The organism is Rhodococcus sp. IEGM 1318, from assembly GCF_033142465.1.
GTDB classification, from domain to species: domain Bacteria; phylum Actinomycetota; class Actinomycetes; order Mycobacteriales; family Mycobacteriaceae; genus Rhodococcus_F; species Rhodococcus_F qingshengii_B.
This window is the reverse complement of record NZ_JAWLSC010000003.1, coordinates 115,343-172,458: the sequence shown is the minus strand read 5'-3', so window position 1 is coordinate 172,458 and position 57,116 is coordinate 115,343. Positions and strand designations below refer to the sequence as shown.

Sequence of the window (57,116 nt, the reverse complement as noted above, 5' to 3'; positions counted from 1 at the left end):
ACTTCGCTGCAATCTCCGCCTGAGTGGCGCCTTCGAGGTGATACATGGTCGCTGCCCGCAAGGCGAGCCGCACATCCTCGGAAGCGGGCAACTTCGACGACTTGAGTCCTGTGGGCTGAGCCGACTGGTTCACGCGGTCTCCTTGTGCATCAGGTTCAAAGTTTCTCGATCGTGAGCAAATGCTCACTAGATGTTCTTATGCTCATTAAGCTAACATCTACATTGTGACCCACACAACAGTTTCCGAAGAACCCGTCGATCTACCTGCGACAATTCGGGCAAACGTCCTCGTCGAGACCGGAAAGATGCAAATGGTCGAGAGACCACGACCGTCCCCGAAAGCCGGGGAAGTCCTCGTTCGGATCCATGCCGTGGGCGTGTGCGGGTCGGACGCGCACTACTTTCACGAAGGTCGCATCGGCCCTTACGTAGTCAACTCACCGCTCGTTCTCGGACACGAAGCATCGGGACGCATCGCCGCAGTCGGTGACGGCGTCGACCCAAGACGCATCGGGCAGCGTGTCTCCATCGAGCCTCAGAAGCCCGATCCGACAAGTCCCGAATCCAAGGCAGGCAGATACAACCTCTGCCCTCATATGAAGTTCTTCGCGACGCCGCCGATCGACGGTGCGCTGACCGACTACGTCACGATCGGTGCCGACTTCGCCCATCCCATCGCAGATTCCGTGTCCTACGAGGCAGCTGCGCTGTTCGAGCCACTCTCCGTAGGGATCGCCTCAGCCCAGAAGGCGGGGATCACTGCCGGCTCTCGGGTGTTGATCGCCGGCGCCGGCCCGGTAGGAATCGTGACGACGCAGGTGGCCAAGGCATTCGGCGCGACGGAAGTCATCGTCTCGGACATCGATGCGGCCCGGCGTGATGTGGCACTGAGATTCGGCGCAACAACCGTCGTTGATCCCCGTGAAAGCGACGTATGCTCGCTGGCCGTCGACGCATTCATCGACGCGTCGGGTGCCACGGCCGCGGTGATCGACGGGATTCACGCAGTTCGACCGGCTGGGACAGTCGTTCTGGTCGGAATGGGCGCCGACGAGATTCCGTTGCCGGTCCCGATCATCCAGAACCGGGAACTGATCCTGACCGGGGTGTTCCGATACGCCAACACGTGGCCGATCGCCGCCGCACTGGTCGCTACCGGGCGCGTCGACCTGGATTCGATGGTCACTGCCCGCTTTTCACTCGAACAGTCGCAAGAGGCCCTGGTGGCCGACCGCATTCCCGGCAGCATCAAAGCCGTAGTCATCGTCGCCGAAGGAGACTAGAACTTTCATGGAACTCAATACGAAGACCGTGCACAACTTCGACACTTCACTCCAAGTGCCAAACTACGACCGGAGCAAAGTCACTACCGGCATAGTGCATTTCGGTGTCGGCGGCTTTCACCGTGCACACCAGGCCATGTACATCGACACTCTGCTGCGACGTGGCGAGGGCTTCGACTGGGGAATCTGCGGTGTGGGAGTGATGCCGTCGGACAAGCGAATGAGAGACTCACTCCGAGCGCAGGACGGCCTCTACACCCTGGCACTCAAGCATGCAGACGGAACGCTCGAGGGCCGGGTCATCGGGTCGATCGTCGAGTACCTGTTCGCTCCAGACGATCCGCAGGCAGTGATCGAAAAAATGGCATCCGAATCGACGAAGATCGTCTCCCTCACCATCACCGAGGGCGGATACAACATCTCGGACAGCACGGGCGAATTCGACTCGTCCAATCCCGATGTGGTGCACGACCTCGAACCCGGAACACTCCCCCGCACCACCTTCGGTCTGATCTGCGCTGCACTCGCACTCCGTCGAGACCGGGGTCTGGCACCGTTCACGATCATGAGTTGCGACAACATCGAAGGCAACGGATCAGTCGCGAGGAACGCTTTCGGAGCCTTTGCCGCCCTGAAGGATCCCGAACTTGCGGAGTGGACCGAAAAGAACGGCGCCTTCCCCAACTCCATGGTCGACCGGATCACACCCGTCACGACAGCCGAGGTGACAGCAGAAATCGCCGAGACGTTTGGCGTCGAAGATCAGTGGCCGATTGCAGCGGAACCCTTCACCGCGTGGTTCCTCGAGGACGAGTTCACCATGGGCAGACCCCCTTTGGAGAATGCCGGCGTGAATCTGGTGCCGGACGTTCGCCCGTACGAACTCATGAAACTGCGCCTTCTCAACGCCAGCCATCAAGGCATCGCGTACTTCGGCTACCTTGCCGGATACCGCCTGGTCCACGAGGCATGCCAGGACGAACTCTTGTCAGGGTTCCTGCTCGACTACATGAATCTCGAAGCGACGCCGACGCTTGACCCGGTACCCGGCGTCGATCTCGATCAGTACAAGAAGACCCTCATCGAACGATTCTCGAATCCTCACGTCCGCGACACGATTGCGCGCCTGTGTGCCGAGTCGTCCGATCGAATTCCCAAGTGGCTGTTGCCCGTCATCCGGAACCAACTCGACGCCGGCGGGTCGATCAACCTATCCACCGCCATTGTCGCCAGCTGGGCCCGCTACGCCGAGGGTTCAGACGAGAATGGAGACCCCATCAACGTCGTCGATCAGATGGCGGACACTCTGGTACCGCTCGCGCAGAAACAGTCGAGCGATCCACTGGCCTTCATCGGAAATCGCCAAGTCTTCGGCGATCTCGTGGACGACCGCCGATTTGTCGCAAGCTTCCGAAAGACTCTCGACTCATTGCACTCCGTCGGAGCCAGAAAAACTCTCGAGGAGGTACGTGCGCTCTGACTACGCCGATACGTCGTGGAGGTGATGGATCGGATCGTGAATGAAGTATGCCGCCAACGATTCGACGGTGAACGCCGATCCGTCACTGCGGAGACCCCGTCGTTGGCGGCTACCCTCTGGCACGGTTTCGAAAGCGTTCGCGACCTCCGCGGCAGCGTCCGACAATTCCGATGCCACCGTTGCCGGATCTTGGTCGTTGTATCGCTCGGCCTCAGCTGTTGCGTCCTGATCCCAGTTCTCGAATCTCGGATCGTCGAATTCGAGCATCTGTTCCAACCGCACCTTGAAGATCCTGAACACGTCGCGCACATGGGCGGAATACTCCAACGCTGACCATGTTTCGCTGTCTGGCCGCACCGTCACGTTCTCGCGTTCGAGCACTGCAGCCCAGGAGGCGGCGTTGGCACGCACCAGATCGGGAACGTCCGTGAATGCGACGGTGGATGAATCGAACCCACACTTGGCGCAGGGGCGTTCGAGGACCCAGGTCCAATTCTTTGTATCCGGGGTGATCGGCATGGATCGAGAATAGTCCGCCGGAGCGGAGTCAGGCTGCTTCGATTGGCCGATGAAGCGAATCGTGCTCGGTATTGCGATTACCTTCGTGCTGACGCTCCACGCGTGTGGCGCGGAAGTGGGCGCCCCCGAGCCGCACGACCGCAACAGCAGACGGTGGTCGTCAACTCACTTCATTCGGCTACCCGAGGCCAATGTTGATCCGTATTTCCGTCATCGTTTGCGGCATCTGGTTTGATTCGAAACATGCGCTCTTCGCTCGCCTTGGCCACTCTCGCTGCAGGTTTGTTGATTGGGGGTTGCGCGGCGCCGGCGGTTCAGCAACCCGACACCGTAACGACAACAGCCGAAACGGGCGGAACGTGGGTCCGAAGGCTCGATGTGCCCGATTCGATTCACGATATTTGTCAGTCGATACTCGAACTGGCCGACGACTTGGGATACGCGCCGAACGATTCCACTCCACCATTGAACCGAGTCCACAATCACATGCTTGGCCCGAACAACGATTGGAGGGGCATCGACCCCGAGGGGCGCCAACGCGTCCAAGAGGCATTCGAGAAGGCAGAATCAGGGTCCTGCGGTTGAGCAACGCTGGACGTCTGGTTCGTCCCTCGTACAACGGAATTACAAACAACGACGTCCGTTACGTTGACCTGTCATGTTGATCAGAGGTGCGACCCGGCACAATTCGCCGAGCCCTTGTCTCCGCCGCCCAACGACGTCGTGTCCATCGACAGCAAAGCGATCCCCGGCGCCCACCGACTTCCGGTAGCGCGACCTCGAAGTTGCTGTTCGTTTACAGCTCTTATCGTTACACTTCGAAATCAACTGTAACTCGTCAGCAACTACTTTGTTCCGATTGCCCGGTTTGATCTCGGTGACGCAGAACAGCAGGGGTGGCCCCACACGATTTGCGTCGTCCCTGCCATCTCCGCCCTAGGTGTGTGCGCCTCCGGCTAGGCAGAAGAACGACCTTCCGCCGACGAACTCCCGGCGTAGGTATCGCCGCGCGTCCATTACTTGCGGTCAACTGCGATGCACTAAAGACGCAACGCGGATAAGGGGCGGCGACACAGCCGTTCGATGGCTTTCGGACCCGAAGTTTTTCATCACCGCGTCAGACAACGGGTCAGCTAAGGCTGCGTCCAAAGTCCTCGTTACTGATGACCTAAGTCCGACAGCACTTTTCACGAAAAAGAGGATCCCGCCTGTGCGGGATCCTCTTCGCTTTCCTTCGGAGCTAGAGACCGAGCGAGTGAAGGTGCTCGCTGATCTTCTCGAACATGAGCCTCTGACCAGCCGGTGTGGGATGCATGCCGTCTTCCTTGAGTAGCGTCGGGTCCGACAGCCAGTTCTCGGTAAGCGCGTCGATGAAAGGTAGCTTGTACTGCTCAGCGGCGGAACGGATTCGATCGTTCACGTTGACAGCAGTCTCGGATGGAGGCCGGTCGTCCATGATGGGGCCGATGACTACAACCTTGGCGTCAGGAAGCCGATCTCGTAGCTGCGCATACAACTCCCGAGTCGCATCTCGCACTTCGAGCGGGTACGAAACATCGTTCCGACCGCCGGCGATGATGACAACCTCGGGATTCACCGCAACGACCTGATCAATTTTCGCACCGAACGGTAGCTTGCCTTTTTCCGCGTTTCCTTGGACGTAGCCGGTACCACCGCTCGCAAAATCTGCCAGATACCAGCGACGATCGAAGGCAAGCAGTGCCGGCCAGTGATCTCCCGTCGTGTTCGGAATCGAGTAAGAGTCCCCCAAGATTGCGACCGTGTCGAAGTCGTCGGTAGGGGAATTCAGCGCCGGCGCCGAACTGTCGGGCTGCGATACAGAGGCAGTTGCCCGACTGTCTCGGGATTGCTCGTACGCAAATCCTCCGATCACCGCTACGACGGTGAAAACCATGGCACCGATGACGGCGACAGTTCGCTTGTTGGGTTTGGTCACCCCGTAAACATACGGGGTCGAATCATGTTGCCTCTGAGCGAGTGTCAAGCATCTGTCGTTCCGCTTGAATCGAACTTCGATGAAGGAGCGAAATCCCGCTCTCACAGCAGAATCAGGCCAAGCTCGCTGGAAGTTAAGGCGCGGCAAAGCATTCAGGGCACACTGTCCCCCAATCGACGGACCAAAGTCCATTTCCAATTCACCACTCCGGCAAGCGGCAATCGCGCAGCTATATTTCGTCGACACTTCAACTACTTGCGGTACATCTGCACGGCCGCGCGACAAGACCCAGTCTCCCCCGCTCGGCAATCCCCTCTATTCTTCTCATTCGAAGAAGCTGACACCAGGTGCCAGGAAGAACGCCGACATGCCAGAAACAGAAGCAAAGCGCAGCAATCGGCGACTGATCGCGATCGCAGCACTCGCGGTCGTACTTCTCGCGCAAGGCGCCTACTCGTTCGGGGTCCGCCCCGAGCCGTACCCGACAATTCGCATGCCCAGCTTCGGCGGCGTGCCCAATGCAGACGGCGAGTTCAGTGGAAGTGGCTTGGATATCACTCTCCATTACACCGACGGAACCACGATGAGTCCCAACCCGGCAGATCTCGCCGGCGATATTCGCTACTCATCCGCGAGAGCATCACTCGATTATGCGTTCCGCCCCAGCAGGGCAGGCGCCCGCAACGCCCGAACAGCGGACCCTGAATTGGTCGAATGGCTCCGAAACCGCAGCGTCGAAGTCGGAAGTGGTGCCATCCCGGACAGTATCGAGTTCTGCTGGCGCAAAACAATTATAGACATCACCGACGGAACCGTTGCGTCAACTGACCCGTGCGAAACGACAAGGGTTGATCTATGAGTGCCCGTGCGGAAACTCTGTTGTTCCTGCGCGACTACATCGATCGGTTGTGCGAGTCGTACCGCGCGAGGCGAGCCTCCTCGTCAGCCTCGAAGTCAACGCTTCATACTGGCGTTAGCCCTTCTCGTCGGCTATCGAACGATGTTCCTATCCGTCGCGATGACAGTCGTGCTGGTGACCGGTAGCGGGATCGTTCATTCCTTCGGCAAGGTCGATCACTTCATACTGTTCGAGCTCTTGCCTGTGGCTATGGCCGCTGCTGGATGGGCGCCGCATTATCCCTCGATGCACGAGGCTCTGCGCACTTGTCGCCTGGGCGATCGTCGGCAGCACGATCTTCGACAAAAGTCATTGGGGCTGAGCCGCGGGCTCATGTCACCTGAACGTGGGGCGGGCGGGGCTCGAACCCGCGACCAATGGATTATGAGTCCACGGCTCTAACCGACTGAGCTACCGCCCCATCCGTGATGCGTGGCATCGCGGCGAATCCGAATGTTACCGGCACATCCGACGCGGATCACAATCGGGCAGGCGGTGACGCGTTGCACTCTTTCGAGTCGAGTCTTCCGCGGTTGGTCGGCACAGGTGCACTGAGCCGATACCGTGGGAGTGCACACCCCACGGAACAGGATCACCACATGAAGCTTGCACTGACCGAATTCAAGAACTCGAAGGCTACGATCCGGATCATCATGTCCGACGGCGCCAAGCTGAACGGCACCGTCACCGATTTCACCGAAGACACTCTCGTCCTCAATTCTCCGAACGGTGTCTACTACATCAACCCCAGCCACATCATCCGACTGTTCGAGCCGTCGGATCGCGCAGCGAAGTAAGCGCACCGGCCGAACAGTTCGACAGTTCCACCGAAAGCCCGACGCAGAGTCTTGCGTCGGGCTTTCGGCGTATTTTTCGCCAACCTCTTCGAGTCGCGTTCACGGGTGCTGGTGGCGCCTATCCTCTGCTGATATGGCGAATGACAGCGCACGACCTGAACTCGTTTTGTTCGACCTGGGCGGTGTGCTGTGTCGGTTCGAACCTGATCTTCGCGCCGAAGAACTGGCAACGGCCATCGGCGTCACTGAAGGAGAAATCCATGCCCTCGTGTTCGAGTCCGGGTTCGACCAAGAATGCGATCTCGGCCTTCACTCCGAAGACGCGATTCTGGAACGCTTTCGAGCGTTCGGGTTTCCTGGTAAACGCGACGACCTACGCCGATCCTGGGCCAAGGCCTTCATCCCGGACCGCGCAGTCATCGATCTCGCAATCGCACTTCGAAGCGAGGGGGTCGTGGTCGCCACACTCTCCGACAATGGACCTGTCCTGTTGGCCGCCATCGAAAGTGTTGTAACTCCAGTGGCAATCGACGAGCATGTTTTCTCCTGCATGCTCGGAGCTACCAAACCCGACCCTGCGGCCTTCCTGGCTGCGCTGGAGTTTCTCGATGCGCGTCCACAGCAGACCTTCTTCGTCGACGACAACCCGGTGAACGTCCTCAGCGCTCGACGGCTGGGAATTCGCGGCGAACAAGCAAACAAGGCGGCAGACGTCGAATCGGCACTTCGATCGGTGGGTCTGCTGCGAGCGCGCTAGGTCAGACAAAAACAAGGTCAGACCAAAACAAGAAAGCCCCCCCACCCGATTTCTCAGGTGAGGGGCTTTGCTGCTCCCCCGGCTGGACTCGAACCAGCAACCGTCCGATTAACAGTCGGAAGCTCTGCCAATTGAGCTACAGGGGATTGTCTTGCTCGCTTCGCCCGTTCCGGCGTTGCCTGAGAAACTGTAGCGAATCCTCCACCGAAGTACCAAATCGCCTGCCCAGCGAGTCATCAGGCAGGATGGAGTCAGGACGATCGGTGCTGGAGGGAAGCAGGAATGATGCGTTTGTTGATCGGTGTTGCAGCTGGGTACGTCCTGGGAACCAAAGCGGGCCGCGCACGATACGAGCAGATCAGCCGGGCCGCAAAGGCGGTGGCCACTAGTCCGGCCACCAAGAAGGTGTTGGATGCGTCACGGCAGAAGCTGGCCGACTCTCTGAGTACTCAGCCCAAGCTCGAGCCGATGAGGCCGCTCAACGAGGAGACCACAATTCTGGTCCCCCACGACCAGTTGAAGAAGAACCGCTAGGTCAGACGCTTTGGTCGCCGACAGCCTGCTCACGCAGCTGTCGGCGATACTGCTCCAATGCCACGAGGTCACCGAACAGCGAGTTGTACTCCTCCGGGGCCGCAGCAGGTGAGACGCGCTGAAGCTTGGATTTGAGGTCGGCAACCTGTTCTCCCACCCACGCTTCCTGCAGACGAGCGAGCACTCCGTTGATATAGCGCGGAACCGTGTCTTCGTCACAGGGCATGGGTTCGACGGCCAGTTCCGATACAACCGAGGCCACTGTCATGTCTTCGACGCCCTTGGTGACGACTTCGATCCACTCGGCGCCGCCGAGCCCCTTGCTCGTTCCGCCGGCGTCAGCCATTGCCTGCCTGATCACAACGTAGGCGGGGTGGGTGAACGTCTCGGGTGGCAACGAGTCGAAGACAGTGCCGGCGACGCCAGGGTGCTGCAACGCGGCCTTGAGGACAGCTCGCTGAGTCGAAAGCCCCGGGTCGTTGGGCCGTGGCCTGGAGATTCCGATCGGCAGCGCAAGCGCATCGGCGGCGGGTGGGTCGACAACCTGACGACGCTTGGGCGCCGGTGAAGATCCACGCGTCGACGCCCGTTTGCGAGCTTCGTCACGCACGCGTCGTCGGACGGACGGAAGATCGTCCCAACCGACCCATCCGCAGAGGAGATTCGCGTAGCTGTCGCGCAGAGTTGATTCCTTGATCTGCGCAACGACGGGGACGGTACGACGCAGTGCTTCGACGCGCCCTTCAGCCGTCTCGAGATCGTGCTCGGTGAGTATCGACTTCACCACGAACTCGAACATCGGCGTACGCCTCGCAACGAGGTCGCGCACGGCGGCGTCACCGGACTCGAGGCGAAGATCGCACGGGTCCATTCCGTCAGGAGCGACGGCCACGAAGGTCTGCCCGGCCATCTTCTGATCGCCCTCGAATGCCTTCATCGCGGCAGCTTGCCCTGCGGCATCACCGTCGAATGTATAGATGATCTCACCGCGAAAGTAACTGTCGTCCATCAGGAGTCGGCGGAGCATCGCAAGGTGCTCCTCGCCGAAGGCGGTTCCGCACGAAGCGACGGCGGTCTTGACGCCGGCCAAGTGCATCGCCATGACGTCGGTGTACCCCTCGACGACTACCGCCTGGTGTCCCTTGGCGATGTCGCGCTTGGCGAGGTCCAAGCCGAACAGGACCTGAGACTTCTTGTAGAGGATCGTTTCCGGCGTGTTGACGTACTTGCCCGGCATGGTGTCGTCGTCGAAGAGCTTGCGGGCGCCGAAGCCGATGACGTCACCGGCAACGCTGCGGATCGGCCAGAGCAGGCGGCGATGGAACCGGTCGATCGGACCGCGCCGCCCTTCTTTGGACAGCCCTGCTGCTTCAAGCTCCTTGAACTCGAATCCCTTGGACATCAAGTGTTTTGTGAGAGTATCCCAACCTTCGGGCGCGTATCCACAGCCGAATTGCAGGGCTGCTGCCCCGTCGAAATTTCTCTCGGTGAGGTAGTCGCGAGCCGCCTGGGCATCGGGTTCGCGCAATCGGGCTGCATAGAACTCCTGAGCCGCCGCATTCGCCGCAATCAAGCGTGCACGGGTGCCGCGATCGCGCTGAACGGACGGTCCGCCGCCCTCGTACGAAATCGTGTAGCTGAGTCGATCCGCCAACTGCTCGACGGCCTCGACGAAGCTGATGTGGTCCATCTTCTGCAGGAACGAGTAGACGTCACCACCTTCACCGCAGCCGAAGCAGTGATAGAGGCCGTGGTTGGGCCGTACATGAAACGACGGTGACTTCTCGTCGTGGAAGGGGCACAGACCCTTGATCGAATCGCCACCGGCACGCTTGAGTGAAACGTATTCACCGACGATGTCCTCGATGCGAGTGCGTTCGCGAATGGCCGCGATGTCTCTGTCAGAAATTCGGCCCGCCACGTACATCAGTCTAGGCGGTCCCCCGACACCTCCTGACAACGATATGTTGATGGCCGACTCTGCACCGCAGCGATGGGACCGACGATGACTGAAAACGCCGCGAGCTCGCCCGAAGGGCGATCGGGAACTCGATTCGGCGTGTACGAGTTGCGTCGTCTGCTCGGTCGGGGCGGAATGGGCGAGGTGTACGAGGCGTACGACACCTCGAAGGATCGCCTGGTCGCTCTCAAGTTGCTCCATCGCGAGCTTGCGGCCGACCCGTCATTCCAAGCTCGTTTCCGCCGCGAATCTCGCGCCACCGCCGCCCTGAACGAACCGCACGTGATCCCGGTGCACGATTGGGGCGAGATCGACGGAGTTCTCTTCATCGACATGCGATTGGTCGAAGGCCACACATTGCGAGCCGAGTTAACCGAGTTCGGCCGACTGCCACCGGCCCGAGCCGTCGACATCGTCTCGCAGATAGCGTCAGCGCTGGACGCAGCGCACGCGCGCGGTCTCATCCATCGCGACGTCAAACCAGACAACATCATTCTCACGAACACCGGATTCGCATACCTCGTGGACTTCGGAATCGCATATTCACAGACAGACACGAAAATCACCACCGAGGGAAGCGCGGTCGGTTCATATGCGTACATGGCGCCGGAGCGATTCGGTATCGAAACACCGACGGCCGCAGCGGATGTGTACTCCCTTGCTTGTGTTCTCTACCAGTCCCTCACCGGAACGACGCCTTTCAACACCACAAGCATCGGACATCTCGTCAATTCGCACCTGAACGCTCCGCCGCCGCGCCCCACGCTGACGGTTCCGTCGCTCCCGCAACGTTTTGACACTGTCGTGGCTCGCGGCATGGCAAAGGACCCCGCACACCGCTATCCGACCACCGGAGCGCTCGCACTCGAAGCGCGGCAAGCCCTCTCGGCCGACAGTGCCACCAGCGCGGCCGGCGGATTGCAATCCACAGTCGTCGGGCCGCCCACCTACACCACGGTGAATCCCGCTTACGGGAACTACACGCACATCGCGACAAAGACCAAGCGAAACCGAGCCCCGATCGCGATCGGGGCGGCTGGAGTTGCACTCGTTCTGGCCGCAGGAGGCACGGCGGCTTGGGTGATACTGGGAAGCTCGGGCCCCGAATCACCAACCGCTGTAGCAGCTTCCACCGCCACGGCGGAACCAGTACCCATCCAGGAGCCGGTCAGCACGCCAAACCTGGAGCCGTTGCCCACCGCCGGACAGCAGGCAACCACGACCACGCGGGCGTCCGCACCGTCCACGAAGAACGGCGATCTCGGGGTGAGCAAGCCGATCACCGTCCCCTCGTGCAAGGGGACCGGAATCGTAGTGTTGGCCAACGCCACCGATCCGGCCACGTATGCCAGCGAAATTCAGAACTACCTTGACGCGTTCCCCGGCTCGAAATACCTACGCACAGACCAGTCCTGCCCGTCACTGCGTCAAGTCTCGGATTCCGCGACTGCGATCTATACCGTGTATCGCGAATCCGGAAACAGCGAGTCGAAGATCTGCAAGGACGTCCGCGCAGCAGGCGGCGACGCTTACGGCAAGTGGCTCGATACCACTACCGACCCGTCGACGCGGATGACCTGCTGAAGGCGTAAGCGGCTCAGCCCCAGCTGGCCTGCGCGCCCAGGCTCGCTTTGTCCACCCGTTCCAGCCGACTCTCCGTGTACGACGCGATCTGATCCACCACTACCCGGACCCGAGCACCGTCGTCCGCGGCGCGCTCCCACGCGGGCAGCAGAATCGGATCGAGCCCGGCCGGCGCAGTTGCCAGCAGCCATTCCGCGACGCGATGAACACGATCACGCTGCCGATCCTGACGCGCCTTGTGTCCGGCGTCGGACATCACGTAGTACAACGCCACGGTCTTGAGCAACGCCACCTCGGAGGCGACGGCCTCGGGGATGTCGAGGTCGGCTTGATACCGCGAGAGGGGTCGGTCACCGTGTGTCAGCCGGGTGCTGGCGATCGCCGCGGTGGCGAAGCGACCCACCAATTCACTCGTGAGATTCTTCAACGCGACGGAACTTCCGAGTGTTCCGTCGAAACTTCCGACCCCGCGTACGACGGGGAGTTCGGACAACCGTTGAGCGGCGTCGATCAGATCGTCGACTACCAATCCCCGAAACTCGGAGGCCCCCAGTTCTGCCAGTGCGCGCTGCTCGGACGGATCGGCAAGCGAGCGAAGGTCGATACGGCCTGCGATCACCCCGTCCTCCACGTCGTGCACGGAGTACGCGATGTCGTCGGCCCAGTCCATGACCTGAGCTTCCAGGCATTGCCGACGCTCGGACGCCCCCTCTCGAACCCAGGCGAGCACCTCTGCGTCGTCGTCGTATGCCCCGAACTTCGCGCCGGGCTGCGGCCGGGTCCAGGGGTACTTGATGGCTGCGTCGAGTGATGCCCTGGTGAGATTGAGGCCGGCGCTCAAACCGTCGGGGCGCAGGATCTTCGGTTCGAGGCTGGTCAATATCCGCAGATTCTGCGCGTTGCCCTCGAAACCTCCGCAGTCCTTGGCGACTTCGTCCAGAGCCTTCTCGCCGTTGTGACCGTACGGCGGGTGCCCGATGTCGTGTGCGAGACCGGCGAGGTCCACCAGGTCCGGATCGCAACCGAGTCCGTCGGCGATCCCTCGCCCGATCTGTGCGACCTCCATCGAGTGTGTCAACCGCGTACGAGGTGTGTCACCGTCGCGCGGGCCGACAACCTGGGTCTTGTCGGCCAAGCGCCGCAAAGCCGCGGAGTGTTGGACACGCGCCCGATCTCGCGAGAAGTCCGAACGATGCTGCGCCGCTGCGATCTGCGAACCCGGCAACCCCGCACGCTTCGGCGCCTCGACGACACGACGTTCGAGGTCGTGTTCGGAGTAGGTGCCGCCTCCGTAAGTGGTGTGAGCTGTCATGGTTTCTATTGCCCTGCCGTGTAGGGGAAGTCTGCCGAGAAGTGTGTGAGCTGATACCAGAGCAGCGCGCCGGTTTCGCGAGCGATTCCGTGCAACTGGGATTCGCGGGTGAACACGGCCGGGCCCTGACGAGTCGGTGCGGTCCACGCCTGAAGCCCCGTGTCGCGGGCCATCGTCCGGGTGCGCAACGAGTGCCAAGGGTCACTGACCAGGACGGCGGAATTGATGCCCTGCGAGGACATCTCGGCACTCACCGCATCGATGCTGAGCAGAGTGTCCGAACCGGTCTCCACAGCGGTGATCGCACTAGACGGAATCCCTCGATCGGTCAGATACATCTTTCCCGATGCCGCTTCGGTGTACTCGTCACCTTCTTGTTTACCGCCGACGGTGATGATCTGCGGAGCCACTCCGCGCTTGTACAGCTTGTACGCCTGTTCGAGTCTGGCTTCGAAGACCGACGACGGAGTGCCGGAATACTGAGCCGCGCCCAGAACGACTATCGCGTCGGCCGGCCGCGTGTCGTCGATGCGGGCCACCTGCCACACCCGGAATGCGGTACCGCCGACCAGGACCACTGCCATCAACACGGCGCCGGCGATCAATCGCCGCGTCCAACGAGCCAATCCTGCACCGAAGCCGCCCGCCCGTGAGGGTGATGGATCGTGGGGGCGGTTACCGAAAGCAGGTTTCACTCCCGCAATTCTGCCAGTTCGCAGCGATCTCCTCCGATGCCGACGCGCTACAACGGATAGATTTGCGTCATGGCCCTCGCACCACACTTCGCGCAGTTGTCCTCTGTAGAGCAGAGTCGGACAACCACCCGACCCGTTCGGCGCTGGGGAAGCGCCGTCGTCGTCGCCGCGATTTTCGCTTTGTTGGCGCTCGTCTTCAGCCCTGCGCTCGCCTCGGCGGACGCCCCGATGGTGTTGCCGAATCACATCACAGACACCTCCGGGGTTCTCGACGCCGGCCAACGCAGCGACATCCAAGCTGCGATCGATCAACTCAGCGAGGACCACCAGATCGATCTGTGGGTCGCATTCGTCCCCGACTTCAACAACCTCGGCGGCCAGGCGTGGGCACAACAGACGGCCACCAAGTCGACGCTCAGTACCAAGTCCGTCCTGCTTGCAGTTGCCACGGCAGAGCGCGCCTACTACCTCGACGTTCCGGCTGAACTCAGCAACATCACCGATTCCGACATCGAGACGATCAATTCGGACGCGGTGGAACCGGCTCTCGCCGAAGACGATTGGACCGGCGCGGCAATTGCAGCGGCCGGCGCACTCGGCGACGCGAACAACACGAGCGGCGGAATGGGAGTCGGAACACTCCTGATCACGGGCGGCGCTGTGGTAGTCGGAACGGGCGGCGTGGTCCTTTACTCACGCAAGCGCAAGAACGACAAGAACAAGGCAAGCGTGGAGGCCGCGAAGAACATCGCCCCCGACGACTTCGCCAGCCTCAACGCACTCGCGCTGCCCACACTCGACGAACGCGCGAAGGAGATCCTCGTCGAGACGGACAACGCGATCGCCAGCAGCCAGGAAGAGCTGGATCTGGCCCGCAGTGAGTTCGGAGATTCCGCTGTTGCGCCCTTCTCCGCGGCATTCGACAAGGCCAAGGCCACCCTCGCCGAAGCCTTTGCGATCAGACAGCGACTCGACGACGCCATCCCGGAAACTCCCGACCAACGCCGTCAGATGCTGATCGACATCATCTCCTCGTGCGGTCGAGCCGACCAAGAACTCGAAGCTCGCGTCGACGAGTTCGACGGGCTTCGCGACCTTCTCATCAACGCCCCGGCACGCCTCGATGCGCTGACGCAGAGTGTTGTTGCTCTCAGCGTGCGCCTGCCTGAATCCGAGGCGATTTTGACCAAGCTGAAGGATCAGTTCCCCACGCCGACGCTGGCGTCGGTGGTGAACAACGTCACGATGGCGAGCGAACGCTTGACGCTCGCCGAGAAGTCCATCGAAGAAGGTCGAGACGCCACCGCGCTCCCGGCCGGCAAGCAAGGCGCCGCCGTCACCGCAATTCGGACGGCCGAAGCAGCTCTCGATCAGGCCCGCAAGCTACTCGACGGCGTCGATCACGCCGCCGACGACATCCGAAACGCCATCGCGACACTTCCGTCCGCGATGGAGGACGTTCAGCAGGGCATCACCGCTGCGGACGCTTACCTCGCGCAGGGCGGGCAGAAATTGGCGGACGCGAAGGCCGCGGCCCAGTCGGCGTTGGCCAATGCTCAGACGTCCAAGGACAGCGATCCGCTGACAGCGTTCAACCAGATCGTCGCAGCAGACGCCCAACTCGACGCGCTGCTTGCCGACGCTCAGGAGCAGAAGCAGCAGCTCGAACGGGCGCAGCAGCGTCTCGCCCAGGACATTCTGGCTGCACAGGCTCAGGTGACCGCTGCCGGTGACTTCCTCGGCACCAGGCGCGGCGCGATCGGGGCCGAGGCCCGCACTCGCTACGCGGAAGCTCAGCGGCACTTGCAGGCCGCCCAACAATTGCAGGCTTCGGATCCGTCGAAAGCACTCCAACACGCCCAGGCCGCGACCACCTTGGCGACGCACTCACTTCGCGCCGCGCAGAACGACGTCAACACCTGGGAAGCAAACCAACGACCCCGCGGTGGCGGCGGCGATGCGACGGGAGCGATCCTCGGCGGCATCCTGATCAACAGCATTCTGCGAGGTGGCGGCGGGCCCCGCTCGTACGGCGGACCGAGCAGCAGCGGACGCTCCGGTCGCGGTGGCGGCGGCGGTGGTTTCGGCGGTGGCGGCGGCGGCCGAACCAGTCGAGGCGGCGGCGGCCGGTTCTGACGGATCCCGTCGAGGTAGTAAAATCCCTACTTTGTTCACGACCGCACTCGTCGTACGCTTCATCCGGCAAGTCGGGATCACAGATCATACGAAGGTGTTATGGAAAGCGTCGCCCCGCAGATAACCGTCGTTGTACCTACATACAACGAGCGTGAGAACCTGCCAAAGCTCGTCGATCGCCTCGCCGCGTTGAAGATCCCGAACCTGCACGTCCTCGTGGTGGACGACAACTCCCCCGACGGTACGGGCGAGGTTGCCGACAAGTTGGGTATCGATGGTCCCATTCCGGTCGGAGTGCTTCACCGCACGGTCAAGGACGGACTCGGCCGTGCTTACGTCGCGGGCATGAGCCGGGCTCTGGCGGAGAACGCAGACATCGTCATTCAGATGGACGCGGATCTCTCGCATCCGTCCGAAGCGATCCCCGCCATGATCGAGATCCTCACCACTACCGATGCGGCAGTCGTTCTCGGCTCCCGCTACGTCGAAGGCGGCGCAGTCGCCGGCGACTGGCCGTGGCACCGCAAGGCTTTGTCCGCCTGGGCGAACTTCTACGTCAACGCCATTCTGCGACTGCACGTCAAGGATGCGACCGCCGGCTTCAAGGCGTGGCATGCAAAGACCTTGCGCGACATCGACGTCGAATCGGTGCAGAGCAACGGCTACGCATTCCAGGTCGAGATGAACTACCGAGTTGTTCAGCGCGGCATGAAGATCGCCGAAACACCCATCCGCTTCGAGGAGCGCACCGAAGGCGTCTCCAAGATGAGTCTCTCGGTTCAGTTGGAGTCTGCTCTGGTGCCGTGGAAGCTCAAGTTCGGCAAGAAGTCTCTGTGACCTTGGCGGCCGATCGAAAGTAGTCGGCCGTCTGCGTGTCCGACGGGTAGAACGACTCAATCGCGATCTCTGCGAGCGTGACGTCGCGCGGCGTACCGAACACTGTGGTGGTGCTGAACATCGCCAGTTCGGTATCGCCGGCGCGTACACGCAACGGAACCAGCAGGGAATTTGTGTGGTCGTCGTCGTGCCAGTCTCCGCCGCTCGGATAGGCGCGCAGCTCGTCGAGCAACGACGACAACTGCGCATCCGCACTGACCTCCACTTCCCGAGCCAGCCTGGCAAGCAGGTGGGTCCGCCACTGCGCGAGGTTCACGATCCGCGGCGCCATGCCCTCGGGATGCAAGCTCAAACGCAATACGTTCACCGGTGGTTCCAGGAGGAATTCAGCGGCCCCCTCGGTCAGGATTCTCACTGCCTGGTTCCCGGCGATCATCTCCCATTGCTGATCGACCACCACGGCCGGATAAGGGTCATGCGCGTCGATGATGCGATCGATGGCCTCGCTCACCGCTGACATTGGCGCTTCCGCCAACGACTTTTGCGAGTACTCCGGTGAGTGGCCACTTGCCAGCAGAAGTGTGTTCTGTTGTCGTAGAGGAACATCCAGACACTCGGACAGGTGAAGGATCATGTCCCGGCTGGGTTTGGAGCGGCCGGTTTCGATGAAGCTCAGGTGCCTGGTCGACACTCCTGCCGCTACCGAGAGACCCAACTGAGTGAGCCTTCGCCGCTCCCGCCACCGCTTGAGTTCGGTGCCCACGTCCATCGTCTCGAAGGTCATTCCCCCAAGGTAGCGACCCGAGGTAGCCGAGGCCATGACCTCACAGGTAATCGACCCGGAGCAGATTCGGCACAACAGTGATATCAGCCGGCGAGAACGCCGGGTACTGATCAAGGGAGCTACCATGAGCGACTTCGACGCCATTGCCGATGCCTACATCGACATGTGGAACGAAACAGATACCAACGCCCGCAAGGCGCGGATCGAGCAACTGTTCGCACCAGCGGGTCGCTACACCGATCCGCTCGCGGACGTCACCGGACACGATCAGATCGACGCGATGATCAACGCTGTGCAGCATCAGTTTCCGGGCATGCGATTCACTCTCGTCGGACCGGTGGACGCGCACCACCGACAGGCTCGATTCGGTTGGGCTCTCGGCCCGGCGGGGGCCGAGTCACTGATCGACGGGTTCGACGTACTCGAACGCGACGACGACGGCCGGGTGACGCTTGTCCTCGGGTTCCTCGACAAGGTGCCTTCGGCTTGAAGTGGCCTTCCACCGACAGCGTTCGACACGAAGGCTGTCGGTGGTTCGTGCCATCATCGGTGCCGATGAACGCCGACGGATTTACCTGGTCCACACCGATTCCCGAGTCCGAGGGTGCTGAGTACGATGCTCACACGCTGACCGTCAACGGCCTTCCCACCGTCTATCGAACCGCCAAGACGACGCCGACCAAACTGGGCCAGTTCGTCACGCTGTGGCGCCGTTCCGACGCCGGGCCCATCCGCCCCTTCGACACCAGCGACGGCGCCATGCTGTTCGTGGTGAAGGTCTACGACGAAGAGCATGTGGGGCACTTCGTCTTTCCCATCGAGACCCTCGTCGAACACGACATCGTGTCGACGAACTTCTCAGGCGGTAAGCGCGCTATCCGGGTCTATGCGCCCTGGGTTACGCCGACCAGTGTGCAAGCAGTCAGAACTCAGCGCTGGCAGATCCGGCATTTCGGCGAGTTCCCTGATGTACTCAGCTCAGCTGCTGTTCAGCTCACCTGCGGTTCAGCTCACCTGATACGTCGCGATGATGACGCCTGTTGTCGTAGGGACGCTGTCGGTGAGGGTGAACTGAGCGAGCGCAGCTCCGTCGGGGAACAATCTGCGCCCGGTTCCGAGAACCAGCGGATGAATGAGCAGAGTGTAGGTGTCGACGAGACGCCGTTCGGCCAATGACGTGATCAACTCGCCGCTGCCCAGAATCACCAGATCCGGACCCTCGCTTTCCTTGAGCGCGGCTACGGCATCGGCAGCATCACCTTTCAACAAGGTCGAGTTCTTCCACGGGAGCGGCTCGCCCAAAGTTCTTGAAGCTACGTACTTCTGCGTGTTGTCAAGCACCTCGGTAAACGGATTGTCGGTCTGAAACGGCCAGTACGAGGCGAAGTTCTCGTAGGTTCTGCGCCCGAAGAGTAACTCGGATTTTTTCGCCATCCCCTCCCCCATCTTCTGCGCCATGATGGAATCGTTGAAGGGTGCCGCCCACCCACCGTGCTCGAATCCGCCACGACGGTCTTCGTCCGGCCCACCAGGTGCCTGCATGACACCGTCGAGAGTCACGCTGTTGGTCACGCTGAGTTTTCTCATAACTTCGATCCTGCGCCTGAAGGACCATCAGGGAAAGAGAAAACGGGCGGTCCTTCTCGAATGAGAAGAACCACCCGTCAGCTTCGAACGAGAATCAGGAACCGATCAGCCGTGCGGCCAGGTAGCTTTCCACCTGATCGAGGGCGACGCGTTCCTGCGCCATGGAGTCACGCTCACGCACCGTGACGGCCTGATCTTCGAGGGTGTCGAAGTCGACCGTGATGCAGAACGGCGTGCCGATCTCGTCCTGGCGACGGTAACGACGACCGATGGCGCCGGCGTCGTCGAACTCGACGTTCCAGTTCTGACGCAGCTGCGCTGCAAGATCTTTCGCCTTGGGGGTCAGGTCCGCGTTACGCGAGAGCGGCAGAACGGCAGCCTTCACCGGAGCGAGTCGACGATCCAGGCGGAGCACCGTGCGCTTGTCGACGCCGCCCTTGGAGTTGGGCGCCTCGTCCTCGGTGTAGGCGTCGACCAGGAAGGCCATCAGCGAACGCGTGAGACCGGCCGCCGGCTCGATGACGTACGGCGTGTAACGCTCGCCCGTCGTCTGGTCGTAGTAGTTCAGCTCGGTGCCCGAGTGCTTGGAGTGCGTCGAGAGATCGAAGTCGGTACGGTTCGCGATGCCCTCGAGCTCGCCCCATTCGCTGCCCTGGAAGTGGAAGCGGTACTCGATGTCGGTCGTGCCCTTCGAGTAGTGCGAAAGCTTTTCCGGCGCATGCTCGTAGAGACGCAGGTTGTCCTTGTTGATGCCGAGGCCGGTGTACCAGTCCAGGCGGTAGTCGATCCAGTACTGATGCCACTGCTCGTCTTCGCCCGGCTTGACGAAGAATTCCATCTCCATCTGCTCGAACTCGCGGGTGCGGAAGATGAAGTTGCCGGGGGTGATCTCGTTGCGGAAGCTCTTGCCGATCTGGCCGATGCCGAACGGCGGCTTCTTACGCGAGGTGGTCAGTACGTTGGCGAAGTTCACGAAGATGCCCTGCGCGGTCTCTGGGCGAAGGTAGTGCATGCCCTCTTCGCTCTCGACGGGGCCGAGGTAGGTCTTGAGCATCATGTTGAAGTCGCGCGGCTCGGTCCACTGGCCGACGGTGCCACAATCGGGGCAACCGATGAGGTCCATCGTGACGTCGTCCGGGTTGTCGAGCTTCTTCTTCTCCGCGTACGCCTCCTGCAGGTGATCCTGACGGTGACGCTTGTGACAGTTGAGGCACTCGACGAGCGGGTCGTTGAAGACACCGACGTGACCGGATGCGACCCACACCTCGCGGGGCAGAATCACCGAGGAGTCGAGGCCGACGACGTCCTCGCGGCTGGTGACCATGTTGCGCCACCACTGGCGCTTGATGTTCTCCTTGAGCTCGACACCCAACGGGCCGTAGTCCCACGCGGACTTGGTACCGCCGTAGATCTCACCGCACGGGTAGACCAGGCCTCGCCGCTTGGCGAGATTGACAACGGCTTCGATCTTGGACTTGGGTGCCACTCGATTGCTCTCCATCTGGGTAATAGATGCATGATTTTCGTGCGCTTTTCGCACCATCAGCCTATCTGGCGGCTGCCACGCACTTCCGTCCAAGGTTGACATGCATACTTGTGCATATCAAAATGAAAGTGATTTGCAATAATGTGGTGAGATGGCTATGCCCGGACATCATGATCTACCCCTCGAAGGAGCCTCGCTGTGAGCATTGCGGATACCGGCGATCTCCACAAAAGCCATGATCATTCCGACCTCGGACACACGCACGACCCGTTCGAAGCCGCACCTCCCGCGCCCGTGCCACCCAAGGAGACCTTGGCGGCCGCCGGCGAAATTCTGCGGGCACTGGCTGCACCCGTCCGGATCGCGATCGTGCTTCAACTGCACGAGTCGGAGCGTTGCGTTCACGAACTCGTCGGCGCTCTCGGTGTCACTCAGCCACTCATCAGCCAGCATCTGCGCGTTCTCAAAGCAGCGGGCGTCGTCCGCGGCGAACGCAACGGACGAGAAGTTCTCTATCGACTCGTCGACGATCACCTCGCACACATCGTCGTCGACGCTGTCGCCCACGCCGAAGAAGGATGAGATTCCACCGCATGAACACTCCGGGCAGTACGACCTCGAAACGTGGACCGGCCACCGTCGGCGTTCGTTCCACAAAGCAGCGCAGCGCCATCTCCGCCTTGCTCGACGACATCGACGAATTCAAGTCGGCACAGGAACTGCACGACGAACTGCGCAAGCGCGGTGAGGGCATCGGCTTGACCACCGTCTACCGCACGCTGCAGGCACTGTCCGACGCCGGAACCATCGACGTTCTGCGCACCGACACGGGCGAGTCCGTTTACCGTCGGTGCTCCTCCGGCCACCATCATCACCTGGTATGCCGCAACTGCGGATTCACCGTCGAGGTCGAGGGCCCGACGGTCGAGCAGTGGTCACAGACCATCGCCGAGGACAACGGTTTCACCGAAGTGAGTCACACTGTCGAGATCTTCGGCACCTGCCGCGACTGCGCGGCCAGCTGAGTGCGTCAGGGAATCAAACCCTGACGGGCGGTATCGGCACCGGTGAGCGCGAGTAGCAACATCGTGGTCAGTGCCTCGTCGTCCAGTCCGGCGGCAGGGAACGTGTATCGCAGGATGACGTCCGCCAGACTGCCGTGGCCGAACACCGCGATGGAGCCGAATTGGATGGTGCGATTCCGCTCGGCCACCTTGCGATGCAGTGCCGCGCTGACCGGTCGGTCCCATGCGAGAACACACGTCATGGACAGCACGTCCAGACCCTCGGACAGATTCATCGCCTGGATCGAACACAGCGCGCCGGAGTACTGGAAACCCAGTGATCCGTCGGCAGCCACATCGACCGTCACGAAATGCGCCAGCGAGGCAGCCGCACGTTCTTGTAGGTGGGCTGCTTCGTCGGTGGTGTCGGTCATGTTCTCCCCTGTCATTTGACGCCACCGAATCTACGGTCGCGTGAGGCGAATTCGACGCACGCGGCCCACAGGTCGCGGCGATCGAAATCGGGAAACAGCTTCTCCTGGTACACCATTTCGGCGTAGGCGGATTGCCAGATCAAGAAATTGGACGTCCGCTGTTCTCCCGACGGACGCAGGAACAGATCGACGTCGGGCATGTCGGGTTCGTCGAGGTACTTGGCCACCGTCGCCTCGGTGATCTTGTCCGGATTGATCTCACCGGCGGCGACACGCTTCGCGATTTCCTTTACCGCATCGGCAATTTCGGCCCGGCCGCCGTAATTCACACACATGGTCAAGTTCATGACGGTGTTGTTCTTGGTCAGTTCTTCGGCGATCTCGAGTTCCTTGATGACACTCGCCCACAGGCGCGGTTTACGACCGGCCCACCGAACACGCACACCCATTTCGTTCATTTCGTCGCGTCGGCGACGGATGACGTCACGGTTGAAGCCCATCAGGAATCGAACCTCGTCGGGACTGCGCTTCCAGTTCTCGGTGGAGAAGGCGTAGGCGGAGAGCCACTCGACGCCCATCTCGATGCAACCGCACACCGTGTCCATCAGGACAGCTTCGCCGCGTTCGTGCCCGGCGGTTCGCGGCAAACCTCGCTCCTGAGCCCACCGACCGTTGCCGTCCATCACCAACGCGACGTGGCGCGGGATGAGTTCGGTTTGCAGGATCGGCGGGGTCGCCCCGGACGGATGTGGGTCCGGTGGCCGGATCACCCGATCAGCAGCAGAATCAAGCGGAGTTCGCGGTTCGCGTCGTCGAATCACGGGTTCCATCCTGCCTCACGGGCAAGTCGACCTCGACGGCTGCATGCGGCCTCGAACGCTCGATCAGCGGCAACGTCCGCAATTGGCGTTCGAGATGCCACTGCAAGTGTGCCGCGACCAGTCCGCTGGCTTGCGTCCGCAGAGTCGCGGGCGCCGAGTCGGTACCCTCCCACTCCCCTCGGAGCAGCGCTTCCATCAAGTCGAGCACTCCGGGCGACGGCGTCGCAGCACCCGCCGGGCGGCAATAGGTACACACGGCTCCACCTGCGGCGACGTGAAATGCCCGGTGCGGTCCGGGAGCGCTGCAGCGCGCACACTCTTCGAGGGCAGGTGCCCAACCCGCATAGCCCATGGCCCGCAACAAGAAAGCGTCGAGCACGAACTCGACCGGTCGTGCCTGCTCGGCGATCGCGCGCAGTGCGCCCACCGTCAATCGTTGAAGTTGTGGGGCGGGCGCGCGTTCCTCACCGGCCAACCGCTCGGCAGTTTCGAGTACCGCACACGCCGTCGTGTACCGGCTGTAGTCGTCGACGATGTCGGTGGCGAACGCATCCACGGTCTGCACCTGGGTGATGATGTCGAGATTCTTGCCCGGGAGAAGCTGTACGTCGATGTGAGCAAACGGTTCGAGTCTGGCGCCGAATTTGGAGGTTGTTCGGCGGACACCTTTGGCCACGGCACGCACCAACCCGAACTGACGAGTGAGCAACGTGACGATGTGGTCGGCTTCGCCAAGTTTGTGCAGGCGCAGCACCACAGCCGTGTCTCGATACAACCTCACTCGACCAGTGTCCCACGTTGTGCCGACGAGAATGCGCGATGCCGCGCCCGATCCCGAGCCGGGTGGTGTCCGGATAGACTGACCCGATGCCGAGCGACGCAATTGCGCAACCTGCCACTGCGGAGTTGACCGGTCGCGAAGCTCGGTGGGAGCGGCACAACTCCGAGCGTCAGAAACGGATACTCACCTCGGCTGTCGAACTGATCGAAGAGCGGGCAACAGGTGCCGAGGTGTCCGTTCAGCAGATCGCCGACCGGGCCGGTCTCGCCAAGTCGGTGGTGTACCGGCAATTCAGCGGCCGGGACGACCTCGATCGACGAGTCCGAGCGTTTGTGCTCGGCCAATTTGCAGCTGCCCTGGATGCGTCGATGAGCATTTCGGTCGGCACTCTCGACGAGATCCTGTCCCGTACCATCAGCGCCGTCGCCGAGTGGATCACCGAGCATCCTCGTATTCACGAGTTCATGGGTACCGGCCCCACCGACTACGACGACGAGAGCATCGACGCGATCAGCAGACTGAAGGCGACAATCGCCGACTCGGCCCGCGCAATCATCACCGAAGTCGGCCGATCCGTGGGGATCGATTCGTCGCCCTTCGATTCACTACCGTTCGCAGTGGTGACGATGGTCGAGGGCACGCTCACTCACTGGGTCCGAAGCACTGATCCGAAACCGAGCCGCGCAGAGATCGTCGCCGACCTCGCGAAATACACCTGGTACATGTTCGACGGCGTTGCCCGCTCGAGCGGGCTCACGATCGATCCCCACGTCGAATTGTCCACGCTGATCGCTGAACTGGTGTCGTCCGACGGCCAGTCCTCGCTGTCTGACTAGATCCGGGCCGCCCGACTAGATCCGTGTTTTGTCGGAGCGCTTCGGCTCGCCGCGATAGCGTGCGTAGTCGCCGTCGATGCCCAGCTTTCGCCACACCCGCTTCGACACCGGGTTCATCAGACCGAGTTCGTCTGCCAGGGCCCGCATTTCACCGAAGTAGTTACCCAGAATTCGGCGCGAATGCGGGCTGCCCCAGAAGGCACTGGTCATCACGTCTTCGGGAATGCCGAATTCTTCGGCGAATTCCTTGGGCGGTGACATGATTTCGCCTGCGAGCCAACGCATCGCGCCGGGGAAGGCAACCGACGTCATTGCCCGACTGGTGCGACTGAGCCTGGGGACGTGATTGCGCAGGAACTCGTGCGCAAACGAAATATGTCTCGCTTCTTCGGCGATGTGAATCTCCATGGTGCGGAGCATCGCCGGCGGGGTGTCCTTACCTTCGCGGATCAAGTCCTTCTGGAAGTGGTCGATCGGTTCTTCTCCGGCAAGAATGCCGATGAAGAAGATGACCGGGAACTTGGCACCCAGCACTCCGATGATGGGCGAGAGGCGCCGGAACATCGGACGCATACCCGGCACATCGATATCCATACGATTGACGAGTTCCTGGAACATCTGGATGTGATTGCACTCTTCGGTCATCTCGTGCAGGCAGTACCGGAACTCGGGCGACTGGTTGGGAAGCGCCATGATGTACTGCAGCATTCCCCGGATCAAGATGCTCTCGAACGCCGAACCCACCTTGGTCACGTTGGCCTGACGCCACATTCCCATCGCGATTCGACGTTCCAGGGACTGCTCCTGGTACCACTGCGTCGCTCCGAGGGGATCCGAGACCGACGAGAGCACCCACCTCGGATCGTGTGGATCGATCGCGAACTCTGGTGAATCCCAGTCGATGTCGAGATAGGGATCAAAACTGCGGGCCACTGAACCCTCGGACAAAGTCTGCAGTACCTCGTGGTACGGCATTTCCACTTCGATCGACGCTGACCGAGCCATCGGTGTCTCCTCACGGCCAGTCCGCCGATTGCAGTCGACGGACTTGAATGAGGTCAAACATAATGGGACGCCGCGTCCCACGCAACCCCTTCGGTGGCCTGATTTCAGGCCCGACGGAGCGGAATGATCTCGCGAACCTTCTCATCTCGGAGATACAGTCCGGCCCACATGACGATTCCGGTGTAGACGGCAAACAATGTGGTGCTCACCAGAGGCTGTTCAGCTCGAAGGTTGGTCAACACAGCACCACCGAGGTAACCGGTGAGCAGAATCGCGCCAAGCACGGCGGTTCGCGGAATCACGTACAGCGCAAGGCAGATCAACTGCACAACCCCGGCTGTCAGGGCGAGAGAGTCCGGCAGTCCCAGTTCGGCCGAGGCATCCTTGACCGTCTGCAGATTGAGGATGTGGATGATGCCGTCGAAGAGCATGAAAAGAACGAACAGACCACTCAGGACGTATCCGAGCTTGCGCGCGGTCCCCGAAGGTGCCGTTCGTGTTGCATTACCCGAAAGGGTGTCGTGGTGGGCAGGCTGGGTGGTCATCGGAATCTCCCTGGGCGAAGGCGAGCGGCCGGTTGCCACTTCGCTTGCAATAACGACTCCCCAGCGATCGAAAACTCATCGCGCCGACAACTACTACGCACCCGCGTTCAGGAAGATCCACCTCTCGTGGTCTGATGGACGGTGACACGGGGTGCCGAAAAAGTCGGCTGAGATCAGACCCGATGAACCTGACCAGTTAGCACTGGCGGAGGGATGTCGACATGACCGAACAGCAATTTCAGCGCGCTCTCGAACTGAACGAGCAGATCGTCCTGATCACCGGTGGCGCCCGCGGGCTCGGAGCCGCACTGAGTCGAGCATTCTCCCGCTCAGGCGCCCGGGTGATCGTGAACTACAGCAAGAGCCGTGATGCCGCCGAGGCCCTGGTCGCCGAACTAGGCGAGGATCGCACCTTCGCAGTCCAGGCAGACGTGACGGACCGCAGCTACGTCGATCAATTGTTCGCCGCTGCACTCGAGCGATTCGACGCACCGATCTCGACCGTGGTCGACAATGCACTCGTCGACTTCTCGTTCAACGGTGACGCCCGGCCGAATGCGGACACGATCACCTGGGCCGACTTCGACTCACAACTACGCGGAGCTGTCGCCGGGACCCTCAACACCACCCAGGCAGCACTCCCCGGCATGCGAGAACTCGGGTTCGGCCGAATCATCACTGTCGGAACCAATCTGGTCCAGAATCCGGTCGTTCCGTACCACGACTACACCGCAGCCAAAGCCGCACTGTTGGCACTGACGCGGACATTGTCCGCCGACCTCGGTCCGGACGGGATCACCGTCAACATGGTCTCCGGCGGCTTGCTCCGCACCACGGACGCGAGTGCCGCGACGCCGGAAGCGGTGTTCGACATGATCGCTGCAAGCACTCCCCTGCGCCGGGTCACGACACCGGACGAATTTGCCGACGCCGCACTGTTCTTCGCCTCGCCCTGGTCGCGGGCCGTGACCGGCCAGAACCTGGTTGTCGACGGCGGACTCGTCAAGAACTGATGGGTGCACAGCTACGGATAGGTGTGTTTCTTCTCGGGTGCGGACATCACAGTGCAGCGTGGCGTCATCGTGATTCACCGGTCGAAAGGCTCGGCGACATCGCGTATTACGAGTCGCTCGCCCAGATCGCCGAACGCGGCAAGTTGGACGCCGTCTTCTTCGCGGACGGTCACAGTGTTCGCGAACCCGAATCGGGCGCATCGTGGTTTCTGGAGCCGATCACCGCATTGACTGCCATGGCCCGCGCGACGGCGAATGTCGGCCTGGTCACCACCATCTCCACGACCTTCTACACGCCGTTTCACGCGGCACGACTGTTGGCATCGCTCGACCACATCAGCGGCGGACGGGCCGGGTGGAACGTCGTGACCTCGATGTTCGACCAGGAGGCGCGCAACCACGGACTCGAGGCGATGCCCGATCATGCATCCCGATACGAACGAGCCGACGAATTTGTCGAAGTGGCCCTCGCATTGTGGGATTCATGGTCGGAAGACGCGCTGATTCTCGACCGGTCGGGGCGTTTTGCCGACGCAAACAGGATTTCTCGAATCGATCACGACGGCAAACATTTTCGGGTGGACGGGCCGTTGACGGTTCCGCGCTCCCCGCAAGGCCGGCCGGTGTTGTTCCAGGCCGGGGCGTCTGAGCAGGGCCGCGATCTGGCGGCGCGCCGCGCCGAGGCAATCTATTCGGTTGCCTACGACTTACCCAGCGCACAGACCTACTACGCGGACGTGAAATCGAGAATCGAGCGAGCCGGCCGGGATTCGAGTTCGGTCGCCGTGATGCCGGGACTGGTCACCTACGTCGGCAGCACCGTCGCCGAGGCCAGGGCGAAGAAGGCCGAACTCGATCTCCTGCTGCCCACCGAACAGTCGATACGCCAACTCTCGTTGTTCACCGGACAGGATTGCGAGAACTGGGATCTCGACGGGCCCGTGCCCCCGTTGCTTCCACTCGAAGCGTTCACCGGGCCGCAGGGACGCTACGCCACTATTTTGCGGATCGTCGAGAAGGACGCACCGACTGTGCGGGAACTCCTCGGGACGCTCGCTGCGGGTGGTGGTCACGCAACGATGATCGGAACACCGGAGTCGATTGCCGACGAGATGGGATCCTGGTTGAACGGCCGCGGTGCCGACGGTTTCAATCTGATGCCGCCGACCTATCCGCAGGGTCTGGAAGATTTTGTCGATCACGTGATTCCGGTACTGCAGGCGCGTGGGTTGTTCCGTCGCGAATACGAGGGAGCGACTCTGCGAGAAAACCTCACCTAGTCCGGCAGTAGCGGCACCGACAGGTCCGGATCGCGTCCCAGGAGCACTCCCCTCGTGAGGGCCGCGGAGCCGAACTTCTTCCGAACACTGTCCATTGCCGAGTCGAGGGCGGCAGTGTCCGGACCCGCGAATCCTGGACCGTCGAAGGGCAATTCGAGTTGTTCGGCGCCGTCCCGATCCAGGTTGGAGACAGCGACACCGATCAACGTGATGCCCTTGTCCGCGATCATCGGTATCGCTTCGTCCAGCAGCACCATCGAGGCGTTCAGCAATTCCGCTGTGTCGGCGGTGGACCGGCGCAGCGTGTGAGATCGAGTTGCCCGGGTGAAATCCGCGAAGCGGAGCCGGAGCGTGACCGTGCGCCCCGTCCGCTGCGCCGAACGCATGCGTCGACTGACACGGTCGACAAGGGACATCAACGACGCATCGAGTTCTGCGCGGGGATGGGATCCGCGACCCAGCGCATGCTGAGCACCCATCGAACTGCGGCCACGATAGGCGCGGACGGGGCGTGGATCTCGGTTATGCGAGAGCGCGTAGAGATGGCGACCGGCGCCACCCCCGAGAATCGAGACGATCGAGGATTCGTCGTGCCGAGCGATGTCGCCCACCGTCACGATGTCGAAGTTTCGCAGCTTCTGGGCCGTGATCTTGCCGACGCCCCACAGCTTCTCGACCGGCAAGGGATGCAGGAACTCGGTCTCGCCCTCCGGCGGCACTCGCAGCAATCCGTCGGGTTTCGCGAATGCACTGGCGACCTTGGCCAGGAACTTGGTGCGTGCGATTCCGACCGTGATCGGTAGTCCGACCTGCTCGGCCACGTCGCGTCTGAGGTTGGCTCCGATCTGCAGCGGATTGCCCACGATCTTGGCGAGCCCGCCGACCTCGAGAAAGGCCTCGTCTATGGAGATTCCTTCGACCAGCGGCGACGTGTCGTGAAAGACGTCGAACACGTCTTTGCTCGCCTGCGAGTACGCCGACATTCGCGGAGGGACGACTATCGCCTGAGGACACAGTGATCGAGCCTGACCACCGCTCATGGCTGTGCGAACCCCGAACGCCTTGGCCTCGTAGCTTGCCGCCAAGACCACCCCACCACCGACGATGACCGGCCTGCCCGCCAGAGCCGGGTCGTCGCGTTGCTCGACCGATGCGTAGAACGAATCAAGGTCCGCGTGCAGGATCGTTGCGTCACCCGCAGGTCGAAGACCCCCAAAATGAGTACCGCCAGGGTGATTACCTGGCGTTTCTCGATCCAGCGGTTCATGCGACACGAACATATGTTCCCATGCGCCACCGACACTGCGGAAGGCCGACGAATAGATTCCGTGGAATTAATCACGGATCGTGGGTACGGTGAAAGAATGATTCCACGGAATGCATATCGCCTAGGAGTCTGCTCATGACGGGGTCGGACCTGAGCCGTCACTTCGACAACCTCGTCCGCTTCGAAACCGAATTGTGGACGGCCGTCGACCAGCGACTCCGAATCGAGCACGACCTGCCACTGAGTCGATTCGAGCCGATGCAGATCATCGACAGGCTAGGTTCCTGTCGGGTCTTCGACATTGCCGAAGCCCTCGCGATCACCGTCGGTGGCACGAGCAAATTGGTGGATCGGATCGAGTCCTCGGGGCACTGCCGTCGACAATCCAATCCCGCCGACAAACGATCCTCACTCATCGCGTTGACCCCCGACGGCATTGGCCTGTTGCAGCGGGCGAAGGCCACGTTCGACGACGAACTGGCACGCCGTCTCGGTTCCGTGCTGACGCCCGAGGCTCTCGATCGGTTCGGCGCCACACTGGCCACGCTGCGCGAAGCCAACCGTCGACTGACACTCATCACCAAGGAGAAAGCATGACCGACACAATGCGCGCAATCGTGATCGACGCCCCCGGACCGCCAGAAGCATTGACTATCAAAGTGATTCCGATACCGGTGCCGATTGCGGGCTGGGTACTGGTCCGGGTGAAGGCTTTCGGCCTCAATCAATCCGAACTTCACACCCGCCTCGGCCTCGCCGAAGGCGTGACGTTCCCGAGGGTGCTGGGCATCGAGGCCGTCGGCGAAGTGGTGAACTGCCCCGGCGGGGAGCTCACCGAAGGCCGGCAAGTCGCCGCCATGATGGGTGGGATGGGGAGGACGTTCGACGGCGGTTATGCCGAGTACACGTGCGTTCCCGTCAGTCAGGTCGTTCCCTTCTCGAGCGAACTGGACTGGTCGACAGTGGGCGCAGTCCCCGAGATGCTGCAGACGTCCTACGGCTCGCTGACGGTAGGACTGGACGCGAAATCCGGTCAATCCTTGTTGATCCGGGGAGGAACCTCCTCGGTCGGCATGGCAACCGCAGTCCTGGCGAAGCAGTGGGGACTCACTGTCCTTGCGACCACCCGAGATGCGAGCAAAGCGTCGTCGTTGACCGCGATCGGGGTTGACCACGTTGTTGTCGACGACGGTGCTGTGGCCGGCCAGGTTCGAGACATCCTCCCGGGCGGTGTTGATCTGGCCCTCGAATTGGTCGGAACACCAACACTTCCCGACACGTTGCGCGCGACCCGCGTTCACGGCACCGAGTGTTTCACGGGCATGCTGTCCAACGAGTGGACAGTCAAAGACTTTTATCCGATCGACTACATTCCACGCGGAGTGCGATTGACCTCGTACGGTGGGGACGCGTCCGACCTGCCTGCAGACGTACTGCAAGACTTCCTCTCCGCTGTGGCGTCAGGCGAGGCGGTGGTACCGATCGACGAGGTGTTCGCGTTCGAGGACATCGCGCGAGCACATGCCAAGATGGAAGCCGGTACGGCACGTGGCAAATTGGTAGTTGTGCTCTGACCTGGCTTCTCACACCACGAATCGATAACCCATTCCTGCCTCGGTGATCAGATGCTTGGGGTTCGCCGGGTCATCCTCGAGCTTCCGACGAAGTTGAGCCAGGTAGACACGCAAATAGTGGGTCTCGGTGTCGTACGCCGGTCCCCACACTTCCCGAAGCAATTCCTTCTGCCCGACCAGCTTTCCGCGGTTGCGCACGAGCATCTCGAGCATGCCCCACTCGGTCGGAGTCAGGTGCACCTGTTCGCCGCGCCGACTCACGGTTTTGGCAGCCAAGTCGACGGTGAACGACGCGGTCTCGACCGACGGTTCCGAGGTATCGGCCGCGGAGGTTCCCCGCCTCGCCGCAGCGCGAACGCGGGCCAGAAACTCGTCCATCCCGAAGGGCTTGGTGACATAGTCATCCGCACCGGCATCAAGAGCCTCGACCTTGTCCGCGGAATCCGTGCGCGCGGACAGAACGATGACCGGCGCCGTGCACCAGCCACGCAGGCCGGCAAGCACTTCGGTGCCGTCCATGTCCGGCAGTCCGAGATCGAGAACCACGACGTCCGGCGGACGCTCGGCAGCAGCCCGCAGTGCGCCGGCGCCGGTCGACGCCGTCACTACCTCGTACCCGCGCACCGAAAGATTAATACGCAGAGCCCGCAAAATCTGCGGTTCGTCGTCCACTACCAGGATTCGACTCATGATCCATTTCCATTCGTACCGGCCGCAGCAAATTCCACGATCATCGTCAATCCCCCACCGGGTGTGTCTGTGGCGCTGACCGTTCCGCCCATTGCGTCGACGAATCCGCGCACCACGGAAAGCCCGAGCCCCACTCCGCCGGTGTTGTCACGATCCCCCATCCGTTGGAACGGTTGGAACATCGTTTCGGCCTCACCACGCGGAACACCCGGGCCGGTGTCGGCAACACTGATCACCACACGATCACCGAGTTGCGCTGCCCCGACTCGCACCGGGGTTTCTCCCCCGTACCGCAGAGCGTTGTCGACAATGTTCGCGATCACACGCTCGAGCAGTCCCTGATCTGCTTGCACTGCAACGGTACCCACGTCGACGATCACGCTTCGAGCCCGAGAATCGGAGCGTCCACCGATGCCCAGACCCAGCAATGCGCGGTGAACCACCTCGTCCAGGTACACCGGCCGCAGCGTAGGTTTCACCACACCGGCGGCAAGTCGGGACGAGTCGAGCAAGTTCCCCACCAGTGCGGTCAACTGATCCGCCGACTCCTCGATGGTCGCGAGTAGTTCGGCGGTGTCCTCGGGCGAGAACTCGATGTCGTCGCTGCGCAGACTCGACACCGCCGCCTTCACTCCGGCGAGAGGCGTTCGCAGGTCGTGGCTTACCGCTGACAGCAGGGCTCGACGCAGTTGATCAGCCTCGGTGAGCGCGGCAGCCTTGCTCGCCTCGACTGTCAGTTTCTCCTGGCGGATCATCCCGACTGCTTGGTGAGCCACCACCGTCAGCACACGTCGATCCCGCGCACTCAGATCCGGCCCAGCCAGCAACAGCGCATATTCCCCGTCGTTGACCTCACAGACCGTATCGGCTTCGTCGTCCGTGTTCGGCGGCTGCGTACCCACGGCAGCGATGACTCCGTCGTCGTGATGAACGACGGAAACCCCTTGCTGGCGATAGATTTCGAGTGCCTTCGCCAGAAGTGTCGACAGGTCCGCTCCGCGGAGAACTGATCCCGCGAACAGTGTGAGCAGTTCGGCTTCCTCGGATGCGCGCTTCGCCTCTCGGGCGCGCTTTGCCGCTGCGTCGACCAGAACTGCAACTGCCACAGCCACAATCAGCAGCACGACGGTGGTAATGAAGTTGTCCGGCTCGGCGATGGTGAAGCTGTACCGCGGATCGGTGAAGAAGTAATTGAGCAGCAGCCCCGAAATCAGTGCCGACAATATCGCTGGACCGACACCGCCGAGGAGCGCAACCAGCACGACTACGACAAAGAACAATGCGTTCTCGCCGTTGACCCCGGAAATTCGGTCGACGAGCCCCATGATCGCGGCCGCGAGCGAAGGCACGACGATCGCTGCAATCCACGACAAGACACGGCGCTCCGAGCGCCCCAACACTGAAATGCGTCGTCGCGTCGTTGCTTCCTCATGCGTGACCATGTGGACGTCGATACCGCCGGACTGCTGAACCACGGCGGCGCCGATCCCCTCGTCGAGGATGCGGGCCAGCCGAGATCGCCGCGACGTTCCCAGTACCAACTGTGTGGCATTCTCCTCGCGAGCGAACTCGAGGAGCGTCGACGGTACGTCGTCACCGACAACGGTGTGTAGCGTCGCGCCGACCCCGACGGCCAATGCGCGCACCTTGCCCATCTCCGGGGCCGAGACTCCGGTGAGTCCGTCACCGCGCACGACGTGGACCACCATCAGCTCGGCGCTCGATTTCGACGCGATACGAGATGCGCGTCGCACCAGGGTTTCCGACTCAGGCCCCCCGGTAACGGCAACGACGACGCGCTCGCGCGCCTCCCAGGTGTCGGTGATCTTGTTCTCCGCCCGGTATTTCGCCAGTGCGGCGTCCACCTGGTCGGCCACCCACAGCAGCGCCAGTTCTCTCAGCGCCGTAAGGTTTCCGCGCCTGAAATAGTTACCCAGGGCCGCATCGACACGTTCCGGTGAATAAACGTTTCCGTGAGAGAGTCTGCGGCGCAGCGCTTCCGGTGTGATGTCCACCAACTCGACCTGCGCCGCACTCCGTACTATCGCGTCCGGAACCGTCTCCTGCTGCACAACGCCGGTGATGTGTGCGACAACGTCGTTGAGGCTTTCGAGGTGCTGGACGTTGACCGTGGACAGGACGTCGATCCCGGCCTCGAGCAGTTCCTGTACGTCCTGCCAACGCTTGTGATTCTTGCTTCCCGGGGTGTTGGTGTGCGCCAACTCGTCCACCAGGACCAGGGCTGGACGCCGAGCCAACACGGCCTCGACGTCCAGTTCCGGCATTCGAGTTCCGCGATAGTCCACCAGCTTGGGCGGCACGATCTCGAGGTCACCGATCTGCGCCGCAGTGCGGGCGCGGCCGTGTGTCTCCACGACGGCCGCGACCACGTCACAGCCCCGATCTCGACGCCGATGAGCTTCACCGAGCATCGCGAAGGTCTTTCCGACGCCGGGGGCAGCGCCGAGGTAGATACGCAATTCACCACGTTTGCGTGCCCTACCGAAAGATTGACCGACCTTCTCCGAAGAACTCACGTGACAATCATCCACCAGTCGTCGGCGTAGCACACGTAGGTGCCGTCAATCCGAGTGCCAGGTTCAATTCCAGGACGTTGACTCGCTCGGCCCCGAGAAATCCGAGTTGCCGACCGTCGGTGTGCTCGGCCACCAGATCCCGCACCTTGTCTTCCGAAATGCCGTTGTTCGCCGCCACCCTCGCGACCTGCAATTCCGCGTACGCGGGACTGATGTGGGGATCGATACCCGAGCCCGAACCGGTGACCGCGTCGACGGGAACCGATGTCGGGTCGACGCCCTCACGCGCCGCGATGGCTGCACGGCGCTCGATGATGAATCCGGCCAGAATCTCGCTGCTCGGCCCCTGATTGGACGGCAATGCCGCAGCAGGATCACCGGTGGCAAAAGGATCCTCGTCCGATACCGATCCGACAACACGGTTGTGGAAGAACGGGTCCTGCTGCCCTTCGGCAACCTGTGGATCAACACCCACCCAGGCACTGCCGACCACGCAACCGGCGGCATCGGTGACCGGTGAGCCTTCGGCAGATCCGGAACTGATCCGACTGACACCCCAAACGGCGGCGGGGTAGATCACACCGAGAACGACGGTGAGTGCGAGCAATACGAGCAGGCCCGCCCACACCTGTTTGGCAAAACCGATAGTGAAACGCATGTCAGGTCACCCAATTCCAGGAATCAAACGTACGACGAGATCGATCAGCCAGATACCGACGAACGGTGTGATCACACCACCGAGCCCGTAGACGAGCAGGTTGCGTCCGAGCAACTGTGACGCCGTCGACGGTCGGTATCGAACACCCTTGAGTGCCAACGGAATCAACCCGATGATCACCAGGGCGTTGAAGATCACGGCCGAGACGATCGCCGATTCGGGGGTGGCGAGCCGCATGATGTTCAACGCGTCCAGTTGCGGATAGATGCCGCTGAACAACGCAGGCAGGATTGCGAAATACTTCGCGAGGTCGTTCGCCAATGAGAAAGTGGTCAACGCGCCGCGGGTGATCAGCAGTTGCTTGCCGATCTCGACTACCTCGATCAGCTTGGTGGGGTCGGAATCGAGATCGACCATGTTCCCGGCCTCTTTGGCCGCCGAGGTTCCCGTGTTCATCGCGACGCCGACGTCCGCCTGGGCAAGGGCTGGAGCGTCATTGGTCCCGTCACCGGTCATCGCGACGAGGCGCCCACCTTCCTGTTCCTTCCGGATCAGGGCCAGTTTGTCCTCTGGGGTGGCCTCTGCCATGAAGTCGTCGACGCCGGCCTGATCGGCAATCGCCTTTGCAGTCAACGGATTGTCGCCCGTGATCATGATCGTGCGAATACCCATCGCCCGGAGTTCGGCGAACCTCTCGGCCATACCCGGCTTGACGACGTCGGACAGCGCGATGACGCCGAGAATCGAGGTGCGCTCGCTTTGCTTGACCGCAACCACCAATGGCGTACCGCCGGCTTGGGCGATGTCGTTCACGGTGTCGGTCACCGCGGTCTCTGCGTGTCCACCGCCGCTGACGACCCAGTTCATCACAGCATCTGCTGCGCCCTTTCGGATTTGGCGTCCGGAGTGGTCGAGTCCGCTCATCCGTGTTTGTGCCGTGAACGGAACAAACTCTGCGCGTTCCTCGTCCAGCGTCGGCTCGGCAGCGAGACCGAACTCTGCTGCGCACAACTCGACGATGCTCCGTCCCTCGGGAGTTCCGTCGGCCAGGCTCGACAAGCGGGCCGCCGCAGCAAGATCGTCGGCGGATACGCCCGGCGCCGGGTGGAGCGCGGTGGCCCGGCGGTTACCGAAGGTAATGGTTCCGGTCTTGTCCATCAGCAGGGTGTCGATGTCGCCCGCAGCTTCCACGGCACGCCCTGACATCGCGAGAACGTTGCGCTGGACGAGGCGGTCCATCCCCGCGATACCGATCGCCGAGAGCAATGCGCCGATGGTCGTCGGGATCAGACAGACGAGAAGTGCGATCAGCTTGATCGGATCCTGCTCATGCCCTGCGTACAAGCCCATCGGGCCGATGGCAACGACGGCGAGGAGGAAGATGACAGTTAACGACGCAAGCAGGATGTTGAGCGCAATCTCGTTGGGTGTCTTCTGACGCGAGGCACCCTCGACGAGCGCGATCATCCGGTCCACGAACGAACTGCCCGGTGCTGCGGTGATTTCCACGACGATGCGGTCGGAGAGGACCGTCGTACCACCGGTGACAGCGCAGCGGTCGCCACCGGATTCACGGACTACCGGCGCGGATTCACCGGTGATCGCCGATTCGTCCACGGAGGCAATACCTTCGACCACGTCGCCGTCGCCGGGGATGACTTCACCGGCGACCACTATCACCCGATCGCCGACCACCAGTTCGGTGCCCGAAACCGATTCGATCGCACCGCTCATCGTGATCCGATGTGCTGTGGTGTCCTGCTTTACCTTTCGCAGGCTTGCCGCCTGCGCCTTACCGCGCCCTTCGGCCACGGATTCGGCAAGGTTCGCGAAGATCACCGTGAACCAGAGCCACAGTGCGATCACCCAGGAGAACACCGAGGGATCGGCAATCGCCATGACAGTGGTGATGACGGAACCGACGAACACTACGAACATGACCGGGTTGCGTGCGAGGTGGCGTGGGTCGAGTTTGCGCACGGCCCCAGGCAACGCGGTGATCATCTGGCGCGGGTTGAAAACGCCTGCGTGTACTTGACGGGACTGCCCTGGATCAACCTTGTCGGCAGCGTCTTGCGCTACCGCGGGTTTCTCACTGATACGCACGGTCATTGAAGAGCCTCCGCTAGCGGGCCCAGCGCGAGGGCCGGGAAGAATGTAAGTGCAGCAACAAGAACGACGGTGCCGGTCAACAAACCGGTGAACATCGGTCCGGATGTCGGCAGGGTGCCGGCCGTCGGCGCCACCTTCTTCTGCGAGGCCAGAGCACCGGCCAAAGCGAGAACGAAGATGATCGGCAGGAATCGGCCAAGGAGCATGCAGATTCCGAGAGACGACTGGAACCAGTCGCTGGTAACCGTCAGACCGCCGAACGCGCTGCCGTTGTTGTTCGAGGCGGAGGCGAAGGCGTAAAGCACCTCGCTGAACCCGTGGATGGATCCCGGTGTGCCCGGATCTCCCCCATTGCCTTGATAGCCGGTGGTCGAACCGAGGATGACGGTGATGGCGGTACCGATCAAGACCAGCGCGGGCATGACCAGGATCGACAGCGCCGCAAGGGTGATCTCGCGTCGACCCAACTTCTTGCCGAGGTATTCGGGTGTACGACCGACCAACAATCCGCCGACGAACACTGCGATCAGTGCCAGCACAAGAATCCCGTAGAGGCCGGTTCCTACTCCGCCCGGTGCGATTTCGCCGAGCAACATGTTGAGCAGGACCGCTCCGCCGCCGAGGGGCGACATGCTGTCGTGGGCCGAGTTCACCGCACCTGTCGACGTTCCCGTTGTCGACACCGCGAACAATGCTGATCCGGGGATTCCGAAACGAACTTCCTTGCCTTCCATCATCGAGCCGGCAGCAGTGGCAGCGACACCGCGGGCACCGGATTCGGCCGCTAGCGTGACCGCGAGCAGTCCGCTCCACAGGATTCCCATCACTGCCAGCAGGGTGAGGCCTTGCCTACGGTCACCGACCAGGGTTCCGAAAGTCCGAGTGAGGCAAACCGGGATCAGCAGGATCGCCAGGATCTCGACGATATTGCTCACCGGGGTGGGGTTCTCGAACGGGTGCGCCGAGTTGGCAGCCAAGATCCCGCCACCGTTGGTGCCGAGTTCCTTGATCGCTTCCTGGGACGCGACGGGAGCAAGTGCGTTGGTCACCGCGTTGCCGTCGAGGCCGGTGGAGGCGAAACCGCTGTGGAACGACTGGATCACTCCCTGGCTCAACAGGATCAAGGCGATCACGAAGGCGAACGGGAGGAGGATGCGCAGAGAGCCACGCGTCAGATCGACCCAGAAGTTGCCGATCTCACCGCCCCTGGCCACCCGAATGAAGCCACGCACCAACGCGATGGCCACTGCCATGCCCACTGCAGCCGAGACGAAGTTCTGCACCGCCAGACCGACAGGCTGAACGAAGTTGCTCATCGTCGTTTCCGGCGTATACGACTGCCAGTTCGTGTTCGCCACAAAGGAAATCGTGGTGTTGAAGGCAACGGCGGGACTGACGCCGGACAGTCCGTCGTTCAGCGGTAGTACACCCTGAATCCGTTGCAGGAAGTACAGGAACAATGCGCTCGCCAACGAGAATCCGAGAACGCTTGCGGCGTAGCCGTACCATGTCTGCTCGGCCCGAGAGTCGATCCGACCGACGCGGTAGATCACACTCTCGACCCGTAGATCTCGCGACGACGAGTAGACACGTGCCATGTAGTCGCCCACCGGAACGTAGGCGATCGCGAGAACGACGAGAACAAAAGCGATCTGCAGGCCGGCTGCAAGAGCGGGCGACATCAGAACCTCTCAGGATCTACGAGTGCAACGAGCAGATAAATGACCAATGCCGCGGCGACGGCGATCAGAACCACGCTGACCACACCGGCAACCGTCATTTGGGAGCGCTCGCTTGTAGGGCGCGCAGCACCAGCGCGCACACGAGAAAACCGCCGAGAATCAGAGCAACGTAGGCCAGATCGGCCATGAGCTTCCCTCTTCGAAATCTTTGCCGTGCTGCTGTGCATCGCAGCCATGACGCTCGGTCGCCTGGACCGGATGCGCTCTCTCAGCTTCGACCTCGGTTCGGCCGTATTCCGCGTCTCTGACGATCCACTTACGCGCTGACCTGGCGTCTTGACGCGATCTTGACGCGGAACCGAAGTTCGCCAATACTGAAACAAGTTACTGTTCGTTCGAACGAACAGTTTTGCGAAGGGAACCTGATGACTTCTCGAACCGACCACGATCTCGCCCCCGGCCTCGTCGACCAGGTTGCGAGTCTGGCCTCGGGTGCTACTTCGTCCGTCGCGGCCACCGAGGCAACGCTGAGCCGGATCGACGCAACTCAGCCTCATCTCAATGCGTTCAAGATCGTGCGGCGAGAGAAGGCACTCGAGGAAGCCGCCGAGGCCGACAGGCGTCTCGCACTCGGTGAGCGTCTACCGCTACTCGGTGTGCCGATCGCAGTGAAGGACGATGTCGACATCACCGGCGAACCCACCGCCTTCGGTTGCCCTGGCGATTTCCCGGCGAAGACCGAGGACTCGGAGATGATTCGTCGACTCCGCGACGCCGGCGCAGTGATCGTGGGCAAGACCAACAGCCCTGAACTGGGCCAGTGGCCGCTCACCAGTGGTTCCGCCTTCGGTTACACGCGCAATCCGTGGTCGCGTCACCACACCCCCGGAGGATCGTCGGGCGGCACCGCCGCGGCTGTCGCGGCCGGATTGGTCAGCGCCGGAATCGGTTCCGACGGTGCCGGTTCCATTCGGATTCCAGCGGCCTGGACCAACCTCGTCGGAATCAAGCCGCAGCGCGGGCGCATTTCCACCTGGCCCGACCCCGAAGCGTTTTACGGCCTGACGGTCAACGGACCCCTCGCCCGCACCGTCGCCGACGCCGCACTGCTACTCGACGTCACTGCGGGCAACCACGACGGCGATCTCCACAAGCCGACACCGGTGACGGTCAGCGATGCGGTAGGACGCAACCCCGGAAAGCTGAAAATCGCTCTTTCCCTTCGTAACCCGTTCACTGCTACTCCCGTGAAGCTGGACCCCGAGGTGCGCCTCGCCGTGCATTCGATCGCCGACACTCTGCGGGAACTCGGACATCACGTCGTCGTGGACGATCCCGCGTACGGCCTGATCTTCGGCCTGAACTTTCTGCCCCGCTCACTCGTCGGAGTTCACGACTGGCTCGGACGCGTTCCCGACCCGACACTGGTCGATGCCCGAACACGCGGAAATGCGCAGAACGGCAAGCTACTTCGCGGCGCACCTCTGCGTGCAGCCCGTGCAGCCGAGCCGCGGATGCGAAAGCGGATCGGAGCGATCTTCGACACGTACGACGTCGTCCTGGCACCCACGACGGCAACTCCGCCGATCATGGCGACCGCCATCGACGGCATCGGCGGTTGGGACACCGACAAGGTCATGACCGGCGCTTGCCCGTACGCGTGGCCGTGGAACGTCCTCGGCTGGCCGTCGGTCAACGTGCCGGCCGGATTCAGCAAGGCCGGCCTGCCCATCGGTGCGCAGTTGATGGGCAACGAGAACACCGAACCGCTGTTGGTCTCGCTCGCTTCACAATTGGAATCGGTCCTGCGTTGGGATCAGGTCCGCCCCGAGCCGTGGTGGTGATTCGATGAGTAACCGCGACGTTCGCGAGCGAATACTCGACGCCGTTCTGCACGTCGTCGGTACCGACGGCATCCCCGGCGTGAGCAACCGGCGCATCGCAGCGCAGGCGGGCGTCTCACTCGGATCGATCACCTATCACTTCGCGAGCCAGTCGGACATGCTTCGGGCGGCGCTGTCTCGCTTCGTGACAGACGAGACGACGCGCCTGCGAGCCTTGGCCGAGGAGTACCGCGACAAAGGTCTGAGCGTCGAGGACGCCGCGGCAATTGCCGAGAAGGTGACGCGAGATCTGTCGTTCTCCGCCGAGCGGATCGCGCCGTTCGAGATGTACATCGCCGCCGGCCGAGACCACGAACTACATCAGGTGGCGGTCGAATGCTTTGCCGCATACGACGATCTGACCGTCACGATTTTGACGGCACTTGGCATACCGGATCCGGAGTCGATTGCATCCACTCTCGTCGCCGTCATCACCGGTCTGCAGCTCCGTCGCCTGGCTACGGGCGTCGACGATCAGGACATCGGTGCGGCGATCCTCAGGGTCCTCCGGCCCCTGTGAGTGGTTAAGGAGTCCAGGGACTGCTTAACCACTCACGGGGCCGGAGGCCCTAGAAGCCCAGCCGGCCCAACTGTTTCGGGTCGCGCTGCCAATCCTTGGCTACCTTGACGTGCAACTCCAGGAAGATCCGCACACCGAGCAGCTTTTCGATCTGCAGGCGGGCACTGGTACCGACTTCCCGCAGACGCGCTCCGCCCTTACCGATGACGATGCCCTTCTGACTGGGACGCTCGACGTAGAGCAACGCATGGACGTCGAGCATCTCGCCCTGCTTCTCGGTGCGACCCTCGCGCGGGATGACCTCCTCGATCACCACGGCCAAGGAGTGAGGCAATTCTTCACCGAGGCCCTCGAGCGCAGCCTCACGGATGAGTTCGGCCATGAGCACCTCTTCGGGCTCGTCCGTCAGTTCGCCGTCCGGGTAGAAGGCCGGGCCCTCGTCCATCAGACCGGCAAGGACGTCGACCAGGATCTCGACCTGCTCGCCCGACTGCGCGGAGACCGGGACAACCTCGGATTCGGGGCCGAGCAGGGTGGACAACGCAAGCAACTGCTTGCCGACGGCGTCGCGGCTTACCTTGTCGATCTTGGTGACGATGCCTACCAGCTTGGTCTTGGGCGCCATCTGACGGACCTGTTGCACGATCCAGCGGTCGCCGGGCCCGATGGCCTCGTCAGCCGGGATGCACAGGCAGATGACGTCGACCTCGGAGTAGGTGTCACGAACCAGGTCGTTGAGGCGCTGCCCGAGCAAGGTGCGGGGCTTGTGCAGTCCGGGGGTGTCCACCAGGATCAGCTGCGCATGCTCGCGGTGAACGATGCCACGAATCGTATGGCGCGTCGTCTGCGGTCGCGAGGACGTGATCGCGATCTTGCTGCCGACCAACGCGTTGGTCAGCGTGGACTTACCCGTATTGGGTCGACCCACGAAACACACGAAGCCTGACCGGAATTCGTTGTTGCTCATAACTGCTCCTCGCTGAACACTCGCTCAGTCATCGGTGTCTTCTGTCTCTTCGTCTTCGGACCGCGGGATGCGCTGCACGAACACCGTGCTGATGCGTACCCGTCCCCGGCCCGTATTGGTTCCCTCGCCGCGCAGGATCAAACCGTCGTACTCCACTTCGGAACCGGGAAGTGGAACTCGGCCGAGTACGTATCCGATGAGCCCGCCGACGGTCTCCACCTCGTCGAGTTCGAGTTCGAGATCGAACAATTCACCGAGGTCTTCGATGGGAAGTCTCGCGGATACGCGAAACATTCCGTCACCGAGATCCTCGATGGGCGGCGTCTCGTCCTCGTCGTACTCGTCGGCGATCTCGCCGACGATCTCCTCGATGACGTCCTCGATCGTGACCAGCCCGGCGATTCCGCCGTACTCGTCGACGAGGATCGCCATGTGATTGCGGTCGCGCTGCATCTCGGCCAGCAAGCTGTCGAGTGGCTTCGAGTCGGGAACGAAGACCGCCGGCCGCATGACGTCGCAGACGTTGACGTTCCGGCCGCCGTCGGGCAGGTGGTAGGTCTGCTTGACCAGATCCTTGAGGTAGACGACACCGAGCACGTCGTCGACGTTCTCCCCGATGACAGGCAAGCGCGAGTGACCACTGCGCACGGCCAACGATGTTGCTTGTCCGGCATTCTTGTCGTTCTCGATCCACACCATGTCGGTGCGAGGCACCATCACCTCGCGTGCCGACGTGTCTCCGAGTTCGAAGACGGACTGGATCATTCGGCGTTCTTCGTCGGCGACGACGCCGCGTTCCTGCGCCATGTCCACGAGTTCACGCAACTCGATTTCCGAAGCGAACGGGCCGTTGCGGAAGCCCTTACCCGGGGTCAAGGCGTTACCGACGAGGATCAGGACGCGACTGATCGGCCCGAGCAGAACACCGATCCAGAGCAGTGGGAGAGAAGCTGCCATCGCGATCGAGTACGCATGTTGGCGCCCAAGCGTTCTCGGTCCGACGCCGATGACCACGTACGAGACGAGAACCATGATCACTGCGGTGACGGTCAGCGCCCAGCCCAACGAGAGGATGTCGATCAGGCCGCCCACGAGTACGACGGTGGCCGTGATCTCGCACAAAATGCGAAGCAGGACCATCAGATTCACGTATCGCGGACGATCGGTCAGGATGCGTTGCACTCGCGCCGCACCGGCTCGCTCTTCCTTTGCCATCTCGTCGATGCGCGCCGACGAAATGGTATTGAGCGCCGAGTCGACGGCCGCGAAGACACCACCGACCGGGACAAGAGCAATCGCCAGAACAAAGAGCGCTATGGCGCTACTCACTACAGAACCCCCGGATAACTGTTATCGGTCCACTCCGTCGACGAAACCCGTCTTACCGAGCAGCTTCTGATCACGTTCGGCCAGTGCTGCTTCGCGGTCGATGCGGCGAAGGTCTTCGTACCACTCTTCGAGGAGGCTGTTCTGCAAGCCGAACATCTCCTTCTCCTCTTCCGGCTCCGCATGGTCGTAACCGAGGAGGTGCAACACGCCGTGGACGGTCAGGAGGGCAAGTTCGTGAGCCAGTGAATGCCCGGCCTTGTCGGCCTGATCCGCAGCAAAAGACGGACACAGCACGATGTCGCCGAGCATCGACGGCCCAGGCTCGGGGGAATCGGGACGGCCACCAGGCTCGAGTTCGTCCATCGGGAACGACATCACGTCGGTCGGGCCCGGCAGATCCATCCAACGAACGTGCAGATCCGCCATCGTCGCGGAGTCGACGAGAACCATCGACAGCTCGGCCGCCGGATGGACATCCATCCGAGCGATCACGAAACGGGCAACGCTGATCAACTCCGGTTCGGAGATATCCATGCCCGATTCGTTCGAGACCTCGATGCTCATGTGCGACGCTCTTTCCTGCAAAAAGTAGGGGTTGATGCGTCGATCAGCCTACCGTCGCGGTGAATGAGCATGTGCAGCGCGGCGCTGCGCCCGGTTTCCGACCGCCAACTCGCCGGACCGATCCGCTTCGTGACGCTCGTAAGCGTCGACGATGTGGGAGACCAGCCGATGACGTACGACGTCGCTGCTGTCGAGAGCGGCGAAATGAATATCGTCGATTCCGGTGAGGATTTCGGATGCCGCGCGCAGACCCGAGCGGGCCCCGCCCGGCAGATCGACCTGGGTCACGTCTCCGGTGACCACGATCTTGGAACCGAACCCGAGGCGGGTCAGGAACATCTTCATCTGCTCGGCTGTGGTGTTCTGTGCTTCGTCCAAGATGATGAAGGCGTCGTTGAGCGTGCGGCCACGCATGTAGGCGAGCGGAGCGACCTCGATGACTCCGGCCTGCATCAACTTCGGAATCGCCTCGGGATCCATCATGTCGTGCAACGCGTCGTGCAGCGGGCGCAGGTACGGATCGATCTTCTCGTGCAGCGTGCCGGGCAGAAAGCCCAGTCGCTCGCCGGCCTCGACTGCCGGCCTGGTCAAGATGATCCGAGAGACTTGCTTGGCTTGCAACGCCTGTACGGCCTTGGCCATGGCGAGGTAGGTCTTGCCCGTGCCGGCCGGGCCGACTCCGAACACGATGGTGTTCTCGTCGATGGCGTCGACGTAGCGTTTCTGGTTGAGGGTCTTCGGCCGAATCGTCTTGCCCCGACGCGAAAGAATGTCGAGGGAGAGGACCTCGGCCGGAGACTCGCCGACCTCGTTGGTGAGCATGCCGATGGTTCGTCGAACAGCGTCCGGTGCGATGGGCTGCCCCCGACCGGCCAGCGACGCCAATTCACTGAACACACGTTCTGCCAGCGCCACGTCTGCAGCCGTCCCCGACAAGGAGATGGTTCCGCCACGTACATGAATGTCGGCACGAAGCTCACGTTCGATCGCGGTGAGGTTCTCGTCCGTCGCCCCCAGGATTTGACGCACGGTCTCCGGCGCCAGATCCATACTCGAACGGACGGTGCGCTCTGCGGGCAGAGCGCGCTCGGTGATGGTGGTTACACGGTTCCCGTCGAGTTCACTGTGTTCACTCACGTGGTGAATATGGCCTGCTTTCTGGTCCGATCAGCCCACTCGACTCGTGAGCCTCGATACTTCGAAGTCTAGCGCCCGAGTCGGACACGGCCCACTTGTTAATCGTTCCGGCCTAATCCTCGCGGCGACCGGACGGGAGCGATTCGCGGATCCATTCCGACGCTTCGGCGACGATCTCGGCACTTCGCTCCGGACTGATACCAGCGATGACCAGGCACACCGCGGCAAAGGATTCGCCAGAGTCCGTGATGAACCCACTGTTGGCCTGATCGAACAAAGTGATCGTGATCGCCTCGGTCATCGCTACCAGAGTCTCGGCCGGCAGGTATGTCGAGAAGGTTCCGTCACGCTGACCGCGCTCGACGACGCTGATACTCACGGCGCGCGCGGGCTCCATCAAATCGAGAATCCGCTGCTCCCCCAACTCTTTGCGAGCAAAGCTGAGCAACATCCGGAATCGATCGCCGACCGGCCACGACAGCAATGCAAGTACGGCAGTCGCCAGATCCGGGCGCTCGGGCGGCTCACCGGCTTGGCTCAGCGCAGCCACGAGATCGGTCGATGCCTCGTCCACGATGCCGTTGATCAGCGCCTCACGGCTGTCGAAATGCGCGTACACGGTTCGCCTGACCACACCGGCGGCCTTTGCGACGTCGTCCATGCTCGCATCCGGATCAGCAGCGAACGCCGTGATCGCCGCCTCGATGATGCGATTGCGATTCGCCGCGGCCTGACTACGACGCTGCCGTCCGCCCGATTCGGCAGTTCCCGAAACGACTGTGCCCGAATGCGTCAACGCGCGTTCCACCTCTTTCGACTGCCCAACTGTGATCTAGATCAATCATAGTTGCACATCGGTGTGCAAGTTATTAACTTACACACCAGTGTGCAAATAGATCGAAGAGTCTCTTCGATCATCAGGAACGGAGTCGCGCCATGACGACACTCATGAGCAAACCTGTCTCGGAGATGGACCAGCCGTACTCACGGCGATGGGCCGCCCTGGGGGTATTGTGCCTGAGCCTGCTGATCGTCGTGATGGCCAACACCGCGCTGATCGTCGCTGCTCCGGACATGACCAAAGACCTCGGCCTCACCAGCACTCAACTTCAATGGGTCATCGACGGCTACACGGTCCCCTACGCCGCGCTGATGCTGCTGTTCGGCGTGATCGGTGACAAGTACAGCCGCCGTGGAGCGCTTCTGGCCGGACTCGCCGTGTTCGCCGGCGGCGCCGTGTTCGGCAGCATCGCTGACACCACCAACGCCGTCATCGCGGCACGAATGATCATGGGCGTCGGCGCCGCGATCATCATGCCCGCGACGCTCTCACTTCTGGTCGCAACCTTTCCCAAAGCGGAGCGTTCACGCGCCATCGCGGCGTGGGCAGCGACGTCGGGTCTCGCGATTGCCCTCGGCCCGCTACTGGCCGGATGGATCCTCGACAGCCATTCCTGGAGCATCACATTCCTGATCAACGTCCCGATCGCCGCAGTCGCCGCCGCCGCCGCCGTAATCCTGGTGCCGCCGAGCAAGGCGGAGCACCTGGGCCGGATCGACTGGATCGGCGGCGCACTCTCGGTGGTCACCATCGGCTCGCTCGTGTACTCGATCATCAACGGATTCCACTTCGGGTGGAGCGGCGGACCCATCGGTGCCGCTGCACTCGCCGCGATCGGCCTCGTCTCGTTCGTGGTCTGGGAACTGCGCCACCCGCAGCCACTGCTCGACGTCCGTAAGCTCGGCCAGCGCATGGTCGGCGGCGCGACGCTCGCTGTACTTCTGTTGTTCCTCGCCGCCTTCGGTGCCATCTACTTCATCTCGCAGCAGTTCCAGTTCATCCTCGGCTACGGCGCACTCGAAACCGGTGTTCGTTTGCTGCCCTTGGCAATTGCCGTTTCGATCGGCGCCGTTGTCAGTGGCAGGATCACTCCGCTGATCGGCGTCCGGGCATCCATCGTCGGCGGCATGGTGGTCGCCGCGATCGGCGTTCTGATTCTCACGCAGGTCGACGGCGATTCGGGCTACTGGATGTTCGCAGTCCCACTGATCCTGCTCGGCCTGGGCATCGGTCTCAGCGAACCGCCGGCCACCGACGCCATCATGGACAACTTCTCCGAGGACGATCTCGGCGCTGCGGGTGGCCTCAACGACACCGCCATCGAACTCGGCGGCTCGCTGGGAATCGCGATCCTCGGCTCGATCCTCGCTTCGAGCTACAAGGATTCGATTGCCGGATTCATCAACGGCATGCAGGTTCCGCAGTTGACGGGCGAACTTGCGCAACAGGCCGCGTATGCGATGGAGGTGTCGGGCGAATCCGTTGGCGGCGCGTCGTTGGTCGCCGAAGAGATGGCAAGCAACCCGTTGGCTGCAGCTCAGGCACAGCCGTTGCTCGAGGCGGCCGGCAGTGCCTATGCCGACGCGATTTCGGCGGCCAGTTGGGCGGGCGGGCTTGCATTGTTCGTGGGCGCAGTTGTCGTCGCGTTCATCCTGCCTGGCAAGAAGGCCCCTGTACGAGAAGGCCCTGTGTCAGTCTGACGTGATCGGGGCCAGCGGGTCTTCGGCGAGAACCAACTCGCGGGAGACCCGCCAGGACTCGGTCGAGGGTGAGAGAAATGCGTCGTGCCCTTCGCCCTCGATCACACGCAGTGCCACGGGATCACCAGCCGCTTCGGCAGCCTTCGCATACCGGGAGCTCACCTTGGCAGGCACCTGCAGATCCTCCGCACCCGTGACGCATACAACGGGGACGCCGATCGGCAGTCGATGCTGCGGCGACGCACCGCGATACAGATCCGGGTCCGCGTCGAACGGAACGCCGAACAGATCCTCGATGAAACTGATCCGTCGTCCCCGCTCGCCTGCCGACGCCAGATCGAGTGCGGCAGCCTGCGCGATGACCCGTTCAGGCCGGGTGAACGTGTCCTTCTCTCCCGCCAGCCACACTGCAAGATGTCCGCCGGCCGAATGCCCGAGCAGGCGAATCTGATTCAGATCGAATTCGGCCGAGGACTTCGCGGCAACCAGTCCGGGGATTTTGTCGTACGCCGTTTTCACGTCGGCGGACATTTCCGGCCAACCACCGCCCGCCCCGAGGCGGCGGTATTCGATGTTCCACACTGCGACGCCGTGCCGCGCGAGTTCGACGGCAAACGCGGTGCCCAGATTCAATCCGTACTGCCCGCTCCAGAAGCCGCCGTGGATCTGCATGACGATCGGGATCGGGCCGTCAACCGCCTCGTCGGGAACGTAGAGATGCCCGAACTGTTGCTCTTGTCGGCCGTACGGAATCTTGAATCGAGGCACCGAGGAAATCTATCTCAGGCGAGGGCGCTGCCTGCGGCCCAGTCTGCCCACGAGAGGGTCCAGTCGCCGTTCTGCCACACCTCCAGCGGAGCCCCGCCGGTGTTCTTGATCTCGACGACATCTCCTGGCTGCGAGAAATCGAAGAACCATTTGGCATTGGCCGCACTGAGATTGAGGCAACCGTGCGAGGTGTCGGTGTTTCCCTGCGCCCAGACGGTGCTCTCCAACTCGTGAAGATAGATACCGTCCGTGCTGATGCGGGTGGCCCAGTTGATGGATTCCTTGTACCCGAGGCGCGAGTTGATCGGCAGTCCATAAGTCGACGAATCCATGATCACGGGATTGGCCTTGTCCATGACGGTGTACGTGCCGGGCTGGGTCCAGAACGAGAGCGTCGTGCCGCCGATCGTCTCGGTACCGCCCATTCCCATCGAGGTCGGCATTTCCTTGATCACCTGACCGTTTTCGTAGACGGTCACCATCTTGGTGTTGTCGTCGGCGACCGAGACGTGGGAGTCGCCGATCTTGAAGGACACGGTGTCGTCCTGTTGGCCGTACAGTCCGTTGCCGAGTTGCTTGCCGTAGATGTTGGCGTTCACCGAGACCGTCGTGCCTGGTTCGTAGTAGTTCTGCGGTCGCCAGTGAACGTTCTGACCGTCGACCCAGTACCACGATCCCAGCACCGGCGGATTGGTGGTGACCACCAGAGACTTTTCGGCCGCGGCTTTGTCACCGATCAACTCGTCGAAATGAACGGCGACGACCGTGCCGACGCCGTACGTGCCACCGTCCGAAATCGAGGCGCCACCGGTGGTGTTGATGTACGCGCGAGTCTGATTACTCGGCGCGACGGTGGTCAGCGTCGTGTTCTTGGTCGTGGCAACACCATTCGCGTCGACGGCACCGACGACAAGCTTGTAGGTCTTGCCGTATCCGAGTGGTTCGCTCGGCTTCCAGGACGTCTTGTCCGGCGTCGTGATACCGGCGACTTCCTTACCTTCGGGATTGGTCAGCGCGACGGTCGTCAGTGTTCCCTTCGCGACCTGGACCTCGATGGGGTCGAGTGGACTCACCGGGGTTCCGCCGTCCGCCGGTGTGACGGTGACGAGCGCCTCGCTGGTCGGTGTGGTGGTGACGGCGCTGCTGGAGGAACCCGTGTTGTCTCCGGTGGAGACTGTGCACCCCGCGACCAGCATCATCGCCGCCGCGGCACACACCGCTCCAACGATTCGCATATGCGCACGTGACAACATCTGGCCTCCTGAAATCCCCGAACCAACTCACGCCGAAGGCGACCCCCGACGTCCTTACGATAGTGCGCAAATCTGACACTTCGCTGAGCGCCGGATCCGATTCAGCTCGGGATCACAACAAGATCAGTGCAGTGGCCGTGGTCCCCAGCGATCGGTCAGCACTCCGATCGCGCCCAGAGCAACGGCCCCGGCGGTCGACGTGCGCAGGACCGTCGGGCCGAGAAGCACCGGAGTGGCCCCGGCCTCCGACAAGGCGCTGATCTCCGAATCGTCCAGCCCACCTTCGGGACCGACAACGAGAATGACCTCGTCCGCGCTCGCCAGCGGCAAGCCGGCCAACGGCGTCGTCGCCGATTCGTGAAGCACCGCAACCACAGCGCCGCGGGCAACGGCGTCGCGAACCAACAGGATCACCGCCGCCGTCTTGTGCAGCTCCGAAATCTCCGGGACGAATGCGCGCCTGGATTGCTTAGCCGCAGATACTGCCGCACTTCGCCAGCGTGCGACGCCCTTGGCGAGCTTCGGTCCCTCCCACTTGGCAACACACCGCAGGGACTGCCACGGAATCACGGCGTCGATACCGGCCTCGGTGGCCAGTTCGACGGCCAACTCGGAACGCTCGGCCTTGGGAAGTGCCTGAACGAGGGTCACCAACGGCTTGGGCTGCTCGAGAACCTGAACGTCACTGACCAAAAGTTCCAGGCGATCCTTGCCGACGCTCGTCACCTCGGCATCGGCTACCCGGCCACGACCGTCGGCCAGAACCAAACGCTCGCCGACGCCGATCCGTCGGACGGTCGCAGCGTGGCGACCCTCCTGCCCGTCCAGAACCGCGATTTCACCGACTCCGGGAACCGGGTCGAGAAAGAAGACCGTTGCGGCCACCGTCAGCGGCCGCTGAATGCTTCGCGAAGACGCGAGAACAATCCACCGCTGTTCTGCGAGTTGGTCGAGACAACTTCGGCCTCGTCACGATCGCGGAGCAGCTTGAATTCCTTGAGCAGCTTGGACTGCTTGTGATCGAGGCGGCTCGGGATGACCACTTCGAGGTGAGCGTGGACGTCGCCGCGCACTCCCGACCGCAGTTTCGGCATGCCGTGACCGCGAAGAACAGCAACGTGCCCGGGCTGGGTGCCTGGCTCGATGGTGATTTCCTTGGGACCGTCGATGATGGTGTCGACGGTGACAGTCGTACCGAGCGCTGCGTCGACCATCGGAACGCGGATCGTGCAGTGCAGGTCTTCACCGTCTCGAACGAAGACGTCGTGCTGCTGCTCGACGATCTCGACGTAGAGGTCGCCGGGGTGTCCGCCGCCAGGGCCCACTTCACCCTGCGCGGTCAAACGGATGCGCATGCCACCGGCAACGCCCGCGGGAACCTTCACCGTGATGTCGCGCTTGGCCCGAACTCGGCCGTCGCCGCCACACTTGTGGCAGGGATCCGGGATGGTCTCACCGGCACCGCGGCACGTCGGGCAGGGACGCGAAGTCATGACCTGGCCGAGGAACGAGCGCTGGATGGACTGCACTTCGCCGGCACCGTTGCAGGTCTCGCAGCGCACCGGCTTGGAGTCGCCGTTGGTTCCGGCACCGGTGCAGCTGTCGCACAGGATCGCCGTCTCGACCGTCACGTGCTTGCTGACTCCCGTCGCACATTCTGCGAGCGTGAGCTTGGTGCGAAGCAACGAGTCGGCTCCGGGCTGAACGCGACCGCGCGGGCCACGTCCTGCGCCGCCACCGCCGCCGAAGAATGCTTCGAAGACGTCGCCGAGGCCACCTCCACCGAAACCGCCGCCGAAACCGCCACCTCCGCCGCCACCGGACTCGAGCGGGTCTCCGCCGAGATCGACGATGCGACGCTTCTCCGGGTCGGTCAGGACCTCGTAAGCCGTCGAGATCTCCTTGAACTTGGCCTGCGCCGCCTCGTCAGGGTTGACGTCCGGGTGCAGTTCGCGTGCCAGCTTGCGGTAAGCGCGCTTGAGCTCCTGGTCTGTCGCGTTCTTGTCGACGCCGAGCAATCCGTAGTAATCCCGTGCCACGTTGAGTCTCTCGTCCTTCTCTTACTTCTAGGTTTTCCTCAGTCCTCGCGAGGAGGTGTGTCGACGAATGTCGACGCCCGTCATCGCTCGGAGAGAACTTCGCCGATGTATCTGGCAACGGCGGCAACCGATGCAATTGTTCCCGGATAGTCCATCCGAGTGGGTCCGAGCACACCGACACCACCGAAAACGGTACCGGCCGCGCCGTAGCCAGTCGAAATCACGGAGGTTCCGCGCATCTGCTCGACCTGCGTCTCTTCACCGATCTGAACGGTGACCGTGCCGGAATTCTGCGTCGCAGCGAGCAGTTTCAGGACCACTACCTGCTCTTCCAGTGCCTCGAGCACTGCGCGCAGCGAACCGGGGAAGCCGGCCAGACCGGAGAAATCAGCGGCGTTGCGCGTGAGGTTGGAGGTTCCCCCCAAGACCAAGCGATCTTCCGGATGCTCGACCAGGGTCTCGACCAGAACGGTTGCCGACCGGATCACGGCATCGCGCAGGTCGGCCGGAGATTCGTCGGCCAGTTCCGCCACGGCAATCGACGCGGCGGCCAGGCGCTTGCCTTCCAGTGCTCCGCCGAGAAGCGTGCGCAACCGGGACAGATCCTCGTCTTCGAGAACGTCCCCGAGTTCGACGATTCGTTGATCGACGCGGCCGGAATCGGTGATGAGAACGAGGAGCAGACGCGCGGGCGTCAGCGCGACCACCTCGAGGTGGCGAACCGACGATGCGGACAGCGACGGGTACTGGACAACCGCGACCTGACGGGTCAGTTGCGCGAGCAGTCGCACACCTCGACGCAGAACGTCGTCGAGGTCGACGCCTGACTCCAAGAACTCGAGGATTGCTCGACGCTCCGGCCCGGACATGGGCTTGACGTCGGCAATGCGATCGACGAACTCGCGGTATCCCTTGTCGGTAGGGACGCGCCCGGAACTGGTGTGCGGTTGGGCGATGTAGCCCTCGGCTTCGAGGAATGCCATGTCGTTGCGCACAGTGGCGCTCGACACTCCGAGGTTGTGACGCTCGACCAGTGCCTTGGATCCCACCGGGTCCTGGGTGGAGACGTAATCGGCCACGATTGCACGTAAGACCTCGAAACGCCTGTCGTCGGTACTCGACATCGTTGCCACCTCCGTTTCCTGAACAGAACGAACACCGACATTTACACATCGGTTCCCACTGGCAGTCTAATCGTCCGAGCGCCAGAGACGGCTGTTGCCCTTACTGTGGAGTGAGATCGGTGAACGGCCGATCGCACAACCACGGACAAGGCGGCACATGATCTTCAAAGGCGTGATGGACGGCAAACCGTATCCCGATCACGGACTGTCTCTACGCGACTGGTCGAAGTTCCCTCCACGTCAGGTTCGACTCGACGAGATCGTGACCACCACGAAAGTCCTCGAACTCGATCGCCTGCTGTCGGAGGACTCGACCTTCTACGGCGATCTGTTCCCTCACGCGGTGCACTGGCGCGGCACCCTTTACCTCGAGGACGGCCTGCACCGAGCGGTTCGTTCGGCCCTGCGAAACCGCGTCGTTCTGCACGCGCGTGTCTTCGACTTCGACGCAATGCCCGGTGTCATCGAGGGCGTCCGCTGACGCTCAGGCGACAGTCACGAGCAGCGCAGGAGTCGTTTGCCCCGGCCAGGTTCCGGTGAGCGTCGCCGAGCCTGACACTCGGTCTGCGTCGATCACTCTCACCACGGTCAATTCCAGGTCTCCCGCGCTGATGATCGTGTCGGTGCCGACTGTCGAGCAGGTCACGGATTCGACGACCGGCACCGACGCCCCGGCCTTACCGCTACCCGTGACGTGAGCTGTCACCGGAATGTGATCGCCCGAATCCGCGAAGACCAATTCAACCCCGGTACCGCCGGTGAGAATCGCGGTCGCCAACGCGGTCACGTAGACCGGATCACAGCACGCGTCGTACACCCACCGCTTACCCAGCACCGAATGATCCATGGTTGCGATCAGTGCAGCGTCCTCCCCGGCCAGTGGAGCACCACGGTAGGTGAGCGGGACCTGGAGAATTCGATCGTCGGCCGTGCGGAGCAGGTGCGTCTCGATTCCGACCTCACCGTCCGGGTCGTCGAAACGATAGGCGTCGACGCGTTCGAGCGTCGAACAGTCGACGGAACCGAGCCACGGCTGCGTGGGTACCCACGCTCGGAGCAGGTCGTTCTTGGAGGGATTCAACTGCGCACGATGAATGATGGCCACCGCGGTCACGTTACGCGGGAAGAGATGGCGACGCCGGAAAGCGCGTCAGGTCAGAATCGTGCGAATCACCGCATCGGCGAGCAGGCGACCACGGTCGGTCAGAACCACGTGATCGTTCTCGATCACAGCCAACCCGTCGACGACCACCTGATCGGCCGAAACCCGTTCGGATGCAGACAGTTCCGAGAGCGGAAGCCCAGTACGCAAGCGTGCGGTCAACATGACGCGCTCCATGTGTTCGTCCTCGGGGGTCAGTTCTTCACTGCCGCCGACGGGAAGTTCACCGAGCGCCAACTGTTCCGCATACCGCGCCGGGTGTTTGACGTTCCACCACCGCACTCCACCGACGTGACTGTGCGCGCCCGGTCCGGCGCCCCACCAGTCACCGCCATCCCAGTACCCGAGGTTGTGTCGGCAACGGGTGTCACCGGAGTCTGTGGTTTCCGCTTTTGCCCAATTGGAGACCTCGTACCATCGCAAGCCCGCATCGGCCAGGCGTGAATCGATTCGTTCGTATCGCGAGGCCAGCACGTCGTCGTCCGGGGCCGGCAGCTCACCGCGCCTGACCTTGCGAGCCATGGCGGTGCCGTCCTCGACGATCAGCGCGTAGGCCGAGACGTGGTCGACATCGGCGGAGAGAACCGCATCGAGTGAAGCGTCCAGATCCTCGTCGCGCTCCCCCGGAGTTCCATAGATCAAATCCAAGTTCACGTGCGAAAAACCAGCTGCGCGAGCCTCTTTCGCGGCAGCGACAGCGCGGCCGGGAGTGTGCGTGCGGTCGAGGATCTTCAGGACGTGCTGAGCCGCGGACTGCATGCCGAGGGAAATACGGGTGAATCCGGCGCTACGGAGAGCACCGAAGAATTCCGGCGAGGTCGATTCGGGATTCGATTCCGTGGTCACCTCGGCGCCCGATGCCAAACCGAAACTGCTGCGCACCGCCGACAGCACGTCGGACAGTCCGCCGCCCCCGAGCAGCGACGGCGTTCCGCCACCTACGAACACCGTCTCCGCTGCCGGGGCACCCGTCATCTCGGCTGCGAGATCGAGTTCGCGCCGCAGACCTTCCAACCACGACTGCGGCGATGCCGAGGTTCCGAGTTCACCGGCCGTGTAGGTGTTGAAATCGCAGTACCCACACCTGGTGGCACAGAACGGGACGTGGATATAGATCCCGAACGGCCGTTTCCCGACACCCTCGAGCGATCGCGCGGGCAAGGCGAAGGGTGTCGCCTCGCTCTGCCGAGTGGGAGTCGTACTGGTGGCATTCACGCCTCCAGTGTCCCAGCATCCGGAACACACGCCTATTCAGCCTGCGATGCAGGTCGGCACGTGGCTTGAACTCGATATTTCCCCCGTTTTTCGTGGAAATATGTCCCCGAGTCGGAATTATCGAGTTGACGTGGCACAATGGTCCGCATGACCGGACTCGGAGTGCGACTTGTGGCGCGTCGCCATGTCGACTTCAAGCGTGTGTGCAGCTCGTCGTGTCTGCACCTGTGTAGCTGTTGATCTTTCACTGATCTTCCAGCCTTTCCCGCTCATCTCCATCTGCTTCACCGAAACAATCTCTGCAGAGACACTTCGTTTCGAAGACACGTCATTTCAGAGATACAGCTTCTCCAGCTGTTCGTTTTCATGAGCACACCTGCCGGCCGCGAGCTTTCCGAGATCGAGGACAGCCCCCTCGATTTCTGACACGGACCGGTGCGTCCCGATCAGACACCGCCACAGTTCGTCGATAGTGCGTGCCGCGTGCCGATCAACCGCCCAGATCCAGGAGTTCATCGATGACGTCGACCACCGACGCCGCCACACCCGCCGATTCGGCAGCAGCTGCCGAAGCCCGGCCTGCACGCGCTGCGCGTCCCGCCAAGCGTCGCGCCGAAGGTCAGTGGGCCCTCGGTTACCGCGAGCCGCTCAACGCCAACGAGCAGGCCAAGAAGGACGACAACCCGCTCAATGTTCGGGCCCGCATCGAGAACATCTACTCCAAGCAGGGCTTCGACAGCATCGACAAGGGCGACCTTCGCGGCCGCTTCCGCTGGTGGGGTCTCTACACCCAGCGCGAAGAAGGCTATGACGGCACCTTCACCGGCGACGAGAACATCGACCTGCTCGAGGCCAAATATTTCATGATGCGCGTGCGTTGCGACGCCGGCGCTCTGAACGTCGAGCAGCTGCGCACCATCGCCGGCATCTCGAAGGAATTCGGCCGGAACACCGCCGACCTGTCGGACCGCGAAAACGTCCAGTTCCACTGGATCGAGGTCGAGAACGTCCCGGAGATCTGGAAGCGCCTCGAAGCCGTCGGACTCAAGACCACCGAAGCGTGCGGTGACTGCCCCCGCGTCGTCCTCGGTTCTCCCCTGGCCGGCGAATCGCTCGACGAGGTCCTCGATCCCACTCCTGCGATCGACGAGATCGTGCGCCGTTACATCGGCGACCCCAAGTACTCCAACCTGCCGCGCAAGTTCAAGACCGCCATCTCCGGTCAGCAGGATGTTGTTCACGAGATCAACGACATCGCCTTCATCGGCGTGAACCACCCCGAGCACGGCCCCGGCCTCGACCTCTGGGTCGGCGGCGGCCTGTCCACCAACCCGATGCTGGCACAGCGCGTCGGCGCCTGGATTCCGCTCGACGAGGTCCCGGACGTCTGGGAGGGTGTCGTCTCGATCTTCCGTGACTACGGCTACCGCCGCCTGCGCGCGAAGGCAAGGCTCAAGTTCCTCATCAAGGACTGGGGCATCGAGAAGTTCCGCGAGGTTCTCGAGACCGAGTACCTGAAGCGCCCGCTCATCGACGGCCCGGCGCCGGAGAAGCCCAAGCGCCCGATCGATCACGTCGGCATCCAGAAGACCCGCAACGGCCACAACGCAGTCGGTTTCGCTCCGATCGCCGGCCGCGTCTCGGGAGACATCCTGGCTCAGGTCGCCGACGCCGCGGAGAAGGCCGGCAGCGACCGGATCCGCTTCACGCCGTACCAGAAGCTGATCATCCTCGACGTCGCCGACGAGACCCTCGAGCCGCTCATCGCC

55 protein-coding genes, 2 tRNA genes, 1 pseudogene and 1 riboswitch (2 of these 59 running past the window's edge) are annotated in these 57,116 nt (G+C 62.4%); of the genes and pseudogenes, 23 read left to right on the top strand and 35 right to left on the bottom strand.

The window, feature by feature from the left end; translation table 11 throughout:
- A protein-coding gene (locus R4P65_RS08965; RefSeq protein ID WP_317826229.1) for a sugar-binding transcriptional regulator crosses the window boundary here: on the bottom strand, positions 1-133 show its start. 866 nt of this gene lie to the left of the window's left edge; 133 of the gene's 999 nt are visible here — the first part of the coding sequence; its start codon is at positions 131-133; its stop codon lies beyond the left edge, outside the window.
- A gap of 139 nt (positions 134-272) precedes the next feature.
- Here R4P65_RS08965 and R4P65_RS08960 point away from each other — a divergent pair, with 139 nt between their 5' ends.
- Together R4P65_RS08960 and R4P65_RS08955 are read left to right on the top strand one after the other, a co-directional pair.
- Positions 273-1,283: an NAD(P)-dependent alcohol dehydrogenase gene (locus R4P65_RS08960; RefSeq protein ID WP_317826480.1), complete on the top strand. Its 1,011-nt coding sequence runs from the start codon at positions 273-275 to the stop codon at positions 1,281-1,283.
- A 7-nt stretch (positions 1,284-1,290) separates the two neighbouring features.
- Positions 1,291-2,763 carry a mannitol dehydrogenase family protein gene (locus R4P65_RS08955; protein ID WP_317826228.1) on the top strand — a complete coding sequence of 491 codons (1,473 nt, stop codon included), beginning with the start codon at positions 1,291-1,293 and terminating at the stop codon, positions 2,761-2,763.
- Here the strand turns inward: R4P65_RS08955 and R4P65_RS08950 are convergent, their stop codons facing one another.
- Both R4P65_RS08950 and R4P65_RS08945 read right to left on the bottom strand, forming a co-directional pair.
- The gene (locus tag R4P65_RS08950; protein ID WP_317826227.1) at positions 2,764-3,282 is read right to left on the bottom strand and encodes a DinB family protein; all 519 of its coding nucleotides are present in this window, start codon (positions 3,280-3,282) and stop codon (positions 2,764-2,766) included.
- 1,240 nt (positions 3,283-4,522) lie between these two features.
- Complete coding sequence (locus tag R4P65_RS08945) at positions 4,523-5,239, bottom strand: SGNH/GDSL hydrolase family protein (protein WP_317826226.1); 717 nt, start codon at positions 5,237-5,239, stop codon at positions 4,523-4,525.
- Between the two features lie 367 nt (positions 5,240-5,606).
- Between R4P65_RS08945 and R4P65_RS08940 the strand changes: the two genes are divergently transcribed.
- Positions 5,607-6,098 carry a hypothetical protein gene (locus R4P65_RS08940; protein WP_317826225.1) on the top strand — a complete coding sequence of 164 codons (492 nt, stop codon included), beginning with the start codon at positions 5,607-5,609 and terminating at the stop codon, positions 6,096-6,098.
- 386 nt (positions 6,099-6,484) lie between these two features.
- On the opposite strand, the gene R4P65_RS08935 is transcribed toward R4P65_RS08940, so the two are convergent.
- A tRNA-Ile gene (locus R4P65_RS08935) sits at positions 6,485-6,558 on the bottom strand.
- A gap of 178 nt (positions 6,559-6,736) precedes the next feature.
- Here R4P65_RS08935 and R4P65_RS08930 point away from each other — a divergent pair.
- The gene (locus tag R4P65_RS08930) at positions 6,737-6,934 is read left to right on the top strand and encodes a hypothetical protein (protein ID WP_003941659.1); all 198 of its coding nucleotides are present in this window, start codon (positions 6,737-6,739) and stop codon (positions 6,932-6,934) included.
- Between the two features lie 133 nt (positions 6,935-7,067).
- Positions 7,068-7,691, top strand: a complete 624-nt coding sequence (locus tag R4P65_RS08925; protein ID WP_317826224.1) for an HAD family phosphatase — start codon at positions 7,068-7,070, stop codon at positions 7,689-7,691.
- Positions 7,692-7,764: 73 nt separating this feature from the next.
- Here R4P65_RS08925 and R4P65_RS08920 read toward each other — a convergent pair.
- Positions 7,765-7,837: transfer RNA gene (locus R4P65_RS08920), tRNA-Asn, on the bottom strand.
- 136 nt (positions 7,838-7,973) lie between these two features.
- Here R4P65_RS08920 and R4P65_RS08915 point away from each other — a divergent pair.
- On the top strand, positions 7,974-8,225 hold the full coding sequence (locus R4P65_RS08915; protein ID WP_230813845.1) for a hypothetical protein: 252 nt from the start codon (positions 7,974-7,976) through the stop codon (positions 8,223-8,225).
- 1 nt (position 8,226) lies between these two features.
- On the opposite strand, the gene dnaG is transcribed toward R4P65_RS08915, so the two are convergent.
- Positions 8,227-10,146, bottom strand: a complete 1,920-nt coding sequence (gene dnaG, locus R4P65_RS08910) for a DNA primase (RefSeq protein WP_230813847.1) — start codon at positions 10,144-10,146, stop codon at positions 8,227-8,229.
- An 84-nt stretch (positions 10,147-10,230) separates the two neighbouring features.
- Here dnaG and R4P65_RS08905 point away from each other — a divergent pair, with 84 nt between their 5' ends.
- A complete protein-coding gene (locus R4P65_RS08905; protein WP_411742526.1) occupies positions 10,231-11,769 on the top strand; it encodes a serine/threonine-protein kinase in 1,539 nt (512 codons plus the stop codon).
- A gap of 13 nt (positions 11,770-11,782) precedes the next feature.
- Here R4P65_RS08905 and R4P65_RS08900 read toward each other — a convergent pair whose 3' ends face one another.
- Together R4P65_RS08900 and R4P65_RS08895 are read right to left on the bottom strand one after the other, a co-directional pair.
- Positions 11,783-13,081 (bottom strand): deoxyguanosinetriphosphate triphosphohydrolase, encoded by a 1,299-nt coding sequence (locus tag R4P65_RS08900; RefSeq protein WP_317826222.1) that lies wholly within the window; start codon positions 13,079-13,081, stop codon positions 11,783-11,785.
- Between the two features lie 5 nt (positions 13,082-13,086).
- Positions 13,087-13,665: a YdcF family protein gene (locus R4P65_RS08895; protein WP_128638009.1), complete on the bottom strand. Its 579-nt coding sequence runs from the start codon at positions 13,663-13,665 to the stop codon at positions 13,087-13,089.
- A gap of 180 nt (positions 13,666-13,845) precedes the next feature.
- Here R4P65_RS08895 and R4P65_RS08890 point away from each other — a divergent pair, with 180 nt between their 5' ends.
- Both R4P65_RS08890 and R4P65_RS08885 read left to right on the top strand, forming a co-directional pair.
- Positions 13,846-15,912 (top strand): TPM domain-containing protein, encoded by a 2,067-nt coding sequence (locus R4P65_RS08890; protein WP_317826221.1) that lies wholly within the window; start codon positions 13,846-13,848, stop codon positions 15,910-15,912.
- A gap of 99 nt (positions 15,913-16,011) precedes the next feature.
- Entirely contained in the window at positions 16,012-16,749 is a 738-nt protein-coding gene (locus R4P65_RS08885; RefSeq protein WP_003944487.1) for a polyprenol monophosphomannose synthase, read from the top strand.
- On the opposite strand, the gene R4P65_RS08880 is transcribed toward R4P65_RS08885, so the two are convergent.
- Positions 16,724-17,533: a helix-turn-helix transcriptional regulator gene (locus R4P65_RS08880; RefSeq protein WP_317826220.1), complete on the bottom strand. Its 810-nt coding sequence runs from the start codon at positions 17,531-17,533 to the stop codon at positions 16,724-16,726. The genes R4P65_RS08885 and R4P65_RS08880 overlap by 26 nt on opposite strands.
- Before the next feature lie 124 nt (positions 17,534-17,657).
- Here R4P65_RS08880 and R4P65_RS08875 point away from each other — a divergent pair, with 124 nt between their 5' ends.
- Both R4P65_RS08875 and R4P65_RS08870 read left to right on the top strand, forming a co-directional pair.
- Positions 17,658-18,023: a nuclear transport factor 2 family protein gene (locus R4P65_RS08875; RefSeq protein WP_317826219.1), complete on the top strand. Its 366-nt coding sequence runs from the start codon at positions 17,658-17,660 to the stop codon at positions 18,021-18,023.
- 65 nt (positions 18,024-18,088) lie between these two features.
- A pseudogene (locus R4P65_RS08870) lies at positions 18,089-18,430 on the top strand (MepB family protein); the annotation flags it as partial.
- Between the two features lie 108 nt (positions 18,431-18,538).
- Here the strand turns inward: R4P65_RS08870 and R4P65_RS08865 are convergent.
- Both R4P65_RS08865 and R4P65_RS08860 read right to left on the bottom strand, forming a co-directional pair.
- Positions 18,539-19,120 carry a dihydrofolate reductase family protein gene (locus R4P65_RS08865; RefSeq protein WP_317826218.1) on the bottom strand — a complete coding sequence of 194 codons (582 nt, stop codon included), beginning with the start codon at positions 19,118-19,120 and terminating at the stop codon, positions 18,539-18,541.
- 94 nt (positions 19,121-19,214) lie between these two features.
- The gene (locus R4P65_RS08860) at positions 19,215-20,606 is read right to left on the bottom strand and encodes a glycine--tRNA ligase (protein ID WP_230813860.1); all 1,392 of its coding nucleotides are present in this window, start codon (positions 20,604-20,606) and stop codon (positions 19,215-19,217) included.
- Positions 20,607-20,804: 198 nt separating this feature from the next.
- Between R4P65_RS08860 and R4P65_RS08855 the strand changes: the two genes are divergently transcribed.
- Both R4P65_RS08855 and R4P65_RS08850 read left to right on the top strand, forming a co-directional pair.
- Entirely contained in the window at positions 20,805-21,188 is a 384-nt protein-coding gene (locus R4P65_RS08855; RefSeq protein ID WP_003944457.1) for an ArsR/SmtB family transcription factor, read from the top strand.
- Positions 21,189-21,199: 11 nt separating this feature from the next.
- A complete protein-coding gene (locus R4P65_RS08850; RefSeq protein ID WP_020908177.1) occupies positions 21,200-21,631 on the top strand; it encodes a Fur family transcriptional regulator in 432 nt (143 codons plus the stop codon).
- Positions 21,632-21,636: 5 nt separating this feature from the next.
- On the opposite strand, the gene R4P65_RS08845 is transcribed toward R4P65_RS08850, so the two are convergent.
- The 3 genes from R4P65_RS08845 to recO are packed head-to-tail and all read right to left on the bottom strand — an operon-like array spanning position 21,637 to position 23,646.
- Positions 21,637-22,059, bottom strand: a complete 423-nt coding sequence (locus R4P65_RS08845) for a YbjN domain-containing protein (RefSeq protein WP_230813862.1) — start codon at positions 22,057-22,059, stop codon at positions 21,637-21,639.
- On the bottom strand, positions 22,056-22,874 hold the full coding sequence (locus tag R4P65_RS08840; RefSeq protein ID WP_230813864.1) for an isoprenyl transferase: 819 nt from the start codon (positions 22,872-22,874) through the stop codon (positions 22,056-22,058). The genes R4P65_RS08845 and R4P65_RS08840 overlap by 4 nt, the downstream gene beginning before the upstream one ends.
- Positions 22,831-23,646, bottom strand: coding sequence for a DNA repair protein RecO (gene recO, locus R4P65_RS08835; protein ID WP_029255636.1), 816 nt, complete (start codon positions 23,644-23,646; stop codon positions 22,831-22,833). The genes R4P65_RS08840 and recO overlap by 44 nt, the downstream gene beginning before the upstream one ends.
- An 86-nt stretch (positions 23,647-23,732) precedes the next feature.
- On the opposite strand from recO, the gene R4P65_RS08830 reads away from it, so the two are divergent.
- Positions 23,733-24,482, top strand: a complete 750-nt coding sequence (locus tag R4P65_RS08830) for a TetR/AcrR family transcriptional regulator (protein WP_317826216.1) — start codon at positions 23,733-23,735, stop codon at positions 24,480-24,482.
- Between the two features lie 15 nt (positions 24,483-24,497).
- Here R4P65_RS08830 and R4P65_RS08825 read toward each other — a convergent pair whose 3' ends face one another.
- Positions 24,498-25,487, bottom strand: coding sequence for an AurF N-oxygenase family protein (locus tag R4P65_RS08825; protein WP_317826215.1), 990 nt, complete (start codon positions 25,485-25,487; stop codon positions 24,498-24,500).
- 104 nt (positions 25,488-25,591) lie between these two features.
- Entirely contained in the window at positions 25,592-26,032 is a 441-nt protein-coding gene (locus R4P65_RS08820; RefSeq protein ID WP_317826214.1) for a DoxX family protein, read from the bottom strand.
- A gap of 137 nt (positions 26,033-26,169) precedes the next feature.
- A riboswitch (TPP riboswitch) is annotated at positions 26,170-26,263 on the top strand.
- On the opposite strand from R4P65_RS08820, the gene R4P65_RS08815 reads away from it, so the two are divergent.
- Together R4P65_RS08815 and R4P65_RS08810 are read left to right on the top strand one after the other, a co-directional pair.
- Positions 26,254-27,045 carry a 3-oxoacyl-ACP reductase gene (locus R4P65_RS08815; protein ID WP_230813874.1) on the top strand — a complete coding sequence of 264 codons (792 nt, stop codon included), beginning with the start codon at positions 26,254-26,256 and terminating at the stop codon, positions 27,043-27,045. It overlaps the preceding riboswitch by 10 nt.
- Positions 27,045-28,325, top strand: a complete 1,281-nt coding sequence (locus R4P65_RS08810) for an LLM class flavin-dependent oxidoreductase (protein ID WP_317826213.1) — start codon at positions 27,045-27,047, stop codon at positions 28,323-28,325. The genes R4P65_RS08815 and R4P65_RS08810 overlap by 1 nt, the downstream gene beginning before the upstream one ends.
- Here the strand turns inward: R4P65_RS08810 and dinB are convergent.
- Entirely contained in the window at positions 28,322-29,605 is a 1,284-nt protein-coding gene (dinB, locus tag R4P65_RS08805) for a DNA polymerase IV (RefSeq protein ID WP_317826212.1), read from the bottom strand. The genes R4P65_RS08810 and dinB overlap by 4 nt on opposite strands.
- A gap of 122 nt (positions 29,606-29,727) precedes the next feature.
- Between dinB and R4P65_RS08800 the strand changes: the two genes are divergently transcribed.
- Positions 29,728-30,189 (top strand): MarR family winged helix-turn-helix transcriptional regulator, encoded by a 462-nt coding sequence (locus tag R4P65_RS08800; RefSeq protein WP_317826211.1) that lies wholly within the window; start codon positions 29,728-29,730, stop codon positions 30,187-30,189.
- Positions 30,186-31,166: a zinc-binding alcohol dehydrogenase family protein gene (locus R4P65_RS08795; protein WP_317826210.1), complete on the top strand. Its 981-nt coding sequence runs from the start codon at positions 30,186-30,188 to the stop codon at positions 31,164-31,166. The genes R4P65_RS08800 and R4P65_RS08795 overlap by 4 nt, the downstream gene beginning before the upstream one ends.
- A gap of 9 nt (positions 31,167-31,175) precedes the next feature.
- On the opposite strand, the gene R4P65_RS08790 is transcribed toward R4P65_RS08795, so the two are convergent.
- The 6 genes from R4P65_RS08790 to kdpF are packed head-to-tail and all read right to left on the bottom strand — an operon-like array spanning position 31,176 to position 38,943.
- Complete coding sequence (locus tag R4P65_RS08790) at positions 31,176-31,856, bottom strand: response regulator (RefSeq protein ID WP_003944545.1); 681 nt, start codon at positions 31,854-31,856, stop codon at positions 31,176-31,178.
- Positions 31,853-34,393 (bottom strand): sensor histidine kinase KdpD, encoded by a 2,541-nt coding sequence (locus tag R4P65_RS08785; RefSeq protein WP_317826209.1) that lies wholly within the window; start codon positions 34,391-34,393, stop codon positions 31,853-31,855. The genes R4P65_RS08790 and R4P65_RS08785 overlap by 4 nt, the downstream gene beginning before the upstream one ends.
- 7 nt (positions 34,394-34,400) lie before the next feature.
- Complete coding sequence (locus tag R4P65_RS08780) at positions 34,401-35,051, bottom strand: potassium-transporting ATPase subunit C (RefSeq protein ID WP_317826208.1); 651 nt, start codon at positions 35,049-35,051, stop codon at positions 34,401-34,403.
- 6 nt (positions 35,052-35,057) lie between these two features.
- Positions 35,058-37,163: a potassium-transporting ATPase subunit KdpB gene (kdpB, locus tag R4P65_RS08775; RefSeq protein ID WP_317826207.1), complete on the bottom strand. Its 2,106-nt coding sequence runs from the start codon at positions 37,161-37,163 to the stop codon at positions 35,058-35,060.
- A complete protein-coding gene (gene kdpA / locus R4P65_RS08770; RefSeq protein ID WP_230813889.1) occupies positions 37,160-38,845 on the bottom strand; it encodes a potassium-transporting ATPase subunit KdpA in 1,686 nt (561 codons plus the stop codon). Before kdpA ends, kdpB begins: the two co-directional genes overlap by 4 nt.
- Positions 38,845-38,943 carry a K(+)-transporting ATPase subunit F gene (kdpF, locus tag R4P65_RS08765; protein WP_007731078.1) on the bottom strand — a complete coding sequence of 33 codons (99 nt, stop codon included), beginning with the start codon at positions 38,941-38,943 and terminating at the stop codon, positions 38,845-38,847. The genes kdpA and kdpF overlap by 1 nt, the downstream gene beginning before the upstream one ends.
- A 327-nt stretch (positions 38,944-39,270) precedes the next feature.
- On the opposite strand from kdpF, the gene R4P65_RS08760 reads away from it, so the two are divergent.
- The gene (locus R4P65_RS08760) at positions 39,271-40,689 is read left to right on the top strand and encodes an amidase (RefSeq protein ID WP_317826206.1); all 1,419 of its coding nucleotides are present in this window, start codon (positions 39,271-39,273) and stop codon (positions 40,687-40,689) included.
- A 4-nt stretch (positions 40,690-40,693) separates the two neighbouring features.
- A complete protein-coding gene (locus tag R4P65_RS08755; RefSeq protein ID WP_230813893.1) occupies positions 40,694-41,248 on the top strand; it encodes a TetR/AcrR family transcriptional regulator in 555 nt (184 codons plus the stop codon).
- Between the two features lie 49 nt (positions 41,249-41,297).
- Here R4P65_RS08755 and era read toward each other — a convergent pair whose 3' ends face one another.
- From era to R4P65_RS08730, 5 genes are all read right to left on the bottom strand, one after another.
- Positions 41,298-42,215: a GTPase Era gene (era, locus tag R4P65_RS08750; protein WP_230813895.1), complete on the bottom strand. Its 918-nt coding sequence runs from the start codon at positions 42,213-42,215 to the stop codon at positions 41,298-41,300.
- A gap of 24 nt (positions 42,216-42,239) precedes the next feature.
- Entirely contained in the window at positions 42,240-43,544 is a 1,305-nt protein-coding gene (locus tag R4P65_RS08745; protein ID WP_019749019.1) for a hemolysin family protein, read from the bottom strand.
- Positions 43,545-43,565: 21 nt separating this feature from the next.
- Positions 43,566-44,108, bottom strand: coding sequence for an rRNA maturation RNase YbeY (ybeY, locus tag R4P65_RS08740; RefSeq protein ID WP_003944525.1), 543 nt, complete (start codon positions 44,106-44,108; stop codon positions 43,566-43,568).
- A 48-nt stretch (positions 44,109-44,156) separates the two neighbouring features.
- Positions 44,157-45,245 (bottom strand): PhoH family protein, encoded by a 1,089-nt coding sequence (locus R4P65_RS08735; RefSeq protein WP_374228001.1) that lies wholly within the window; start codon positions 45,243-45,245, stop codon positions 44,157-44,159.
- A gap of 112 nt (positions 45,246-45,357) precedes the next feature.
- Entirely contained in the window at positions 45,358-46,053 is a 696-nt protein-coding gene (locus R4P65_RS08730; RefSeq protein ID WP_317826205.1) for a TetR/AcrR family transcriptional regulator, read from the bottom strand.
- 128 nt (positions 46,054-46,181) lie between these two features.
- On the opposite strand from R4P65_RS08730, the gene R4P65_RS08725 reads away from it, so the two are divergent.
- Positions 46,182-47,786 carry an MFS transporter gene (locus R4P65_RS08725; RefSeq protein WP_317826204.1) on the top strand — a complete coding sequence of 535 codons (1,605 nt, stop codon included), beginning with the start codon at positions 46,182-46,184 and terminating at the stop codon, positions 47,784-47,786.
- Here the strand turns inward: R4P65_RS08725 and R4P65_RS08720 are convergent.
- The 5 genes from R4P65_RS08720 to hrcA all read right to left on the bottom strand — a co-directional run bounded on the left by R4P65_RS08720 (position 47,778) and on the right by hrcA (position 52,970).
- Positions 47,778-48,554, bottom strand: coding sequence for an alpha/beta hydrolase (locus tag R4P65_RS08720; protein WP_317826203.1), 777 nt, complete (start codon positions 48,552-48,554; stop codon positions 47,778-47,780). The two genes, R4P65_RS08725 and R4P65_RS08720, sit on opposite strands and share 9 nt — an antisense overlap.
- A 14-nt stretch (positions 48,555-48,568) precedes the next feature.
- Entirely contained in the window at positions 48,569-49,807 is a 1,239-nt protein-coding gene (locus R4P65_RS08715) for an Ig-like domain-containing protein (RefSeq protein ID WP_317826202.1), read from the bottom strand.
- Between the two features lie 123 nt (positions 49,808-49,930).
- Positions 49,931-50,692 (bottom strand): 16S rRNA (uracil(1498)-N(3))-methyltransferase, encoded by a 762-nt coding sequence (locus R4P65_RS08710; RefSeq protein ID WP_317826201.1) that lies wholly within the window; start codon positions 50,690-50,692, stop codon positions 49,931-49,933.
- A gap of 2 nt (positions 50,693-50,694) precedes the next feature.
- Positions 50,695-51,846 (bottom strand): molecular chaperone DnaJ, encoded by a 1,152-nt coding sequence (gene dnaJ, locus R4P65_RS08705; protein ID WP_230813909.1) that lies wholly within the window; start codon positions 51,844-51,846, stop codon positions 50,695-50,697.
- Positions 51,847-51,926: 80 nt separating this feature from the next.
- Complete coding sequence (gene hrcA, locus R4P65_RS08700; protein WP_003944583.1) at positions 51,927-52,970, bottom strand: heat-inducible transcriptional repressor HrcA; 1,044 nt, start codon at positions 52,968-52,970, stop codon at positions 51,927-51,929.
- A gap of 157 nt (positions 52,971-53,127) precedes the next feature.
- Between hrcA and R4P65_RS08695 the strand changes: the two genes are divergently transcribed.
- Positions 53,128-53,451, top strand: coding sequence for a type II toxin-antitoxin system VapB family antitoxin (locus R4P65_RS08695; RefSeq protein WP_230813911.1), 324 nt, complete (start codon positions 53,128-53,130; stop codon positions 53,449-53,451).
- A 3-nt stretch (positions 53,452-53,454) separates the two neighbouring features.
- On the opposite strand, the gene R4P65_RS08690 is transcribed toward R4P65_RS08695, so the two are convergent.
- The gene (locus tag R4P65_RS08690; protein WP_317826200.1) at positions 53,455-54,075 is read right to left on the bottom strand and encodes a CG0192-related protein; all 621 of its coding nucleotides are present in this window, start codon (positions 54,073-54,075) and stop codon (positions 53,455-53,457) included.
- 45 nt (positions 54,076-54,120) lie between these two features.
- On the bottom strand, positions 54,121-55,347 hold the full coding sequence (hemW, locus tag R4P65_RS08685; RefSeq protein ID WP_317826199.1) for a radical SAM family heme chaperone HemW: 1,227 nt from the start codon (positions 55,345-55,347) through the stop codon (positions 54,121-54,123).
- 518 nt (positions 55,348-55,865) lie between these two features.
- Between hemW and R4P65_RS08680 the strand changes: the two genes are divergently transcribed.
- Positions 55,866-57,116, top strand: partial view of a nitrite/sulfite reductase gene (locus tag R4P65_RS08680; RefSeq protein WP_230813917.1) — the 5' portion only. The gene runs 480 nt beyond the window's last position; the window shows 1,251 of its 1,731 coding nt (coding positions 1-1,251); its start codon is at positions 55,866-55,868; the stop codon falls past the right edge of the window.

Coding starts and splice junctions, on each gene's coding strand:
- R4P65_RS08955 (WP_317826228.1), top strand. CDS start 1,291: ATGGAACTCAATACGAAGACCGTGCACAACTTCGACACTTCACTCCAA.
- R4P65_RS08950 (WP_317826227.1), bottom strand. CDS start 3,282: ATGCCGATCACCCCGGATACAAAGAATTGGACCTGGGTCCTCGAACGC.
- R4P65_RS08940 (WP_317826225.1), top strand. CDS start 5,607: ATGCCAGAAACAGAAGCAAAGCGCAGCAATCGGCGACTGATCGCGATC.
- R4P65_RS08930 (WP_003941659.1), top strand. CDS start 6,737: ATGAAGCTTGCACTGACCGAATTCAAGAACTCGAAGGCTACGATCCGG.
- R4P65_RS08925 (WP_317826224.1), top strand. CDS start 7,068: ATGGCGAATGACAGCGCACGACCTGAACTCGTTTTGTTCGACCTGGGC.
- R4P65_RS08915 (WP_230813845.1), top strand. CDS start 7,974: ATGATGCGTTTGTTGATCGGTGTTGCAGCTGGGTACGTCCTGGGAACC.
- R4P65_RS08905 (WP_411742526.1), top strand. CDS start 10,231: ATGACTGAAAACGCCGCGAGCTCGCCCGAAGGGCGATCGGGAACTCGA.
- R4P65_RS08900 (WP_317826222.1), bottom strand. CDS start 13,081: ATGACAGCTCACACCACTTACGGAGGCGGCACCTACTCCGAACACGAC.
- R4P65_RS08895 (WP_128638009.1), bottom strand. CDS start 13,665: ATGGCAGTGGTCCTGGTCGGCGGTACCGCATTCCGGGTGTGGCAGGTG.
- R4P65_RS08890 (WP_317826221.1), top strand. CDS start 13,846: ATGGCCCTCGCACCACACTTCGCGCAGTTGTCCTCTGTAGAGCAGAGT.
- R4P65_RS08885 (WP_003944487.1), top strand. CDS start 16,012: ATGGAAAGCGTCGCCCCGCAGATAACCGTCGTTGTACCTACATACAAC.
- R4P65_RS08880 (WP_317826220.1), bottom strand. CDS start 17,533: ATGACCTTCGAGACGATGGACGTGGGCACCGAACTCAAGCGGTGGCGG.
- R4P65_RS08875 (WP_317826219.1), top strand. CDS start 17,658: ATGAGCGACTTCGACGCCATTGCCGATGCCTACATCGACATGTGGAAC.
- R4P65_RS08865 (WP_317826218.1), bottom strand. CDS start 19,120: ATGAGAAAACTCAGCGTGACCAACAGCGTGACTCTCGACGGTGTCATG.
- R4P65_RS08850 (WP_020908177.1), top strand. CDS start 21,200: ATGAACACTCCGGGCAGTACGACCTCGAAACGTGGACCGGCCACCGTC.
- R4P65_RS08845 (WP_230813862.1), bottom strand. CDS start 22,059: ATGACAGGGGAGAACATGACCGACACCACCGACGAAGCAGCCCACCTA.
- R4P65_RS08840 (WP_230813864.1), bottom strand. CDS start 22,874: ATGGAACCCGTGATTCGACGACGCGAACCGCGAACTCCGCTTGATTCT.
- R4P65_RS08830 (WP_317826216.1), top strand. CDS start 23,733: ATGCCGAGCGACGCAATTGCGCAACCTGCCACTGCGGAGTTGACCGGT.
- R4P65_RS08825 (WP_317826215.1), bottom strand. CDS start 25,487: ATGGCTCGGTCAGCGTCGATCGAAGTGGAAATGCCGTACCACGAGGTA.
- R4P65_RS08820 (WP_317826214.1), bottom strand. CDS start 26,032: ATGACCACCCAGCCTGCCCACCACGACACCCTTTCGGGTAATGCAACA.
- R4P65_RS08815 (WP_230813874.1), top strand. CDS start 26,254: ATGACCGAACAGCAATTTCAGCGCGCTCTCGAACTGAACGAGCAGATC.
- R4P65_RS08810 (WP_317826213.1), top strand. CDS start 27,045: ATGGGTGCACAGCTACGGATAGGTGTGTTTCTTCTCGGGTGCGGACAT.
- dinB (WP_317826212.1), bottom strand. CDS start 29,605: ATGTTCGTGTCGCATGAACCGCTGGATCGAGAAACGCCAGGTAATCAC.
- R4P65_RS08800 (WP_317826211.1), top strand. CDS start 29,728: ATGACGGGGTCGGACCTGAGCCGTCACTTCGACAACCTCGTCCGCTTC.
- R4P65_RS08795 (WP_317826210.1), top strand. CDS start 30,186: ATGACCGACACAATGCGCGCAATCGTGATCGACGCCCCCGGACCGCCA.
- R4P65_RS08790 (WP_003944545.1), bottom strand. CDS start 31,856: ATGAGTCGAATCCTGGTAGTGGACGACGAACCGCAGATTTTGCGGGCT.
- R4P65_RS08780 (WP_317826208.1), bottom strand. CDS start 35,051: ATGCGTTTCACTATCGGTTTTGCCAAACAGGTGTGGGCGGGCCTGCTC.
- kdpB (WP_317826207.1), bottom strand. CDS start 37,163: ATGACCGTGCGTATCAGTGAGAAACCCGCGGTAGCGCAAGACGCTGCC.
- kdpA (WP_230813889.1), bottom strand. CDS start 38,845: ATGTCGCCCGCTCTTGCAGCCGGCCTGCAGATCGCTTTTGTTCTCGTC.
- kdpF (WP_007731078.1), bottom strand. CDS start 38,943: ATGACGGTTGCCGGTGTGGTCAGCGTGGTTCTGATCGCCGTCGCCGCG.
- R4P65_RS08760 (WP_317826206.1), top strand. CDS start 39,271: ATGACTTCTCGAACCGACCACGATCTCGCCCCCGGCCTCGTCGACCAG.
- R4P65_RS08755 (WP_230813893.1), top strand. CDS start 40,694: ATGAGTAACCGCGACGTTCGCGAGCGAATACTCGACGCCGTTCTGCAC.
- era (WP_230813895.1), bottom strand. CDS start 42,215: ATGAGCAACAACGAATTCCGGTCAGGCTTCGTGTGTTTCGTGGGTCGA.
- ybeY (WP_003944525.1), bottom strand. CDS start 44,108: ATGAGCATCGAGGTCTCGAACGAATCGGGCATGGATATCTCCGAACCG.
- R4P65_RS08725 (WP_317826204.1), top strand. CDS start 46,182: ATGACGACACTCATGAGCAAACCTGTCTCGGAGATGGACCAGCCGTAC.
- R4P65_RS08715 (WP_317826202.1), bottom strand. CDS start 49,807: ATGTTGTCACGTGCGCATATGCGAATCGTTGGAGCGGTGTGTGCCGCG.
- hrcA (WP_003944583.1), bottom strand. CDS start 52,970: ATGTCGAGTACCGACGACAGGCGTTTCGAGGTCTTACGTGCAATCGTG.
- R4P65_RS08695 (WP_230813911.1), top strand. CDS start 53,128: ATGATCTTCAAAGGCGTGATGGACGGCAAACCGTATCCCGATCACGGA.